The organism is Bradyrhizobium sp. SZCCHNR1053 (assembly GCF_032381235.1).
Lineage (GTDB): Bacteria > Pseudomonadota > Alphaproteobacteria > Rhizobiales > Xanthobacteraceae > Bradyrhizobium.
This window is the reverse complement of sequence record NZ_JAUHJM010000004.1, coordinates 173,014-230,684: the sequence shown is the minus strand read 5'-3', so window position 1 is coordinate 230,684 and position 57,671 is coordinate 173,014. Positions and strand designations below refer to the sequence as shown.

At 65.6% G+C, this 57,671-nt stretch carries 47 protein-coding genes (1 of these 47 running past the window's edge); 16 read left to right on the top strand and 31 right to left on the bottom strand.

The features are described 5' to 3' along the window. Positions 1–425 precede the first annotated feature (425 nt). Both QX051_RS13105 and QX051_RS13100 read left to right on the top strand, forming a co-directional pair. Complete coding sequence (locus tag QX051_RS13105; RefSeq protein ID WP_315776404.1) at positions 426–1,529, top strand: ferredoxin; 1,104 nt, start codon at positions 426–428, stop codon at positions 1,527–1,529. 56 nt (positions 1,530–1,585) lie between these two features. Beyond that, on the top strand, positions 1,586–2,848 hold the full coding sequence (locus tag QX051_RS13100) for a 2Fe-2S iron-sulfur cluster-binding protein (protein ID WP_315776403.1): 1,263 nt from the start codon (positions 1,586–1,588) through the stop codon (positions 2,846–2,848). Between the two features lie 181 nt (positions 2,849–3,029). Here QX051_RS13100 and QX051_RS13095 read toward each other — a convergent pair whose 3' ends face one another. From QX051_RS13095 to QX051_RS13050, 10 genes are all read right to left on the bottom strand, one after another. Then, positions 3,030–4,202: a fumarylacetoacetate hydrolase family protein gene (locus QX051_RS13095; protein WP_315776402.1), complete on the bottom strand. Its 1,173-nt coding sequence runs from the start codon at positions 4,200–4,202 to the stop codon at positions 3,030–3,032. Between the two features lie 85 nt (positions 4,203–4,287). Further along, the gene (locus QX051_RS13090; protein ID WP_315776401.1) at positions 4,288–7,323 is read right to left on the bottom strand and encodes an autotransporter domain-containing protein; all 3,036 of its coding nucleotides are present in this window, start codon (positions 7,321–7,323) and stop codon (positions 4,288–4,290) included. 209 nt (positions 7,324–7,532) lie between these two features. After that, positions 7,533–8,486 carry a DMT family transporter gene (locus QX051_RS13085; protein WP_315776544.1) on the bottom strand — a complete coding sequence of 318 codons (954 nt, stop codon included), beginning with the start codon at positions 8,484–8,486 and terminating at the stop codon, positions 7,533–7,535. A gap of 196 nt (positions 8,487–8,682) precedes the next feature. After that, positions 8,683–9,522 carry an aldo/keto reductase gene (locus tag QX051_RS13080; RefSeq protein ID WP_315776400.1) on the bottom strand — a complete coding sequence of 280 codons (840 nt, stop codon included), beginning with the start codon at positions 9,520–9,522 and terminating at the stop codon, positions 8,683–8,685. Between the two features lie 212 nt (positions 9,523–9,734). Further along, positions 9,735–12,425: a molybdopterin-dependent oxidoreductase gene (locus tag QX051_RS13075; protein ID WP_315776399.1), complete on the bottom strand. Its 2,691-nt coding sequence runs from the start codon at positions 12,423–12,425 to the stop codon at positions 9,735–9,737. A gap of 19 nt (positions 12,426–12,444) precedes the next feature. Continuing rightward, positions 12,445–13,659, bottom strand: coding sequence for an NAD(P)/FAD-dependent oxidoreductase (locus QX051_RS13070; RefSeq protein ID WP_315776398.1), 1,215 nt, complete (start codon positions 13,657–13,659; stop codon positions 12,445–12,447). 5 nt (positions 13,660–13,664) lie between these two features. Beyond that, complete coding sequence (locus QX051_RS13065; protein ID WP_315776397.1) at positions 13,665–14,090, bottom strand: globin family protein; 426 nt, start codon at positions 14,088–14,090, stop codon at positions 13,665–13,667. A gap of 84 nt (positions 14,091–14,174) precedes the next feature. Next, complete coding sequence (locus QX051_RS13060) at positions 14,175–14,966, bottom strand: ABC transporter ATP-binding protein (RefSeq protein ID WP_315737171.1); 792 nt, start codon at positions 14,964–14,966, stop codon at positions 14,175–14,177. A 12-nt stretch (positions 14,967–14,978) separates the two neighbouring features. After that, a complete protein-coding gene (ntrB, locus tag QX051_RS13055; protein ID WP_315737170.1) occupies positions 14,979–15,887 on the bottom strand; it encodes a nitrate ABC transporter permease in 909 nt (302 codons plus the stop codon). Between the two features lie 63 nt (positions 15,888–15,950). After that, entirely contained in the window at positions 15,951–17,267 is a 1,317-nt protein-coding gene (locus tag QX051_RS13050; protein ID WP_315776396.1) for a CmpA/NrtA family ABC transporter substrate-binding protein, read from the bottom strand. A gap of 146 nt (positions 17,268–17,413) precedes the next feature. On the opposite strand from QX051_RS13050, the gene QX051_RS13045 reads away from it, so the two are divergent. From QX051_RS13045 to QX051_RS13035, 3 genes are all read left to right on the top strand, one after another. Beyond that, entirely contained in the window at positions 17,414–17,731 is a 318-nt protein-coding gene (locus tag QX051_RS13045; RefSeq protein ID WP_315776395.1) for a hypothetical protein, read from the top strand. 208 nt (positions 17,732–17,939) lie between these two features. After that, positions 17,940–18,773 carry a formate/nitrite transporter family protein gene (locus QX051_RS13040; RefSeq protein ID WP_315776394.1) on the top strand — a complete coding sequence of 278 codons (834 nt, stop codon included), beginning with the start codon at positions 17,940–17,942 and terminating at the stop codon, positions 18,771–18,773. Between the two features lie 67 nt (positions 18,774–18,840). Next, positions 18,841–20,571, top strand: coding sequence for a bifunctional protein-serine/threonine kinase/phosphatase (locus tag QX051_RS13035; protein ID WP_315776393.1), 1,731 nt, complete (start codon positions 18,841–18,843; stop codon positions 20,569–20,571). A 23-nt stretch (positions 20,572–20,594) separates the two neighbouring features. Here the strand turns inward: QX051_RS13035 and QX051_RS13030 are convergent, their stop codons facing one another. Next, complete coding sequence (locus QX051_RS13030) at positions 20,595–21,509, bottom strand: intradiol ring-cleavage dioxygenase (protein WP_315737165.1); 915 nt, start codon at positions 21,507–21,509, stop codon at positions 20,595–20,597. Positions 21,510–21,658: 149 nt separating this feature from the next. On the opposite strand from QX051_RS13030, the gene QX051_RS13025 reads away from it, so the two are divergent. Both QX051_RS13025 and QX051_RS13020 read left to right on the top strand, forming a co-directional pair. Further along, on the top strand, positions 21,659–22,933 hold the full coding sequence (locus QX051_RS13025) for a serine hydrolase domain-containing protein (RefSeq protein ID WP_315776392.1): 1,275 nt from the start codon (positions 21,659–21,661) through the stop codon (positions 22,931–22,933). Positions 22,934–23,174: 241 nt separating this feature from the next. Beyond that, complete coding sequence (locus QX051_RS13020; RefSeq protein WP_315776391.1) at positions 23,175–24,692, top strand: sensor histidine kinase; 1,518 nt, start codon at positions 23,175–23,177, stop codon at positions 24,690–24,692. A gap of 6 nt (positions 24,693–24,698) precedes the next feature. Here the strand turns inward: QX051_RS13020 and QX051_RS13015 are convergent, their stop codons facing one another. Together QX051_RS13015 and QX051_RS13010 are read right to left on the bottom strand one after the other, a co-directional pair. Beyond that, positions 24,699–25,433 carry a cytochrome c biogenesis CcdA family protein gene (locus QX051_RS13015; protein ID WP_315758506.1) on the bottom strand — a complete coding sequence of 245 codons (735 nt, stop codon included), beginning with the start codon at positions 25,431–25,433 and terminating at the stop codon, positions 24,699–24,701. Positions 25,434–25,737: 304 nt separating this feature from the next. Then, on the bottom strand, positions 25,738–26,049 hold the full coding sequence (locus QX051_RS13010) for a hypothetical protein (protein WP_315758505.1): 312 nt from the start codon (positions 26,047–26,049) through the stop codon (positions 25,738–25,740). Between the two features lie 407 nt (positions 26,050–26,456). Between QX051_RS13010 and QX051_RS13005 the strand changes: the two genes are divergently transcribed. The 3 genes from QX051_RS13005 (at position 26,457) to QX051_RS12995 (ending at position 29,343) form a co-directional block, all read left to right on the top strand. Beyond that, on the top strand, positions 26,457–27,677 hold the full coding sequence (locus tag QX051_RS13005; protein WP_315776390.1) for a LysR family transcriptional regulator: 1,221 nt from the start codon (positions 26,457–26,459) through the stop codon (positions 27,675–27,677). 7 nt (positions 27,678–27,684) lie between these two features. Then, positions 27,685–28,080 (top strand): helix-turn-helix domain-containing protein, encoded by a 396-nt coding sequence (locus tag QX051_RS13000; RefSeq protein ID WP_015668220.1) that lies wholly within the window; start codon positions 27,685–27,687, stop codon positions 28,078–28,080. Positions 28,081–28,521: 441 nt separating this feature from the next. Beyond that, complete coding sequence (locus QX051_RS12995; protein ID WP_315737160.1) at positions 28,522–29,343, top strand: enoyl-CoA hydratase; 822 nt, start codon at positions 28,522–28,524, stop codon at positions 29,341–29,343. A gap of 117 nt (positions 29,344–29,460) precedes the next feature. Here the strand turns inward: QX051_RS12995 and QX051_RS12990 are convergent, their stop codons facing one another. The 3 genes from QX051_RS12990 to QX051_RS12980 form a co-directional block, all read right to left on the bottom strand. Continuing rightward, complete coding sequence (locus QX051_RS12990) at positions 29,461–30,540, bottom strand: isocitrate/isopropylmalate dehydrogenase family protein (protein WP_315776389.1); 1,080 nt, start codon at positions 30,538–30,540, stop codon at positions 29,461–29,463. 126 nt (positions 30,541–30,666) lie between these two features. Then, a complete protein-coding gene (locus tag QX051_RS12985) occupies positions 30,667–31,734 on the bottom strand; it encodes an alcohol dehydrogenase (protein ID WP_315776388.1) in 1,068 nt (355 codons plus the stop codon). Positions 31,735–31,963: 229 nt separating this feature from the next. Beyond that, positions 31,964–33,031, bottom strand: coding sequence for a CaiB/BaiF CoA transferase family protein (locus tag QX051_RS12980; RefSeq protein WP_409998093.1), 1,068 nt, complete (start codon positions 33,029–33,031; stop codon positions 31,964–31,966). A gap of 340 nt (positions 33,032–33,371) precedes the next feature. Between QX051_RS12980 and glgA the strand changes: the two genes are divergently transcribed. Then, the gene (gene glgA, locus QX051_RS12975; RefSeq protein WP_315776387.1) at positions 33,372–34,787 is read left to right on the top strand and encodes a glycogen synthase GlgA; all 1,416 of its coding nucleotides are present in this window, start codon (positions 33,372–33,374) and stop codon (positions 34,785–34,787) included. 157 nt (positions 34,788–34,944) lie between these two features. On the opposite strand, the gene QX051_RS12970 is transcribed toward glgA, so the two are convergent. The 11 genes from QX051_RS12970 to QX051_RS12920 all read right to left on the bottom strand — a co-directional run bounded on the left by QX051_RS12970 (position 34,945) and on the right by QX051_RS12920 (position 47,124). Continuing rightward, entirely contained in the window at positions 34,945–37,068 is a 2,124-nt protein-coding gene (locus tag QX051_RS12970) for a HAMP domain-containing methyl-accepting chemotaxis protein (RefSeq protein WP_315776386.1), read from the bottom strand. A gap of 590 nt (positions 37,069–37,658) precedes the next feature. Continuing rightward, positions 37,659–37,844: a cbb3-type cytochrome oxidase assembly protein CcoS gene (gene ccoS / locus QX051_RS12965; RefSeq protein WP_315737154.1), complete on the bottom strand. Its 186-nt coding sequence runs from the start codon at positions 37,842–37,844 to the stop codon at positions 37,659–37,661. Beyond that, entirely contained in the window at positions 37,835–40,036 is a 2,202-nt protein-coding gene (locus QX051_RS12960; RefSeq protein ID WP_315776385.1) for a cation-translocating P-type ATPase, read from the bottom strand. Before QX051_RS12960 ends, ccoS begins: the two co-directional genes overlap by 10 nt. Positions 40,037–40,049: 13 nt before the next feature. Further along, positions 40,050–40,550, bottom strand: a complete 501-nt coding sequence (locus tag QX051_RS12955) for a FixH family protein (protein WP_315776384.1) — start codon at positions 40,548–40,550, stop codon at positions 40,050–40,052. Positions 40,551–40,565: 15 nt separating this feature from the next. Further along, on the bottom strand, positions 40,566–42,047 hold the full coding sequence (gene ccoG, locus QX051_RS12950; protein ID WP_315776383.1) for a cytochrome c oxidase accessory protein CcoG: 1,482 nt from the start codon (positions 42,045–42,047) through the stop codon (positions 40,566–40,568). A gap of 112 nt (positions 42,048–42,159) precedes the next feature. Continuing rightward, positions 42,160–43,032 carry a cytochrome-c oxidase, cbb3-type subunit III gene (gene ccoP, locus QX051_RS12945; protein ID WP_315776382.1) on the bottom strand — a complete coding sequence of 291 codons (873 nt, stop codon included), beginning with the start codon at positions 43,030–43,032 and terminating at the stop codon, positions 42,160–42,162. 6 nt (positions 43,033–43,038) lie between these two features. Continuing rightward, positions 43,039–43,203, bottom strand: coding sequence for a cbb3-type cytochrome c oxidase subunit 3 (locus QX051_RS12940; protein WP_315715702.1), 165 nt, complete (start codon positions 43,201–43,203; stop codon positions 43,039–43,041). A gap of 17 nt (positions 43,204–43,220) precedes the next feature. Beyond that, complete coding sequence (gene ccoO / locus QX051_RS12935; RefSeq protein WP_315737149.1) at positions 43,221–43,955, bottom strand: cytochrome-c oxidase, cbb3-type subunit II; 735 nt, start codon at positions 43,953–43,955, stop codon at positions 43,221–43,223. A 10-nt stretch (positions 43,956–43,965) separates the two neighbouring features. Then, a complete protein-coding gene (gene ccoN / locus QX051_RS12930) occupies positions 43,966–45,612 on the bottom strand; it encodes a cytochrome-c oxidase, cbb3-type subunit I (RefSeq protein WP_315737148.1) in 1,647 nt (548 codons plus the stop codon). 215 nt (positions 45,613–45,827) lie between these two features. After that, positions 45,828–46,253 carry an HPP family protein gene (locus tag QX051_RS12925; protein WP_315737147.1) on the bottom strand — a complete coding sequence of 142 codons (426 nt, stop codon included), beginning with the start codon at positions 46,251–46,253 and terminating at the stop codon, positions 45,828–45,830. 37 nt (positions 46,254–46,290) lie between these two features. Beyond that, positions 46,291–47,124 carry a universal stress protein gene (locus tag QX051_RS12920; RefSeq protein ID WP_315776381.1) on the bottom strand — a complete coding sequence of 278 codons (834 nt, stop codon included), beginning with the start codon at positions 47,122–47,124 and terminating at the stop codon, positions 46,291–46,293. Positions 47,125–47,395: 271 nt separating this feature from the next. Here QX051_RS12920 and fixL point away from each other — a divergent pair, with 271 nt between their 5' ends. From fixL to QX051_RS12900, 4 genes are all read left to right on the top strand, one after another. After that, positions 47,396–48,907: a sensor protein FixL gene (gene fixL / locus QX051_RS12915; protein ID WP_409998092.1), complete on the top strand. Its 1,512-nt coding sequence runs from the start codon at positions 47,396–47,398 to the stop codon at positions 48,905–48,907. Continuing rightward, the gene (fixJ, locus tag QX051_RS12910) at positions 48,900–49,517 is read left to right on the top strand and encodes a response regulator FixJ (RefSeq protein WP_315772439.1); all 618 of its coding nucleotides are present in this window, start codon (positions 48,900–48,902) and stop codon (positions 49,515–49,517) included. The genes fixL and fixJ overlap by 8 nt, the downstream gene beginning before the upstream one ends. A 77-nt stretch (positions 49,518–49,594) precedes the next feature. After that, positions 49,595–49,999 carry a response regulator gene (locus QX051_RS12905; RefSeq protein WP_315737144.1) on the top strand — a complete coding sequence of 135 codons (405 nt, stop codon included), beginning with the start codon at positions 49,595–49,597 and terminating at the stop codon, positions 49,997–49,999. A 112-nt stretch (positions 50,000–50,111) separates the two neighbouring features. Further along, positions 50,112–50,804 (top strand): helix-turn-helix domain-containing protein, encoded by a 693-nt coding sequence (locus QX051_RS12900; RefSeq protein ID WP_315737706.1) that lies wholly within the window; start codon positions 50,112–50,114, stop codon positions 50,802–50,804. Between the two features lie 14 nt (positions 50,805–50,818). Here QX051_RS12900 and QX051_RS12895 read toward each other — a convergent pair whose 3' ends face one another. From QX051_RS12895 to QX051_RS12880, 4 genes are all read right to left on the bottom strand, one after another. Continuing rightward, a complete protein-coding gene (locus tag QX051_RS12895) occupies positions 50,819–52,141 on the bottom strand; it encodes an MFS transporter (protein ID WP_315776380.1) in 1,323 nt (440 codons plus the stop codon). A 106-nt stretch (positions 52,142–52,247) separates the two neighbouring features. Continuing rightward, complete coding sequence (locus tag QX051_RS12890) at positions 52,248–52,706, bottom strand: PRC-barrel domain-containing protein (RefSeq protein ID WP_315776379.1); 459 nt, start codon at positions 52,704–52,706, stop codon at positions 52,248–52,250. 47 nt (positions 52,707–52,753) lie between these two features. Further along, a complete protein-coding gene (locus QX051_RS12885; protein ID WP_315776378.1) occupies positions 52,754–54,955 on the bottom strand; it encodes an amylo-alpha-1,6-glucosidase in 2,202 nt (733 codons plus the stop codon). A gap of 72 nt (positions 54,956–55,027) precedes the next feature. Next, complete coding sequence (locus QX051_RS12880) at positions 55,028–56,791, bottom strand: ABC transporter ATP-binding protein (protein WP_315776377.1); 1,764 nt, start codon at positions 56,789–56,791, stop codon at positions 55,028–55,030. A gap of 296 nt (positions 56,792–57,087) precedes the next feature. On the opposite strand from QX051_RS12880, the gene QX051_RS12875 reads away from it, so the two are divergent. Further along, on the top strand, positions 57,088–57,671 hold the 5' portion of the coding sequence (locus QX051_RS12875; RefSeq protein ID WP_315776376.1) for a glycosyltransferase family 4 protein. The gene runs 487 nt beyond the window's last position; only the first 584 of its 1,071 coding nucleotides appear in the window; the start codon lies at positions 57,088–57,090; its stop codon lies beyond the right edge, outside the window.

The following is a 57,671-nucleotide window of genomic DNA, read 5'->3' as shown; positions in this document are numbered from 1 at the left end:
GCAGCTTTCGCATGCCGCATCCCGCGCACATGCGCCTTCATTGCGCCTGCGATCTGTCACGGTGAAGGCCGTCATTGATCCAGATCAAACGCACTCGAAAACAGACCTCGATCCAGATCAAATGCTTGATGCTCCTCGATTTGATCCAGATCAAACGGCCGCAGGCCCACCGCAGCATGGCCCAGACACGTCCATATTGGCCGTCAAAAAGCGCCACATCTCGTCGGCAGATTCCGCGGCACAGCATGCGCTGATGACGCGAACTAACAGGCCTGGCGGACGAGCACGTCTGGCCCGACCTCGTCACACCAGCGCGCCGTGCCAAGTAACCAGCGTCCTGGAAAGCAATGCGAAACAACAGCGCTCAACGTTCGTCCCAATACGACTACGCTTCGCACCGTCGAGAGGCCCGGCCGCTCACACACGTGGCCGTGCAGGTGGCTCCCGCCAGGTATCAGCCGGCCGCGCAGCCCGGCAGCCGCAGCACCGGCCGGGCCGAGCGGCGATTCTGGCTGACCATGCAGACGGTCATGCTGGTCGTTGGCGTGCTGCTGGTGAACCTGCTGCTGTTCTTCCCTGCGCTCGGCATCGCCCTGATGTGGAATCTGCTGATTCCGGTCGCGCCGGCGCTGGTGACGATCTCGCCCGGCCTGTGGCGCAACATCTGTCCGATGGCGACCTTTCATCTCTTGCCGAACAAGATGGGCATCTCGCAGAACATCCGGATGCCGGAATGGGGCGCGGCGACCTTAGCGGTGATCAGCGTAACCTCGCTCTTCATCGTCGTGCCGATGCGGCGCATCGGACTCAATGTTGACGGGCCGTTGACGGCGCTCATGCTGCTGTCGGCTGCGGTCATGGCGTTCGCGATGGGCTCGGTGTTCGAGATGCGCTCGGGCTGGTGCACCTCGCTGTGCCCGATCCACCCCGTCGAGCGTCTGTACGGCACCAACCCCGCTCTCACCTTCAAGAACGCCCGCTGCAATATCTGCGAGGCCTGCAGCAATCCGTGCCCGGACTCGACGCCAGAGCTGACGCCGACCGCGGGGGTGCCGACGAAGGTGCAGCAGTTCCTGGGTAACTTCCTGATCGGCAGCTTTCCCGGCTTCGTCTGGGGCTGGTTCCAGGTGCCGGATTATCCGCCGCAGCAGGTCGGGAGTGCCGAGATCATCACCGCCTATGTCTGGCCGTTCGGCGCGGCCGTCATCAGCTACATCGTGTTCAGGATCGGCGAGCACATGCTGCGCTACAAGCCGGCCACCCGCACCCGGATGCACCGCATCTTCGCCGCGACGGCGGTCAGCACCTACTATTGGTATCGCCTGCCCGGTCCGGCGTCGCTGCTGCCGGACTGGTTTCCGCTGGTCTCGCACCTCATCACGACGCCGTTCTTCTTCTGGTTCCTGGTGCTGCGTTCGCCGAAGGTGAGCTGGCTGAAGCGGCCGGTGATGGCGTCGAACTACTGGTCGAGCCGGTTCGAGACCACCGCCAACAAGAATCTCATCCGCGTGTCGCCCGGCAGGGCGTGATCCCGCGGCGTCCTTCAGCCCACATTGTCACAGCGTATTCGATCGAGGAGTGAACCATGTCGAACTTCAGGACCGTCACCGTCAAGGGCCGCCAGTTCCGCGTCCGCGCGGGTGACGTGCTGCTCGATGGCGCGCTCGCCAACGGCGTCGAGATTCCGTTCGACTGCCGCGCCGGCACCTGCGGCACCTGCATGGTTCATGTCTCCAAGGGGCAGACGGTGTGCGGCGAGACGCATACGCAGGGCATGATCTACGCGTGCCAGGCGCGCGTGGTTTCCGACCTCGACGTCGAGATGGAGGACGTGCCCGAGATCGACACCTCCAAGGCCCGCCTGGTCGGCCTGCGTGAGGTCGCGCCCGACATCATGGAGCTGATGATCGCCCCTGAAAAGAGCATCAGCTATCTGCCCGGACAGTACTTCAAGTTCACCTTCAACGGCTATCCGGCGCGCGCCTATAGCCCCACCGCCTCGTTCGACGGCCGCATCGGCGGCCGCGTCATCCATCTCAACATCAAGCGCGTGCGCGGCGGCCGCGTGACGACGGCGCTCGGCAGCGGCATCCGTCCCGGCCATCGGCTGCGCATCCAGGGGCCGTATGGGCATGCGTTCCTGCGCCCGGGCGGCACCGGCCGTCTCGTCCTCGCCGGCAGCGGCACCGGCTTCGCGCCGATCTGGGCGATCGCGGCGATGGCGCTGCGCGAGCAGCGGGACCGGCCGATGGTCATCATCGCCGGCGCCAAGAAGCTGCCGCAGCTCTACATGACGCCGATCCTGGCACAGCTCGCGCGGCTGGCGAACGTCACGATCATCCCGACCGTCGAGGAAGGCCCGATCAATCATCCCTCGATCCGCACCGGACGCATCGAGCCGCACATGCCGACCTTGACCGCCTCCGACGTCGTCTATGCCTGCGGCTCGCCGCGCATGGTCAGCGCGCTCGCCGGCATGGTCGAGAAGGCCGGTGCGACCTTCTATGCCGATCCGTTCGACCCGGCTCCGCCGGAAGCGCCGTCCGGCCTGATCGGACGCATCAAGACGCTGGTGGCGCGGCGGCCGCCGGAGCCGGAGCAGAGCCGCGACAGCGGCAAGGGCCGCGAGGCCTCCCTCGATCCGTTCGAGCGCGCGCTGTCGCTGGTGCCGAAGGATCCGATCGAGGATGATCTCGGCCTGCGCCGCCCCGAGCCGCGCCGCAGCGCGGCGGCCGAGCGCGACCATGCATTGTCGGTGGTGCGAGAGCGTGCCGCGCTGGGCGATCCCACGCAGTTGCAGGAGCGCGCCCGCCGCGCCGCCGGGCAGATGGCGTCGGGGCATGTGTGAGGGGCCACATCAGCGTCTCCGCAATACCGCGACCGATTATGAAGATAGGAGTGTAGTGCGCGCCTCTCACCACGTCGTCACGGCCGGGCTTGTCCCGGCCATCCACGTCATTCGGCATCGTTGGGAGGACGTGGATGCCCGGGACAAGCCCGGGCATGACGGAATAACGACTAAGCAAGCCTCAGATCAGCTTGCGCCGCGCCAAACTCCGCATTAGGGCACCGACGCCGAAAGTCCACGGCTCGCATTCGTCGCTGTTGCGCATGCGGTTGACGAGGCGGCCGAGCTGCGGGGCTGAGATGGTGACGATGTCGTCGCGCTTGTGGGTGAAGCCCTGGCCGGGTGCGTCGCGGTCCTTCACCGGGGCGAACATGGTGCCGAGGAACAGCGCGAAGCCGTCGGGATATTGGTGCACGGCGCCGATGGTCTGGGCGACGAGATCGGTCGGATCGCGGCTGATCTTGCTGATGGAGGAATGACCGTCGAGCACGAAGCCGTCGCTGCCGGTGACGTTGAGCGCCACGTCCATCTGCCTCACGTGATCCAGCGTGAAGGTCTTGTCGAACAGCCGCAGCAACGGGCCGATGGCACAGGAGGCGTTGTTGTCCTTGGCCTTCGACAACAGCAGCGCCGAGCGGCCCTCGAAGTCGCGCAGGTTGACGTCATTGCCGAGCATCGCGCCGACGATCCGGCCGCGGCTCGACACCGCCAGCACGACCTCCGGCTCCGGGTTGTTCCAGGTCGATTTCGGATGCAGCCCGGCATCCATGCCGGTGCCGACAGATGACAAGGTCGGCGCCTTGGTGAAGACCTCGGCATCGGGCCCGATGCCGACCTCGAGATACTGGCTCCAGGCGTTCTGCTCGATCAGCACCTGCTTCAGGTGCATCGCCTGGTCCGAGCCCGGCTTGAGCTTGGAGAAATCGTCGCCGACCAGACGCACCACCTCCTTGCGGATCGCCTCGGCGGAGGCCGGATTACCGCGCGCGCGCTCCTCGATGACACGCTCCAGCATCGAGATCGCGAAGGTGACGCCCGCCGCCTTCAGCACCTGCAGATCGACCGGCGCCAGCAGCCAGGGCTTGGCCGGATTGCGGCGATCCGGCGGGGTGTTGGCGAGGATGGCGGCGAGGTCGCCGATGCGCTCGCCTTTCATCGCGCGCAGGGCCGCCGCCGGATCGTCGTGCTCGCAGAGGGCGCTGACGGTGGGGAAAGCCGAAGTGACGTCGAACACGCCGTCGTCGCGCACGGCGACCACGGCCGGTCCGTCCACGTCGGGGCGCCAGACCCGGCCAACCAGCGTGCCGCTGGTGCCGTCGTCGGGCAGGACGGTCTCGGGCATCAGGTTGATCATGGCGTCGTGCTCCCTGTTGTTCTTGTTGCTCAGCGCACCCCTAGCATCGGTGCACGCCGGCTCCAAGCCACACGACGTCGCGCGATCACCAGCTGTAGCGCACCACGCCCTTGCCGGCATAGGAGCGGCTGATGGTCGAGAACTCGCCCTCGAAGGTCGCAGCCGCCGACCAGCCGTTGCGCCAGGCCATTTCGGCCGAGGCCGTGGTCAGCGCAAGGTCGCGCGACTGCGCAGCGCCGTTGATGACGAAACTCGTGCCCGGGAGCAGCTGGAAGCCGGCGGTCATGGTGCGATCCGGGTTGAAATTGTGCGCCCAGGCGGCGCGGCTGCGCAGCGACAGCACGCCGTCGGCGAGCGCAAACGACCGATCGACGCGCGCGCCGAGCTCGGTGCGCGCATCGGTGACAGTCTTGCCGGCATAGGTCAGCGCGAAGGTGCCGGCGCCGGAGAGCACCTGCTCGGCATAGGACGGTAGCACGTAAGCCGTCGCCTGTCCGCCGAGATAGGGCGTGATCCCGCCCCACGGCGTGGCATAGCGGCGGCCGGCCTCGAGGCGAGCCGAATAGGCCGAGGCGATGAAGCGGCCACGGAGCTGGTCGACGCCGGCGACCGTCACGGTGCGGTCGGTGGTCACGTCGTGCCAGCCATAGGCGAGCGCGGCGGCAAGATAATTCGGGCCGTTGCGATAGCGGGCGAAGGCGCCAGCCTGGAACAGGTCGGAGCGGCCGCTGCCGCCGCCATTGACGCCGAAGCTGGTGCCGCCGCCGGACAGCGCGAAGCCGGCCAGCCAGCTCGGCGACACGATGTAATCGGCGCCAGCGGCCAAGCCGACCTCGCGGATCGTGACGTTGTTCGAGCCGAGCGCGGCGTTGCCATCGGTGAACGAGCCGCCGCCGAACGGCGCGGCCCAGGTGCTCCAGCGCTCATCGAAGCGCTGGGCCGGTGTGGCCTTCACCGGCATGCGCGCGAAGGCATCGCGCGGCGCGGCGCCCCGCCCTGCGTCGGCGAACGCCGCAGCCGGACTAGATGCGTTCGCGCTGTGACCGGCGACGAAAGGATCGGTCATCAGGCCAAGAAAGATCTTCATCGAGTCGAACATCGCCTGCTGCGGAGCGGTGGCGATCTCGCCGGAGACCTGCGTCAGGCCGGCCGGGGTCAGCGCGCCGAAGGCGAGCGGAATGCCGCCGGTGCGGTTGAAATAGCCGGTCGTGGTGTCCGTGACGTTCTGCTGGTTGGTGTTGTTGGTGCCGGTCGAGCCAAGCGTCAGGTTCAGATAGACGTTGTTGGCGTCGTAGCTCAGACGAGAAGTGAAATTGGCCGGCAGGTTGGTGTTGACCAGCGCATTGAAGGTGCCACTGACGCCGCCGGTCGCATTGACGATCGTGTACTGCTTGTTGACGTAGCTACCAGGCGCGAAACTCGCCTGCACGGTGGCGCCGCCGAGCGTCGCCGTTCCCGTCACGTTGACCCGGTCGGCATTGGCCGGGGATACCTCGACCATGTAGCTCGCAGCCGTCGTGAACACGAGGTTGCCCTGCACGGTGAGCAGCCCGATCGAATTGCCCGGCGCGAGTGCGCCGCCGTTGATGAGCGTGCTGCCGACGATGCCGTTGCCGCCGAGCGCGCCGCCGGAATTCACCACGACATTGCTGCTGGCGATCGAGCCGTTCACGGCGAGGATGCCGCCGTCGATCGTGGTCGTGCCGGTGTAGGTATTGACGCCGGACAATGTCAGCTTGCCGCTGCCGACCTTGGTCAGCGAGCCTGGGCCGATGGTGCCGCACCCGCAAGGATCGGTGTCGCCGATCACGCCGGAGACCTCGGTGGAGAGATTGTTGCCGCCGACCACCAGCGTGTTGAAGGCGCCGATGTAGTAGTTGCCGGAGCCCGCCAGCGAGCCGGCGGTGATGCGGCCGTCGCCATTGACACCCGTGCTACCGGAGAAATCGACCACGCCGGTGCCATTGGTGACGAACTGGGCGGTGCCGCCGGTCGTATTGTCGAGGAAGCGCGTGCGGCCACCATCATTGGTGATGATCGTGGCGGAGCCGGCGCTGGCGTGATCGAAGAACAGCGTCGAGCCGCCGTCATTGGTGGTGACGGTCGCGTTCGCCGCGGTGGAATGGGCGTTGAACTGGACCTGGCCGTTCATGTTGTTGGTGATGGTGGCATTGCCGGCCGACGGGGTGTCGCTGCCGAAGCCGATCCCGAACATCACGTAGGAATTGCCGCCATTGGTGATGACCGCATTGGCGGCCGTGGCGGCATTGACAAACGCCAGCATGCTGAACGTGGCGTTCGTGATCGTCGCGTTGCCGGCGCTGGTATTGGCGTTGAACAGCGTGCGGCCCTGATGGTTGGTGATCACGGCGTTGCCGGCCGTGGCCGTGTCCGTGCCGCCGGCGACACCGAACGCGGTCGTGGCGATCGACTGGTTCACGATCGTCATCGTGCCGGCGGAGCTCGCACCGAGGAAGTTGGTGGTGCCGCCATCATTGGTGAGCGAGACGATGCCGGACGTGTCGGCCCTGACGATGTTGAAGATGCCGAAATTCGACACGTCGCCGACGATCCGGGCGGTGTGGGTAGCATCGCCGAGCTGCAGGGTCGCGACGCTGCCGATGAAGGTGCCGCCGGAGTAGGAATTGGTGCCGAGCAGGATGGTGGTGCTGTTGCCGAGCAATTCGGCGCGCACGCCGGCAACGGTCTCGCCGAGGTTGTTGCCGATGGTGATGGTCTGGCCGGAATTGGCGTTGTTGATGAAGCCCCAGCCGGAGCCGGCGACGCCGAAATTCACGTCGGCGCCGCCGATCGAATAGGACTGGGCGTTGCTGAGGAAGATCCAGGAATCCGGATTGATCGGCGCCGTGACCGTGATGGTCGATGCGCCGGTGGCCCCGAACAGCGCCTCCTGGCCGCCCGATGCGGGCGGCGCGCCGGCCGGCGGGGTCTCCCAGTTGGTCGAGAGATTGTAGTCGGAGGTCGTCGTCGTGGCGCCGGGACCGCCCCAGGTGTAGTCGGTTTGCGCCTGCGCGGCCGTCGCCAGCCCGAGCCCGACCACGAGCACCAATCCGCCAACCCGCCAGCGGACAGCCCGGTCAGCCGTGTTGTCGCCCGACATCCCCACTCCGACGCTCCCAAGCCCTGCTCTGCACGGTCTCGTGCAGTCCAAGACCTAGCAGCTCAGACTTGGTGGTCGGGACGGGATGCGAATGCGTTTTTCCAATGATTTCAGATCATTACGCGTTTCGCACCGGTTGTGGCGATCGCGCAACGCATCCGCCCAAAAATTCACACCCCCGTATTCGCCAGGGATGCGCGAGCGAGGGCTCACGGATTCGGCGAGCTCTCGCCGGCGACCTGCAGCAGTTGCGAGCGGCGGACGCGCTCGCGATGGGCGGTGTAGAGGCCGCTGGAGACGATGAAGGCGGCACCGACGATGGTCCAGACGTCCGGCACCTCGCCGAACACCAGGAAGCCGAGGATGCTGACCCACAGCAGCTGGGTGTAGGAGAACGGCGCCAGCACCGAGGCGTCGGCATAGCGGAACGCCAGCACGACGATCCACTGCCCCATGGTCGAGGCGACGCCGACCAGCACGCCGAAGCCGATGTCCTGCCAGGACGGCGTGGTCCAGACGAACGGCACGATTGCCGTGAGCACGCAGAGGCCGGCGATCGACGAATAGGTCATGATCGTGATGGCGTGCTCTCGGCCGCTCATCATCCGCGTCATGATCAGCGTGCAGGCCCAGGCGAAAGCCGAGGCGATCGGGAACAAGGCAGCGAGATGGAACGCGCCGGTGCCGGGGCGGAGAATGATCAGCACCCCAAACAACCCGACCGCGGTCGCGATCCAGCGGCGCAGGCCGACCTTCTCGCTGAGGAACACGATCGACAGCGCGGTGACGAACAGCGGCGCGACGAAGCCGGTGGCGGAAGCCTCGGCGATCGGCAGATAGCGTAAACCGGTGATGAACATCAGCGACGAGCCGAGCAGCGCAACGCCGCGCAGCAGTTGGAACTTGAGCCGCTCGGTGCGCATCGCGAACAGCGGCGAGCCCGGGATCATCGCCGGCACCATGATCGCCGCGAATATGACGAAGCGGATCCAGGTGATCTCGATCGAGGGCAGCGTCTTCGAGAGATATTTCGCTGTGACGTCCGAGGTGCCGAGGAACACCGTCGACAGCAGGATCAGGGCGATGCCGCGGAACGGCCGGTCGGCCCGCGCAGGCGCGCGCTTGCGCGTGGCCTGCGGCTTCTCCTGCAGGGAGGTCGGCACGTCGTCGAGGCGCGCGGCTGCGGCCGCACTCGGTGGCGGGGTCACGGTCGAACTCGGAAGTTTTGGAACGGGGACGATTCGGTGAGAGGCGACAAGACGCCAATCGCGACGCCGCGACAACCCATCGAAGCGGGCAGCACTTATGCGTTGCTACGCGCCGGGGTAGCAAACATCCGTAATTTTCCGTGATGCTGCACTACAGCATGGGCAGCCCGCGCGGCTTCGGCCCGCGCGGAAAGGCGCGATCGATCGCGGCGATCTCGGCCGCGGTCAGCTCGATGTCGCCGGCCGCGGCATTCTGCTCGGCATGCTCGGGCCGCGACGCCTTGGGGATCGCGAACAGCGACGACGCCCGTGTCAGGAAGGCGAGCGCGATCTGGCGCGGCGTTGCGCCATGCTGCTCCGCGATGCGCTGCAGCACCTCGCCGCCGGCGCTGCGGCGGTCCGGAAAGTCGTCATGGCCGAACGGCGAATAGGCGACGACGGCGACGCCATGCTGACCGCACCACGGGATCACCGCGTGCTCGATGGCGCGCTCCTGCAGATGATAGAGCACCTGGTTGCAGGCGATCTTGCCCTCGCCTGCGACCTTCAGCAGTTCATCGAGATCGTCGACGTCGAAATTGCTGACGCCCCACGACGCGATCTTGCCGGCGGCCTTGAGCTCCTCGAACGCCGCCACCGTCTCCGCGAGCGGATAGGAGCCCGGCCAGTGCAGGAGATAGCAGTCGAGCCGATCGGTCTTCAGCCGCTTCAGCGAGCGCTCGCAGGCGGTGATGGTGCCCTTGCGCGAGGCGTTGCTCGGCAGCACCTTCGAGACCAGGAACACCTCGTCGCGCCGGCCGGCGATGGCCTCGGCGATGACCAGCTCGGCATCGCCATACATCTCCGCGGTATCGATGTGGCTCATGCCGAGATCGAGGCCGCGCCGCAACGTGGCGATGGCGCGGCTGCGATCGGCTTGGTCGAGATACCAGGTGCCCTGCCCGATGACGGAGACGCTGGCCCCGCCGGTTCCGAATGTCTTGTGCTTCATGCGCGGGAGCATAGTGGATGAGCCGCACGACGTCGATTGGGTGCCCTCCCTGCTCAAGGCATCTGACGCGCCTCCACACCCACGTCATTCCGGGGCGACGCGTCAGCGTCGAACCCGGAATCCCGAGCTTGTCTTGCGCTGTTTCATTTCCACCATGTCGAGATTCCGGGTTCGACGCCGTTGGCCTCGCCCCGGAATGACAGTGTTCTCGGCTAGCTCGCCGCCGCGATCGGCGGGGCGTCCGTGGCCGTCTGCGCGATCAGCCGCTTCATCTCGGGAATGCACGAGCCGCAATTGGTGCCAGCCTTGAGCTGCGCACCGATGGCGGCGGGCGTGCGCGCGCCGCCGGCGATGGCGTCGCAGATGGTGTCGCGGCCGACGCCGAAGCAGGCGCAGACGATCGGGCCGCCGCCGACGCCGTCGGGCGCGCGGCCGGACAGCAGCACGCGGCGCTGGTCGTCGTCGAGGCGATCGGCGGCGAACATCGTCTTCACGACGTTCCAGTCGCCGGCATCATGGCCGGGGCCGACGAAGAGACAGGTTTCGATGCGATCGCCGGCGAACGACGCGGCGCGATAGACGCCGCCGCCGACATCCATGTAGTCCGTGACATCGTCGGTGGCGCGCGCCTTGAACCAGGCCGGCCAGCGCGACAGATCGCCGTTATCGGCGAACAGATAGCCCAAGCCGCCCTGCACCGTCGCGCGCGCCCACCACAGGTTGGACGGCAGCGTGAGCTCGTTGCGCGACAGGATGAAGCCGCGGAATACGTACTCATAAGAACTGATCGCAGCCGGGGTCGCCTTGGCCTCGGGCTGGCCGGAGAACGGATCGGTGTGGGAGGCGACCAGCGCGCCGACGCGGCCATGCGATGAGTTGGTGGCATTCCAATGGATCGGCGCGAACAGCATGCCGCGCTGCTGGCGCTCGCTGACCACGACCTTGAGGATGCACTGGCCGTGCTCGGTCGTCACCTTGGCGAAGCCGTCATGCATCAGGCCGCATTTCAGCGCGTCGTCCGGATGCACCTCGACGAACGGCTCCGGCAGATGCGCTGATAGCCGCGGGCTCAAGCCCGTGCGCGTCATCGTGTGCCACTGGTCGCGGATGCGCCCGGTGTTCAGGCGCAGCGGGCGGGCGGCGGTGGTCTCACCGCGCAGCGCCGGCACTTCCGGCGCGACGAAGCGCGCTTTGCTGTCGTTGGTGAAGAAGGCGCCGTCGGCGAAAAAGCGCGGCTCGGGCGGCTTGCCCGCGCGCGCCGGCCATTGCACCGGCGCCATCGTCTCGTATTCGTCGTCAGTGAGCGAGGCCAGCGCGCCGATGTCGAAATCGCGCGTGCCGTCGTTCTCGAACGCCGACAATGCCGCATGCTCGCGGAACACGTCGGCCGCAGAGTTGTAGTTGAAGGCGCCCGCGTGGCCGAGCCGTTTGCCGACCTCGCTCAGGATCCACCAGTCCGGCATGGCCTCGCCGGCCGGCGCCAGGAAGGCGCGCTGCCGCGAGATGCGGCGCTCGGAGTTGGTGACGGTGCCCGACTTCTCGCCCCAGGCCTGCGCCGGCAGCAGCACGTGGACGCCGGCATCGACGGTGTCGTTGGAGCGGACGTTCTCGGACACGACGAACAGCTCGAGCTTCTTGAGCGCGGCGCGGACCAGATCGGCGTCCGGCAGCGACACCGCCGGATTGGTGCCGATCACCCACAGCGCCTTGATCTCGCCGCGCGCGATCGCCTCGAACATCTGCACCGCCTTGAGACCCTCATGGGTGGCGATGTCCTTGGCCTTCCAGAAGCGGCGGACGCGGTCGATGTCTGGCGGCGTGAAGCCCATATGGGCGGCGAGCTGATTGGCGAGCCCGCCGACCTCGCGGCCGCCCATCGCATTGGGCTGGCCGGTCAGCGAGAACGGCCCCATGCCCGGCTTGCCGATGCGCGCTGTCGCGAGATGGCAGTTGAGGATCGCGTTGACCTTGTCGGTGCCCTGCGCCGACTGGTTGACGCCCTGCGAATAGAGGGTGACGACCTTGGGAGTATCGCGGAACAGCTTGAAGAAGGCGACGACGTCGACCTCGGACAGGCCGGTGGCGAGCGCGGTCGCGCCCGCGCTGCCGGCGAGGCTGCGGGCGCGCGCCAGGGTCTCGTCGAAGCCGCTGGTGTGAGCGTTGATGTAGTCGTGATCGAGCGCACCGCTGTCGGCGAGATGCACCAGCAGGCCGGAGAACAGCGCCGCATCAGTGCCAGGCTTCAATCCCAGGAACAGATCGGCTTCGCTCGACGTGTCGGTGCGACGTGGATCGATGACCACGAACCTGGCGCCGCGCGTCTGCTTGTTGGCCAGCATGCGCTGATACAGCACCGGATGGCACCAGGCGGCATTGCTGCCCACGAAGACCAGCAGATCGGCCTGATCGAGATCCTCGTAGGTGCCGGGCACGGTGTCGGCGCCGAAGGCGCGGCGGTGGCCGGCGACCGACGAGGCCATGCACAGCCGCGAGTTGGTGTCGACATTGGCCGAGCCGAGAAAGCCTTTCATCAGCTTGTTGGCGACGTAATAGTCCTCGGTCAGCATCTGGCCGGAGAGATAGAACGCCACCGCATCCTCGCCGTCGCGGGCGACGATGTGCTTCAGGCGGGTCGCGACGTGATCGAGTGCATCGCTCCACGCCACCCGCTGCATGCCGCCCTTGCAGCGGATCATCGGGTACAGCAGCCGGCTCTCGAGCCCGAGCGTCTCGCCGAGCGCCGAGCCCTTGGAGCAAAGCCGGCCGAGATTGGCGGGATGCATCGGATCGCCGGAGATGGCAGCGCCGCCGCGGCCGTCGGGCGTGGCGAGCACGCCACAACCGACACCACAGTAAGGACACGCAGTGCGCACCGTCAGCAGCTTCGGATCGACCGTCGTCATCGTCGTGCGTGGCCCCTTCTCACGCTGCCTGCGGCCGCGCGCCCGCGCGGCCGAACATCATCGCCGTCCGGATCGCTGCAACCGGCTCGCGGCTCCGGATCAGCTCGCGATACCACAACGCGTCCTGAGTCTCACCGATCAGCACGGCGCCGGTGAGGCGCCCCTCCGTGATGACGAGCTTCTTGTAGATGCCGCGTTTGGCATCGTTGAGCACGATCGCCTCGCTGCCCTCGGCGCCGATGAAGTCGCCCGCCGAGAACACGGATACGCCGGACACTTTCAAGTTGGTCGACACGACGCTGCCGCCATAGGCCGCCTGGCGGCCGGCCAGATGCCGCGCCAGCACCCGGGCCTGCTCGTAGGCCGGCTCGACCAGCCCATAACAGGTGCCGCGATGCTCGGCGCATTCGCCGAGCGCGAAGATGCCGGGGGCCGAGGTCTGCATGGCGTCATCGACGACGATGCCGCGGTTGACGGCGAGCCCCGCCTCTTTCGCCAGCGCAACGTTCGGCCGGATTCCGGCCGCGAAGATCACGGCGTCGGTGGCGAGGCGCCGTCCATCGGCCAGTTCGACTCCTTCGACCCGCCCGTCCCCATGGATGGCCGCGGTGCTGGCATTGAGCAGAACCTCGATCCCCTTGCGCGCCACCAGCGCCTTCAGCAACGCGGCCGCCGGCGCATCGAGCTGCCGCTCCATCAGCCTGTCCATCAGATGCAACAGCGTCACCCTGGCGCCGGCACGCGCCAGGCCATAGGCCGCTTCCAACCCGAGCAGGCCGCCGCCGACGACCACCACGCGCCCCTTCCTCGCCGCCAGCGCCAACAGCACGTCGGTGTCCCGGCTGTCGCGGAACGTGTGCACGCCCGGCAGATCGGCGCCTGGCACGGGAAGCCGCAGCGGCAGCGAGCCGGTGGCCAGGACCAGGCGCGAGAACGCCACGTTCTCGTCGTTCTCGATCTGGAGCTCGCGGCGGCCGACATCGATGGCGGTCACGCGCGCACCGTATTTCAGCGTCACGCCGCGCTCGCGCCACCAGGTGGCTGGCTTGAGCTCGATCTCGTGGGACGCAGCCTCGCCGGCCAGCACCGACGACAGCAGCACGCGGTTGTACGCCAGACGCGGCTCCTCGCCGATGACGGCGATCGCGTAGCGGCCGAGCGCGGTCTGCGACAGCTCCTCGGCCAGCTTTGCAGCGGCCATGCCATTGCCGACGATGACGAGCGGTTCACTCAAGACGTCTACTCCGCCGCCTGCGCCTTGCCGTAGGCTTCCGCGATCATGAAGCCGGACAGCGTGCCATAGGCCGCGGTCCAGGCCTCGGCGACCTCGGGCGTCCAGGCCTCGCCGAGCCCCTTTTCCAGGGTCCACAGCAGCGCAGAGCCGACCACCGGATAGTGCTCGGGCTTGGCACCATAATCGACGTGGCGCTTGGCCAGCGCGCTTGCTGCCGGCAGGATCGCAGGCAAGTTCGCCAATCCATTCACGACGACCGCCAGCGTCGCCATCAGCTTCTTGCGCTGCTCGGTGAGATCGTCTGGAAACATCGGCCGCACCTGCGGCGCGACCTCGAACAAGCGATCGTAGAAGATGCCCGCGGCCTGATCGGAGATCGGCGCGACCTTGGCAAAGCTGTCCTGAACCAATTCGATCTGAGACGGCGTCATGGGAAATCCTTCGATGATGGAGACGAGAACCCGTTAGTCGCCCGAGGCGGAGGGCGGTTCGATCCGTCCTCCGCGTTCGAATCGTCACGCCGCCTCGACGTAGCGATGGCGCTCATAGAGGAATTCCAGCACGCGCTGGCGGCACTTCACGTAGGTGGCGTTGGTCGCGAGCTCGAGCCGCTTGCGCGGACGCGGCAGCGCGACCTCGAGCACCTCGCCGATCCGTGCGCTCGGACCGTTGGTCATCATCACGATACGGTCGGACAGCAACACGGCCTCGTCGACGTCGTGGGTGATCATCAGGATGGTGTTGCCGAGCTTCTGATGCAGCGCCATCACGGAATCCTGCAGATGCGCCCGGGTCAGCGCGTCGAGCGCGCCGAACGGCTCGTCAAGCAGCAGGACCTTCGGCTCCATGGCCAGCGCGCGGGCAATGCCGACGCGCTGCTTCATGCCGCCGGAGATCTCGTTCGGACGCTTGTCCTTGGCATGGGCCATCTGCACGAGATTCAGATTGTGCATGGTCCAGGCATCGCGCTCGGCCCGGGTCTTGGTCTTGGCGAACACCTTGTCGACGCCGAGCCGCACGTTCTCATAGACCGTGAGCCAGGGCAGCAGGCTGTGGTTCTGGAACACCACGGCGCGGTCGGGCCCCGGCGAATTGACTTCGCGCTCCTCCAGCAGCACGCCTCCGGTCGTGGCCGTGGTGAGCCCCGCCACGATGTTGAGCATCGTCGATTTGCCGCAGCCGGAATGGCCGATGATCGAGACGTACTCGCCCTTCTCGATCGAGAGGTTGATGTCCTTCAGCACTTCGGTGGTCGCGGTGCCGCGGGTGAAGGTCTTGTCGACGTGGTCGAGCTTCAGATAGGCCATGATCTCTACCTCTCAATTCGTCGCAGTGCCGCGGGTGACGATCTTGCCGACCACCGCGATCATGCGGTCGAGCACGAAGCCGATGATGCCGACATAGAACAGCGCGAGAATGATCTCGCTGATATGCGAGGAGTTCCACGCGTCCCAGATGAAGAAGCCGATGCCGACGCCGCCGATCAGCATCTCGGCCGCGACGATCGCGAGCCACGACAGGCCGATGCCGATGCGCAGGCCGGTGAAGATGTAGGGCGCGGCCGCCGGGATCATGATCTTGGCGAAGAACTCCAGCGGATTGAGCTGCACCACCGCGGCGACGTTGCGGTAGTCCTGCGGAATGTTGCGGATGCCGACCGCGGTGTTGATGATGATCGGCCACACCGAAGTGATGAAGATGACGAAGATCGCCGACGGCTGGCCGTCGCGGAAGGCCGCCAGCGACAGCGGCAGCCAGGCGAGCGGCGGGATCGTGCGCAGCACCTGGAAGATCGGATCGAGGCCGCGCATGGCCCACACCGACTGGCCGATCAGCGTGCCGACACCGACGCCGACGACGACGGCAATCGCGTAGCCGAAGGCGACGCGCCGGAGGCTGGCTTCGAGATGCCAGAACAAGCCCTTGTCGATGCCGCCATGATCGAAGAACGGATCGAAGATCAGCTCCCGGGTGTCGCTGAAGACCCGGGAGGGCGGCGGCAGCGCCGAGCCGGCCCGGCGGCAGACCAGCTCCCAAATCAGCAGGAACAGCGCCAGCACGATCAGCGGCGGCACCACGCGCACCGCGGCCTCACGTGCCATCTTTACATAGCGCTCGGCCTTCGGCGGCTGTTTGGGCGTCATCGTTACGATGGACGCCGAGGTGGACGCCGCCGCGGTCGGCACGACCTGGGGAGCACTATCGTTGCTCAACGCTGGCATGGACATCGGAAACCTTTCTCCGTGCAATGAGAGGGGCCGCGCGCTTTCCGCGCGCGGCGAGAGTCCTGATCAGGCGTCGACGCGCTTGATCGACAGCGACTTCAGGTAGGCGGTGGGATCTTCCGGATCGAACACCTTGCCATCGAAGAAGGTCTCCTTGCCGCGCGACTTGGAGGTCGGAATCTCGGCGGCGGCGACGTTCATCTCCTTGGCGGCCTCGCGCCAGATGTCCTCGCGGTTGACCTTGGCGATCAGCGACTTGGCGTCGAAGCCGGCCTCATACTTGCCCCACCGGATGTCCTCGGTGATGAACCAGAGATCGTGGCTCTGGAATGGATAGGATGCGAAGTCGCTCCAGTACTTCATGATGTGCGGCGAGTTCTCGACGACCTTGCCGGTGCCGTAGTCGAACTTGCCGGCCGAGCGCCCGGCGACGTCCTCGACCGGGCAGTTGATCCACTGCCGCTTGGCCATGATGGTCGCGAGCTCCTGCTTGTTCTCCATCTTGTCGGCCCACTGCTGGGCTTCCATCACCGCCATCGTCAACGCCTTCGCGGCCTTCGGATATTTGTCGACAAAGGCGGCGCGCATCGCGAAGGATTTTTCGGGATGCTTGTTCCAGATCTCGCCCGTCGTGACGGCGGTGTAGCCGATGCCCTGGTTGACGAGCTGCGCATTCCACGGCTCGCCGACGCAGAAGCAGTCCATGGTGCCGACCTTCATGTTGGCCACCATCTGCGGCGGCGGCACCACGATGGTCTCGATGTCCTTGTCGGGATCGATGCCGCCGGCGGCGAGCCAATAGCGGATCCAGAGATCGTGGGTGCCGCCCGGGAAGGTCATCGCTGCCTTCACGGACTTGCCGGAGGCCTTCTTCTTCTCCAGCGCGGCCTTGAACGGCGCGGTATCGAGACCGAGCTTCAGGTCGGCGTACTCCTTGCCGACCGAGATGCACTGCGCATCGAGATTGAGGCGCGCCAGGATGTACATCGGCGTCGGCTGGTTGTTCTGCGTCACCTTGCCCGAGGAGATGAGGTAGGGCATCGGCGTGAGGATGTGCGCGCCGTCGATGCCGTTGCCCTCGGAGCCGAGCACGAGATTGTCGCGGGTTGTGCCCCATGAGGCCTGCTTCTGCACATCGACATCAGGCATGCCGTATTTGGCAAAGAGGCCCTTGTCCTTGGCGACGAACAGCGGGCCGGCATCGCTGAGCGCGATGAAGCCGAGCTTGGCGCTGGTGACTTCCGGCCCTGCCCCCTGGGCAAAGGCTCCGCCGGGAAAGCCCAGCTTCGCGGCAGCGAGCAGCGCGGCCGTGCCGGCACCGGCCTTGAGAAGCTGACGACGGCTGAGGCCGTTGCGGCGAGCAGGATTGGCAGTCTTCGTCATGAGTGCTGTCGTCCTTTGTCTGAAGAGCGCTCGATGGTGAATGGCCGTCCGTTGCGGGTCGCTGCACCACGCACAAAGGCGTGTTCCGAGGAGACCTCGGAAGGGGCAGCGTCACGATTCGGATGAGGGTTGCGCGGACGGCATCGATGGCGTCGGACACGCTCTTTCAAGCTTCGTGCCAACGTGCCGATTCGGATTTGTCAGGCAAATTCAACCCTTTAGCGTTGCACAACAATCCATCAGAGGCAGCGGGACGCATCCAAAATTTGCGATTCGCACACTTTGTGTGCGGCGCACACAAAATAAGCATGGAGAGATTGTTCCGTGAGCATCAGGGCACCAAAAGAGCCCTTTCAGGCAGCCGCAGCAGAGAAACTCCAGCGCAGTCGCTTGAAATCACTGACTTTCTCGGTGGCGTCAAATTTGGCACACGCATTGCTTCTGGTTCTGCAAGTCAACGATGACTGCGGTTCGCCGGACTGTCGACGCCGATGGCGCTGATCTCCGGGACGGATGCGCACACGCGACCGAGGTCTCCTCGGCGCGGTCGTCGTGACGCCCTTCCCGCATTCGACATCCGATCCGCCTGCCCGTGGCGATGTCCCTCGAGAGCCAGACCCTCTCGCAAGGCAGCGCGCAATCGACTCCCGAGAGCAAGCAAAGGACGTTTGAATGTCGTATCTCGCGCCTTCAGAATTCGTCACCAAGATGGTGGACGCAGGCGAGTCCAAGATCTTCATGTCGACCCGCGACACCGTCATCCGCGCCTACATGGCGGGCGCGATCCTGGCGCTCGCGGCCTGGTTTGCCGTCACCATCAACGTGAACACCGGCCAGCCGCTCATCGGCGCCCTGTTGTTTCCGGTCGGTTTCTGCATGCTCTATTTGCTGGGCTTCGATCTGCTGACGGGTGTGTTCGTGCTGTCGCCGCTGGCCGTGATCGACAAACGTCCGGGTGCGACCATCGCAGGCGTGCTGCGCAACTGGGGACTTGTCTTCATCGGCAATTTCGCCGGAGCGCTGACCGTAGCCTTCATGATGGCATTCGTGACCACGTTCGGCTTCACGCAGGAGCCGGACAAGGTCGGCGCTGTGATCGGCAATATCGGTGAAGGCCGGACGCTCGGCTACGCGGCGCATGGCGCGGCCGGCATGGCGACGCTGTTCATCCGCGGCATGCTGTGCAACTGGATGGTCTCCACCGGCGTGGTCGGTGCGATGATCTCGACGACGGTCCCGGGCAAGGTGCTGGCGATGTGGATGCCGATCCTGGTCTTCTTCTACATGGTGTTCGAGCATTCGGTGGTGAACATGTTCCTGTTCCCGTCGGGGCTGATGCTCCATGCGAAGTTCTCGATCACGGACTACCTGGTCTGGAACGAGATCCCGACCGTGCTCGGCAATCTCGTCGGCGGCCTCTCGTTCACCGGCCTGACGCTCTATGCCACCCACATCAGGACGCAGCCGAAGCGTGATGCCAAGATCGCAGCTCGCGCCGCGGCCTGATTCCGTTTCCCTCGGAGAGCCCGGCCCCGGTAAGGTCGGGCTCCCTTCATTTCGCCCGACAGCCCAAATGCCATTGCGGATCACAATCGGAGCGCATTCCGACAAAGGGCAGAAGCCGGGCAACCAGGACTTCCACGGCGCTCTGATTCCCGATGAGCCGGCGCTCAGCCTGAAGGGCATCGCGATCGCGATCGCGGACGGGATCAGCAGCAGCGAGGTCAGCCACATTGCGAGCGAGTCGGCGGTCAAGAGCTTCCTGACCGACTATTACTGCACGCCGGATGCCTGGTCGGTGAAGACCTCGGTGCGACGCGTGATCGCCGCGGCCAATTCCTGGCTCTACGCCCAGACCAGGGCCAGCCAATACGCCTATGACCGCGACAAAGGTTATGTCTGCACGCTCAGCGCGATCGTGATCAAGGCGGCCACGGCGCATCTCTTCCATATCGGCGATTGTCGCATCTATCGCCCCGCAGGCCATTCGCTCGAGCAGCTCACCGACGATCATCGCGTCATCATCTCGTCGCAGCAGAGCTATCTGGGGCGTGCGCTCGGGGTCAATCCCGAGGTCGAAATCGACTATCAGGCCATTCGGATCGAGCGCGGCGACATCTTCGTGCTCGCGACGGACGGCGTTCACGAGCACGTGGGCAAGCGTTTTGTCGCCAACGTGTTGAAGGAGAATTCCCACGACCTCGATCAGGCGGCCCGCATCATCGTCGCTGAGGCACTGGCGCAGGGCAGTGCGGACAATCTCACGATCCAGATCGTGCGGATCGACGAACTCGGAGCCGGCGATGCCGCCGAGATCCCGGTCCAGACCGAGCAGCTGCCGCCCGCGCCGCTGCTGGACGCGCGGACGATCTTCGAGGGCTACCGGATCGTGCGCGAGATCCATGCCAGCAGCCGCAGCCACATCTATCTGGCCATCGACGTCGAGACGGAGCTCGCCGTCGCCCTCAAGGTGCCTTCGATCGACCTGCGCGGCGACGGCGCCTATCTCAAACGGTTCCTGATGGAAGACTGGATCGCGCGGCGGATCGATAACCCGCATGTGCTGAAGGCCTTCCCATCGACGCGGCGCCGCGATCATCTCTACGTCGTCACCGAATTCGTCGAAGGCCAGACCTTGGCGCAATGGATGATCGACCATCCCAAAGCCGATCTCGATGCCATCAGAGACATCATCGATCAGATCGCCAAGGGGCTGCAGGCGCTGCATCGAAAGGAAATGCTGCACCAGGATCTGCGGCCGCAGAACATCATGATCGACCGGACCCGAACGGTGAAGATCATCGATTTCGGATCGGTGCGCGTCAGCGGCGTGATCGAGGCCGACCCGGCTGCCGACCACGACAGCATCCTCGGCACCCAGCAGTATACGGCGCCGGAATATTTTCTCGGCGAGGGCGGCTCCGAATGGTCCGATCAGTTCTCACTCGGAGTCATCGCTTACCAGATGCTGACGGGGCGATTGCCCTACGGCGCGCAGATGGCGCGCGCAAGAACCCGGGCGCAGTTTCGCAAGGTCCGCTATCTGCCGGCCTCCGGCGATGACCAAGCCGTCCCGCTCTGGATCGATGGCGCACTTCGACGCGCCGTCCATCCCATCGCCGCCAAACGTTACGAGAGCCTCTCCGAATTCGTCTTCGACCTTCGGCACCCCAATCCGGCCTATGTCGGCGACAGCCGGACGCCCCTGATCGAGCGCAATCCGCTGCTGTTCTGGAAGGCAGCGACTGCGCTGCTCGCGATGGCAGTGATCATCCTGCTCGCGGCTCGCCACGGCGGCTGGTAGTCGGACCTGCCGGCCGCCACAGCTCAGGCGGGTTCAGGCGCGATCGCGCCGAGCGGTCTCGGCGCCGCGCCCGCTCCCGGCTTCATGCGGAAATCATAGGTCATGAAGTGCCATGGCCCGACGGCCAGCTTACCGTCCGGCATCACCGCGTCGCTGCGCCGCTCCACTTGGGCGACGAGGTCGTTCTTGACGCCAAACACGACATCGCTGTCGAGATATTCGTCACCGCCGACGAAGACGTGGGTGATCAGCGGCTCGTAGCCCTTGGCGTCCACCAGGAAATGCACATGAGCCGGCCGCATCGGATGGCGTTTGGTGCTCAGGATCATCTGTCCCACCGGACCGTCGGTCGGGATCGGATAGCTGCAGGGCAGGATGGTGCGGAAGAAAAAGCGACCGTCCGCGTCGGTGATGAAGCGCGCCCGCGACGACGGACCATCGCTCGCGTAGGACGGCCGCTGCGAATCGTAGAAGCCCTCGTCGTCGGCATGCCAGACATCGACCGTGGCGCCTGCCAGCGGGGCACCCGACAGATCGGTGACCCGTCCCTGGACGAACATCTTCTCGCCCTTGAGATCCGCCGAGATGTCGGTGCCGTGGGGCGTCACCTTGTGCTCGCCGACGTAGAACGGGCCGAGCACGGTCGTCTCCGTCGCCCCTGCCCGGTCGCGATGATTGATGGCGTCGACCAGCATCGACACGCCGAGCACGTCGGACAGCAGGATGAACTCCTGCCGGCTCGCGGTGCAGGTCTGTCCGGTGCGGGTGAGAAAGTCGATGGCGGCGGCCCACTCGTCGAAAGTGAGCTCCGTCCGGCGCACGTAATCGTGCAGCGATTTCACCAATTCCTGCAGCAGGAATTTCGCGCGCGGATCGGGTGTCCCTTCGAAGCTCGCGACGACGGCCTCCGTGAGCTCGGCCTCGTTGAATTGTGTCATTGCCAATTCCTCCCGGCGCAAAGGGTACACGACGCATCCCTGGCCTGCCATTGGACGCGGCGCGTTTTTCGGCTATCACCCGGAACAAACGGCATGTGCGGCCGATCCTCGCGCAGGCCGCCAGAAACCGATCATAGCGGAGACGCCCGATGCTCGCCCCGACACCCGCCTCGCCCGAAACCGTCGGCATGTCGAAAGCCGCGCTCGATCGCATCGATGTCCATCTGCGGCAGCGCTATATCGAGGCCGGCCGCTTTCCCGGGACGCAGTTGATGGTCTATCGCCGCGGCAAGATCGTGCATGCGAGCTCGCTCGGCTATGCCGACGTCGAGCGCAAGGTCCCGGTCAGGGACGACACGATCTACCGCATCTATTCGATGACCAAGCCGATCACCTCGGTCGCCTTCATGATGCTGGTCGAGGAAGGCAAGGTCGCGCTCGACGAGCCGGTCGCAAAATACATTCCGGAGTGGAAGAATCTGGGCGTGTTCGTCGCCGGCACCGCGCCGGCCTTTGTCAGCCGGCCGCCGGCGCGGCCGATGCTGATCGTCGACCTCTTGCGCCACACCTCCGGCCTCACCTACGGCTTCCAGCAGCGCTCGAACGTCGATGCCGCGTATCGCGACGCGAAGATCGGCGCGGTCGAAAAGGCAGGAACGTTGCAGTCGATGATCGACGACCTGTCGCGCATTCCGCTGGAGTTCTCGCCGGGGGAAGCCTGGAACTACTCGGTCTCCACCGACGTGGTCGGCTATCTCGTCGGCAAGATCGCCGACAAGCCGTTCGAGCAAGTGCTGAAAGAGCGCATCTTCGATCCGCTCGGCATGAACGACACCGACTTCCACGTCCCCGCCGCGAAGGCGCACCGGCTGGCGGCGTGCTACTCGGCCGATGCCGGCGGCGCCTTGTCGTTCCACGCCGCCGATCGCAAGGGCGACCTGACCTTGCAGGACGATCCCGCCACCAGCTCTTTCTTGAGCCCGCCCGACTTCATCTCAGGCGGCGGCGGTCTGTGCTCGACCACGGCGGACTATCTGACGTTCTGCCGCGCGCTGGTCAATGGCGGCGAGCTCGGCGGGGTCAGGCTGCTCGGCCCGAAGACGCTGAAGCTGATGACCTCGAACCATCTGCCGGGCGGCGTCGACCTGCCGGCGCTGTCGCGCTCGATGTTCGCGGAAGCAGCCTATAACGGCATCGGCTTCGGTCTCGGCTTCTCGGTGACGATGGATCCGGCCAAGACGCTCATTCCAGGCAGCGCCGGAGAATATGCCTGGGGCGGTGCGGCCTCCACCGCGTTCTGGATCGATCCGGCCGAGGAGCTGATCACGATCTTCATGACCCAGGTGCTGCCGTCGAGCGCCTATCCGATCCGCCGCGAACTGCGCACGATGGTGTATGCGGCCATCAGCGAGAGCAACGTCTAGGAGAGGCGCTGTGGCGGTAAAGCCGCTCAGGGAACCGGCGATCGCCGCGCGTTGCGCTTGGCGTGCACGCGGTGCTCTCCTATGCTGACAGTCATGTGAACGGTTGCAACCGCCGAGCCCTTGCGGAGGCAGCCGCTCCAGCCTGAAATGCGCTCGCTGCACAAGTTCGCCTCCGCCCGACGCACCTCCGCCTGCGTCAGTCCCAACGGCGATCAGCAGCGCCAGCTCAAACGGGGCATCCGTGCCAAAACTCTCCCTGCCGATCCGGCTTGCTCTTCTGGTCGCAGGGACCACGCTGCCGCTCATCCTGTTCGCAGGCGGAATCGTCTTGCACAACTACATGCAGGACCGCAGCGACGCCCGTCAGCGCGTGCTGGAGACGGTGCGCAGCATCCGGCTGACGCTCGATGCGGAAATGCAGCGCATGACTGGCGGCGTCCAGGTGCTGGCGCTGACCGATGCCCTGACCACCGGCGATTTCGAACGCTTCCGCCCGATCGCGATGGGCTTCCTCGAGCAGTACGGCAAGAACGGCACGATCGTGGTCGCCGACCGCAACGGACGCCAGCTGTTCTCGTCGGCGACGACGGATACGGCTCACCTGCCGACGCGCAACAACCGCGAGATCACCCGCCGCGTGTTCGAGACCCGGCAGCCGCAATATTCCGACCTTTTCTACGGCGTCGTGAAGAAGAGCCTGATCGTCACCGTCGAGGTGCCCGTCTTTCGCGACGGCGAGGTCGTCTATGACATCTCGTTCAGCCCGCCGATCGAGATGTTCCAGACCATCCTGGAAAAGCAGCGGCCGAACCCGGACTGGACCTTGTCGCTGCTCGACCGCAAGGCGACCGTATTCGCACGCGTGCCAAATCCGGCGGACACGATAGGCAAGCAGGCCTCGCCATCGGTGTTTGATCGCATGCGCAGCGAGCAGGAGGCGACGCTGTCGAGCGTATCGCTCGAGGGCGTGCCGCTGCTGTCGAGCTTCACCCACTCCACCCTCACCGGATGGACCATCGGCGCCGGCATCGCCGAGGATTCGCTTGTGGCGCCGCTGTGGCGCAACCTCGCCGTCACCAGCCTGCTCGGCGGCATCATGCTGGCGATCGGTCTGGCCTTTGCGGTGCGGATGGCGACGACGATCGCGCGCGCCGAGATGCTGCACGACCTGCTGATCGAGGAGCTCAATCACCGGGTCAAGAACACGCTGGCGATCCTGCAGGCGATCGCGGTGCAGACCTTCCGCAGCGCCAGCCGCCATGAGCGTGAGAAGTTCGAGGGCCGGCTCGGCGCGCTCGCCGAGGCGCATAATCTGCTCAGCAAGGAGAAATGGCAGGGTTCTGAGCTGCAGGACGTGATCGAGCGCGTGCTCAAGCCCTACCGCCTCAACACGCCCGACCGCATCAGGATCTCCGGCCCGAAGGTGGCGCTGTCGCCGCGGCTCGCCGTGGTGCTGTCGATGATCGTGCACGAGATCGCAACCAACGCCGCCAAGTATGGTGCGCTCTCCAACGACACCGGCACGGTCGACCTGTCCTGGGAGCTGGCGAGCGCGGCCGACGCGGCGAAGAAGCTGCCGGCACGGCTGCGGCTGGTGTGGCAGGAAACCGGCGGCCCGGTGGTCTCGGCGCCGATCCAGCGCGGCTTCGGCTCCCGCCTGATCGTGCGCAGCGCGCGCGATCAGCTCGGCGGCGAGGCGACGGTCGACTTCCTGCCACCGGGCGTGGTCTACACCATCACCTGCAAGCTCGACGATTGAGCCGCGTCAGCCGAACCTCTGCAGCGCCGGGAACGTCTCGAGCAGCCAGATGCTGAAGGTCGAGACCGCGCCGGTGAGAAAGCCGATGCCGGTGGCGATCATCAGCACGCCCATCGCGCGCTCGATGTTCACGAGATGGCCACGCATGCGGATGAACAGCGCCGAGAACTGTTCGATCATGAACGCCGCGACCAGGAACGGAATGCCGAGGCCGGCGGAATAGACGGCAAGAAGCCCGGCCCCCTTGGCGACTGTCGTCTCCGCGGCTGCGATCGAGAGGATCGCCGCCAGGATCGGCCCGATGCACGGCGTCCAGCCGAAGGCGAAGGCGAGCCCCATGACGTAGGCGCCCCACAGGCCGACCGGCTTGGGGATCGGCAGCCGACCTTCGCGCATCAGGAACGCGATCCGGGTCAGGCCGAGGAAGTGCAGGCCCATCACGATGATGACGATGCCGGCGAGAATGGACAACTGCTCCGACCAGGCCCGGATCAGGCCGCCGATCAGCGAAGCGCTCGCCCCCAACATCACGAACACGGTCGAGAAGCCCAGCACGAACAGTGCAGCCGAGATCATCACGGCGCGGCGCGACGCGGCCGGAGGCTCCTCGCTCTCGATGTGCTCGATCGTGGCACCGGTGAGATAGACCAGATAAGGCGGAACCAGCGGTAGCACGCAGGGCGAAAGAAAACTGACCAGGCCAGCAATGAACGCGGCCGGAATCGATACGTTCTGGATCATGCGAGTCCCGCGATACGCCCCTCCAGGCGCAAGCCGGGGCACGACGCTTCTTGCCGCCGATGCCGGGAATACGCAACAGACGTGCCGAAGTTACGGCGGTCACCGATGATCACCGCCTGCGGGCTTTCGCGAGGACAGAGCCCGACATCCCCGGATCGGGGGCCTCATTGGCGAAGTCCCCCGCCGCGATGGGAGTGTCCGCCTCGTTCCAACCGGCTCGTCTGCGAGCCGGTGCGCGCTCACTGTGGGATCACGACATATCACAAATGCGCTAAATGCACCCTTGTGCACACATCGAACTGTGCTATTTCACCACTCGAAGCAACGGTGGCCGGCGCTGACCCGGCTGCAGCTTCGCATCGCGCAGCTTGTCGGGATTGTCAGCTTGAACCATCTCATCGCAAAGCGATTTCAGATCGTCTTCGCTCAGACGGTTCAGCTTCATACGCAGGTCGAGGATGGCAACCGAGACCAAATGTGCCGATTCGCGATTGCCCGTTGCCGCGAGCATGGCGCGGCACTGCTCCAGGGATGCAAGCACTGCAAGCATTTGTTCGTCTGAATTGGCCACAGGCGTCGTTTCCGTTCTAGCGTGCGACGAGATCGAGCCGAGCAACTCCCGACTCGCGGATGGCTTCCAAATACGTCATGTCGTTGCTCCCCTGCGCTTTGCCCATGCGGTTCAGTCCTGGCATGACGCAGGGTGAAGACACGCCACCGCTTCCCGGCATTCGATGAGTCAGCGCCACGATCCGTTCATCAAGATAGCATGACAACGGACCATCTTCGAATACCATTTCATTGCGGTCGAGGCAAAAACCGTCGATCTTAGATTCGACTCGCGCTAAGCGTGTCCTTGTCCTACATGATGTGTCAGACCGCGCGTCTGCTGGCGGTAAGACCATGCTGCAGAGAACTGAAGGTAGCAGACTCATCGACCCTCGATCGCTCAACCAAATCACGGCACGAACGTGTCTTGCCCGTAATTTATCGGAATCACTCTAGCAGGCGGAGAGAGCTTGTATGCGCGTTGCGGCGGAACGGGGCGTTCCTCAGAAGGAACGCCAGGACCTAGCCGAGACCCCTGCGACGCTGGCGCCAGGGGAGCACGGCGACTCGTCTGCTGCGGCAGGATCGAGCATCGAACTGAGCCGAGAGAGTGGCGGCGCCAGGGGCGCAGCGGCGAGCAAGCCGGCAAGAACTGTGACGGGCCGGGCCGCCCCGGCAAAGTCAACCATGAGCAAATCGGCGCTGGCAAGTCTCACCGACTGGGATGCAGCGCGGATCTTCCTCGAGGTTGTCAGGGCCGGCAGCTTCCGCTCCGCGGCCGAGCGGCTGACGCTCTCGATCAATGCCGTACGGCGGCGCATCGATGATTTCGAGCGGCAGATCGGCGCGACGCTGTTCACGCGCGATGTCCACGGCGCTCGGCTGACCGACGAAGGCGCGCTGGTGGTCTCCGCCGTCGAGCACATGGAGGCCGCGTCATTCGAGCTGCTGCGCGCGGGCGATGGTCTCGCCGGCGCTGCGTCGGGCGAGGTCCGGGTCGCGGTGACCGAGGGGCTCGGCACGTTCTGGCTGGCGCCCCGGCTGGTCGAATTTCAGCAGAGCTTCCCCAACGTCATGGTCGACCTCTATTGCGCGATGCGCTCGGCCGATGTGTCGCGTCACGAGGCCGATGTCGCCATCCACCTCACCCGGCCGGCGGCGCTCGACGTCAAGCTGGTCCGGCTCGGCCGCATGCACCTGATGTGCTTTGCGAGCGAGAAATATCTGGAGATATTTGGCATCCCAAAGACGATTGACGATCTCGTCAAACATCGCTTGGTTCTGCAGGTGGCGGACGAAGCCGCCGCCAACGCCGCCTTCGCCACCATCTTTCCCGGTTTTGAGCAGCGGGACCTGATCGCGATGACCACCAATGTCTCGAGCGCCAATTACTGGGCGGTGGCGCACGGCGCCGGTATCGGAGTCTTCCCAACCTACGCGAGTGCCCTGGGCGGGAAGATCATACCGCTTGAGGTTGATCTCAAGTGGTCCTACGACATCTGGCTGTCTTACCATGCCACCACTGGACGCATCCCTAGGGTGCGTCACATGATCGACTGGCTGGTGGAGGCCTTTAACCCTGGCAAATACCCGTGGTTTAAAGACGAATTCATCCATCCACAGCAACTTAAAACAGTATATATGGGTGAACCCCTGACCCATCTTTTCGGGGGCTTTCCGATGGAAGGACGGTAAAATCAGTATGAACAAATCAGCGGCAAAGAAAATGAAGCAGCGCAGTGCGGGCAAGCCCGACATCGAGCTCGGCAAGCGGATTCGCCTGCGGCGTGTAGAGCAGAAGATCTCGCAGGCTGAGCTCGGCGAGAAGCTCGGCGTGAGCTTCCAGCAGGTCCAGAAGTACGAGAAGGGCGTCAACCGGGTCGGCGCTGCGCGTCTGCAGCAGATCGCCACCGCGCTCGACGTGCCCGTGACGTTCTTCTACGACGGCGACAGCAAGGCCCGTGAGGTCGAGAGCCTCCTGTTCCTGGACAGCGCCTTCAGCCTGCGGTTGCTGCGCGCCTACAGCAAGATCAAGGACCAGACGGTACAACGTCAGCTGGTATCCTTGATGGAATCGATCGCAGCGAACGAAGAATAGGCAAGGCTGTCTGATCCGTCAGACACGTCTGCCCGTGATGGATATGGGCCATCTTCGCTCGAGGGCGCAACTTGGGGGCGCCAGGCGATCTGCCAGCTCGGGCGAGTTCACTGCCTCGGCTCAAGGCCGAGCGATCGGCGTGGCCGACACACCGGCCCTTCTCGTCCGCCCAGCGATCGCTGCGCGGTCTGAGGCTTCGTCGCCTTTATTTTTTCGTGCTCCCCTGCCGTCATAGGAAGTGGCGGCATGCCGGCGTTTCGGTCCCGTCCGGCCGACGCTGATCGTGAAGGGCTCGCGTTCTCTCCTGGACGATCCGTGCACAGGTCGAGAGCATCGGCCCGGACGTCCCTTGCCTGCCCATCATGTCCTGAACCCACATTGACGCCGTCACCGGCGCGGTGAACGATACCGGCCGCCTGCCCTCCTGCCGACGGACCCTCCATGCCGATCATCTCCGAGCTCCCCACCACCTTCGCCGGGGACAAGATCCTCATGACCAGAGCGGGCGATGGCGTCGGCATCATCACCTTCAACAACCCGGACAAACGCAATGCGATGTCGCTGGAGATGTGGGAGGGGCTCGGCCAGGCGCTGGTGGCGCTGCGCGACGACGAGGCGATCCGGGTCGTGGTGCTGACCGGCGCCGGCGACAAGGCCTTCGTGTCCGGCGCCGACATCAGCCAGTTCGAGCAGAGCCGCCACAATGCCGCAGCCTCCGAGGCCTATGCCGAGCGAAGCGCCGCCCAGCGGGCGCTGCTCGCCGGCTACCCGAAGCCGACGATCGCCTGCATCCGCGGCTTCTGCCTCGGCGGCGGCCTGCAGATCGCGATGCTGACCGACATGCGCTTCGCCGCCGCGGACAGCCAGTTCGGCATCCCCGCCGCCAGGCTCGGCATCGCCTACGGTTACGACGGCCTCCGCAATCTGGTGTCCCTGGTCGGCCCGTCGCAGGCGCGGCTGCTGCTCTATACGGGCCTGCGGATCGATGCCGCGGAGGCGCTGCGGATCGGCCTCGTCGATCGGATGATGAGCATCGACGAGCTGCTGCCGGCCACGCTGGAGATCGCCCGCACCATTGCCGGCAATGCGCCGCTGGCGGTTAAGGCCGCCAAGATCACCATCGCCGAAGTGCTGAAGGACGAAAGCCGCCGCGACACAGCCGCGATCAAGCGGATTGGCGATGCCTGCATGGATTCGGAGGATTTCCGCGAGGGCCGCCGCGCCTTCATGGAGAAGCGCAAGCCGGCCTTCAAGGGACGCTAATTAAATCATGATGCGTTTCCAAGAAAACGCATCATGATCCTGTCTCTATGATCCTGTCTCTCATTGTTTGAGCATGATCGTTTCGGAAAATCGGTTCCCACTTTTCCGGATCATGCTCTAAAGCGCCTCCAGCACCGCCTTCGTGACGTCGATCGTGCCGGCATCGCCACCGAATTCGAACGGCTTGAGGCCGGATGCATAGACCTGGTCGACGGCCTGCTCGATCCGCTGGGACGCCTCGGCTGCGCCCTCGATGCCATGGGTGTCCGCTAGCCAGTCCAGCATCATCGCGGCCGACAGGATCATCGCGGTCGGGTTGGCCTTGCCCTGCCCCATGATGTCGGGCGCCGTGCCGTGGCAGGGCTGGAACACCGCATGGCGGTCGCCGATGTCGGCCGAGGGCGCCATGCCCATGCCGCCGACGAGGCCGGCGGCGAGATCGGAGAGGATGTCGCCGAACATGTTCTCGGTGACCAGGACGTCGAAATCCCAGGGGCGCTTCACCAGCATCAACGCGCACGCATCGACGTAGAGATGATCTGCCTTCACATCCGGATGAAGCTGAGCGACCTCGTCGAAAATCTTGCGGAAGTAGGCGAAGGCCTTGAAGACGTTGGCCTTGTCGACGCAGGCTAATGTCCCCGAGCGGCCGCGATCCTTGCGGCGGGCGGCGAGCTTGAAGGAGAAGTTGAAGAGCCGCTCGGACGTCCTGCGGGTGATGACGAGCGTCTCGCGCGCCTCCTCATGTGTCACCACACCTTTGCCCATCGAGGCGAACAGGCCCTCGGTCGACTCGCGGATGACGACGAAGTCGATGCCGTGCTCGGCGGCGCCGACGATCGGGCTCGGTACGCCCGGAATCAGCCGCGCCGGCCGCACGCCGGCATAGAGATCGAAATGGAAGCGCAGCTCGATCTGCGGCGCGATCTCGGTGTTGTCGGGATAGCGCACCGACGGCAGGCCGCAGGCGCCGAGCAGGATCGCGTCCGCCTGCTCGCACAGCCGGATCGTGGCGTCGGCGATCGAGACCCCGGTCGCAAGATAGTTGGTGGCGCCGGCCTGGGCCTCGGTGAAACGGAACGACAGGCCGGCCCTGGCCTCGACCTTGCGCAGCACCTCGAGCGCTGGCGCCATGACCTCCGGCCCGATGCCGTCGCCGGGAAGGACTGCGATGTGGAGTGCGTTGGTGGAGGGCATGTTTTCTTCGCAATACGAGTGAGTTAGCTCGGTCATTGCGAGCGAAGCGACGCAATCCAGGGCTCAGGTTGAGACTCTGAATTGCTTCGTCGCTTCGCTCCTCGCAATGACGGGAGTGGCTGGGAGTTACGGCGTCAGCACGGCGCGGCCGACGAGTTGGCCCTTCTGCAGCTCGCGCAGGGCATCGTTGGCCTTGGCGAGCGGCATCGGCGTCACCGGGATCGGCGCGATGTTCTTGGCGCGGACCAGGTCGAGCAGCTCCTTCGTCTCGCGGAGATTGCCGACATAGCTGCCCTGGATGGTGACCGCCTTGATCGGAATGAGCGGCAGCGCCCACGGCGCACCGCCGCCGAACAGGCCGACGATGACCAGCTTGCCGCCCTTTGTCAGGCAGTCGAAGCCGAGCTGCGCGGTGGCGGCATTGCCGACCAGGTCGATGACGGCCCGGATCGGCTCGCCTGCGGCCTTGTTCAATTGCTCGAGCGCGTCCGGCGCCTTGCCGTCGACCGCCGCCAGCGCGCCGGCCGCCAACGCGGCCTCGCGCTTGCGCGCGTCGATATCGACCACGATCGCGCCCTTGCCGCCCATGGCCTTCAACAGCGACAGCGCCATCAGCCCGAGCCCGCCGGCGCCGAAGATCACGATCGGCGTGTCGAAATCCTTCTCGACCTTCTTGAGCGCGCTGTAGGTCGTCACGCCCGAGCAGGCGTAGGGCGCGGTCGTCACCGGATCGAGCCCCTTGAGGTCGATCAGGTGGCGCGGATGCGGCACGGTCATGTGGTCGGCATAGCCGCCATCGCAATAGACGCCGAGCGAGGCCGGCTTCAGGCACATGTTCTCGTCGCCGGCAAGGCACGTGGCGCATTTGCCGCAGCCGATCCAGGGATAGACCAGCACGACGTCGCCGACCTTCAGCCCGCCCTTCTCGGCTTCGGTGACCTCGGGCCCGAACGCCACGATCTCACCGGCGCTCTCATGGCCCATGGTCCGCGGCAGCGACACGCCGCGATCCTTGAGGGACAGCGGCTTGCGGCCGTGGCCGAGATCATAGCCGCCTTCCCAGATGTGCAGATCGCTATGGCAGACGCCGGCCGCCTTCACCTTGATCAGCACCTGTTTGCCGAAGGGCTGCGGTGTCGGCTCGTCGACCTCGGTCAGCGGTGCATTGAAATCGGTGACCTTGAAGCTCTTCATGCTTTCACTCCCGTAGTCCGATGCGGGCGGGCCCGGACGGCGCATCGACGGGACGAGCGGCGAGGCTGCGCGCGGCAACGTCGCCTTGGACCTCCTCCCGGCATGAGCGCGTCCGGCTGGTCCGGACTGTTCTTGCGATATCGCGACATTGGCTGGAAACACGTGGAGCGGCAAGGCTGCGCGCAGCATGTGCGGTCATGGCAGCCCTGCAGCGGTTTGGCTCACGAGCTCAAGGTTTTGCAGCGTCGCTTACGCCAGCCCCCCGCAGGATTTCCACGGTGTGCTCTCCGAGGCTTGCAGCCCGCGGGCCCGCCGCAACCTTTGCCTCCGACATCCGGAACGGCAGGTTGACGACCTTGAAGGTCCCGGCGGCATCCTCCACGTCGGCCAGCGCGCCACGATGCGCGATCTGCGGATCAGCCAGCGCATCGGCCACGCTGCGGTAGGCCGAGCTGGGCACGCCGCCCGCGTTCAATGCCTCCAGGCATTGGGCGACGTTGAGCCGGCGCGACCAGGCCTCGACGCCATCCATCAGCGCGCCCCAGTTTGCCCGCCGGTCGGAATATTTTGCGAATCTGGGATCATCGACCCAGTCCGGATGTCCGATCACCGTCATCAGGTTCTGGAACGTCTTCTCGCTGGCGATGGCGATCATCACGAAGCCGTCGCGACACTCCGCCGGGCCAAAGGTCGGCCGCGACGGCTGCGCGACGGGAAATTGCGACCATTGGATCTCGTTCAAGGTCAGGCTCAGCATCGATTCCAGCATCGAGCAGTCGATGTGCTGGCCGCGGCCGGTGCGCTCGCGCTGATACAGGGCGGAGGCGATGGCGCCGAAGGCATAGGTCCCCGTCACCACGTCGGCGTGATAGATGCCGCAATAGTCAGGCCGGCTGCGCCCGGGCTGGTAGGCGAGATGCGCCATGTCATAGCCCGAGGCCGCGTGGATCACCGGCGCATAGGCCGGGAGTTCCGCCGAGGGGCCGGTCTGGCCGTAGCCGGAGATCGAACAGTAGATCAGCCGCGGGTTCAATTTGCGCAAGGTCGCATCGTCGAGCCCGAGCCGCTGCATCACGCCGGGGCGGAAATTCTCGACCAGGATGTCGGCACCTGTGACGAGCCGACGCACCGCGTCGCCGCCATCGCGCGATTTCAGATCGAGCACGACACTCTTCTTGCCGACGTTGAGCTGACCGAAGGCGGTGGAGCAGCCGCCGCGCATCGGAGGCCGGATGCGCATCGTTTCACCTTCAGCTGACTCGATCTTGATCACCTCCGCACCCATGTCTGCAAGCATGCGTGCACAATGCGGGCCGGCGATCGTGGTCGAAAAATCCAGGACGCGCAGCCCCGCGAAGCATCCTGTCAAACGGCTCTCATCGTTTCCAACTAGACTCACGAGCGCAGCTCCCTGGTGGAGTTCTCTTTTCCGCACGCCGATGCCGGCATGATCCACTTCCTCTTCGCCGATTCACGAAGCGTAAGCCATCGGATGCGGTGCGCGGGGAGTCTAGTTCGAACCATTCGATGTCGAAAGCGTTTGGCCTTCCGCCGCGGTGGGGCGACGCTTTTCTTCACGACTGAATTTGGACCTTTTCTTGCATAGGACGAACATGGGGCTTGATCGAGGACATCTCTTGCGGGTTCTGTTCGTTACGACCGAAATGGACGATTTCGTCCGGGTGGGCGGACTGGCTGCCGTTTCGGCGGCACTTCCCCGGGCACTACGCTCACACACCGACGTCAGGATCATGCTGCCCGGCTACCGGGACGTGATCGAGCAACTCACGCACATCGAGATCGTCGGCCAATGCGCTCCTCTGGCAGAGATGCCAGCCTGCGCGCTGGGACGGTCTTCGACCCGCGACGGCCTGCCGGTCTACGTCCTGCTCTGCGACGAGCTCTATGACCGTCCGGGCAATCCTTACGGCGACGAGAACGGGCAGGACTGGGCGGACAACGACATCCGCTTCGGCCGTCTCGCCGCCGCCGCTGCCGAGCTGGCGGCGGGCACGCTGGATGAGAACTGGGCAGCCGATCTGGTGCACGCCAACGATTGGCAGGCCGCATTGGTGCCGGCCTATCTGGCATGGCGCGGGGTCGAGGTTCCCTCGATCCTGACCATCCACAACCTCGCCTATCAGGGCCTGTTCCCGCGCGAGTCGCTGCGCCGGATCGGCGCCCCCGAATCCTCGTTCCACATCGACGGTCTGGAGTTCTACGACAAGCTGTCCTTTCTCAAGGGCGGCCTGGTCTATGCGTCGCATCTCACCACGGTCAGCTCGACCTATGCGCAGGAGATCACGACGCCGGAGCTCGGCTGCGGGCTGGAGGGCCTGCTCCGGCAGCGCTCCAACGCCCATGAGCTGACCGGCATTCTCAACGGCATCGACGAGAGCTGGGATCCCCGTTACTGCCAGCAGCTGGCGCAGCCCTTCGCCGCCGGCGACTGGAAGGGCAAGAAGGCCAACGCCGACTACGTCCGCAAGCAGTTCGGCCTCGCCGTGTCGCGCGGTCCGATGTTCGGCATCGTCGCGCGCCTCGTCCATCAGAAGGGCATCGACCTGGTGCTGGAAGCCGCCGACGAGATCGTCGGCGCCGGCGGCCAGATCGTGGTCACCGGCACCGGCGAGCCCGCCATCGAGCACGCGCTGTTGGAGGCTCACCGCCGCCGGCCGGACGCGATCGGGGTCGCCATTGGCTTCAACGATGCGCAGGCGCGGCGCATCTTCGCCGGCAGCGACTTCACCCTGATGCCGTCGCGCTTCGAGCCCTGCGGCCTGAGTCAGATGTATGCCCAGCGCTTCGGCTCGCTGCCGATCGGCCACCAGACCGGCGGCCTCGCCGAGACCATCACCGATGGCGAGACCGGATTCCTGTTCGAGAAGCCGTCGGCGGAATCCTTCCTCGGCGGGGTGAAGCGCGCGTTTTCGGCGTTCACCAGCACCGAGCGGCTGAACGAGATGCGGCTGTCGGCGATGGCACGCTCGTTCAGCTGGAACCTGTCGGCCGCCTGCTACAACGCGCTGTACCGGAAGATGCTGGCGTCGTAGCCCGCTCCCGTTGCCCGGATGAGCGAAGCGACATCCAGGTTCATCTCATCCTGTCGAACAGGCCCCGGTTATCGCTTCGCTCATCCGGGCTACGGTCAAACAACAAAAGCCCGGACGTCGTCCGGGCTTTTTCTTGTGCGCTTGAAAGGCGGGCTTCTTACGCTGCGCGGACCGCTTCCAGGAAGCTGCCGACCTCGCGCTTGAGCCGGTTGGAATCTCCGGCGAGCGACTTGGCCGATGACAGCACCTCGGCGGAGGCCGAGCCGGTCTGCGAGGCGCCGCGCTGCACGTCCGTGATGTTGGACGAGACCTGCTGGGTGCCGTGGGCGGCCTGCTGCACGTTGCGGGAGATTTCCTGCGTCGCAGCCCCCTGCTCTTCGACCGCCGCCGCAATGGCCGCGCCGATCTCGGCAAGCCGCTCGATCGTCGAGCTGATCGCCTGGATCGAATTCACCGATTCCTGCGTCGCGGCCTGCACGCCTGAGATCTGCTGCGAGATCTCCTCGGTCGCCTTCGCCGTCTGCTCGGCCAGCGCCTTGACCTCGGTCGCGACCACCGCGAAACCGCGCCCGGCGTCGCCCGCGCGCGCCGCCTCGATGGTGGCGTTGAGTGCGAGGAGATTGGTCTGTCCGGCAATGCTGTTGATGAGCTCGACGACGTCGCCGATGCGGGCTGCGGCCTGCGACAATTCGGCGACGCGCCCATTGGTCTGGCGCACCTGCTGCACGGCGTCGCCGGCCATGCGCGCCGACGCCTGGACCTGACGGCTGATCTCGGTCACCGACGAGGAGAGCTCCTCGGTGGCGGAGGCGACCGACTGAACGTTGGCGGAAGCTTCCTCCGACGCAGCCGCCACCACCGTGCTGAGCTCTTGCGAGCGGTTGGCGGTGTTTGTCAGCATATCCGCCGACGTTTCGAGGCCCGAGGCCGCCGACGACACGGTGTTGACGATGTCGGCGATCGTCGACTCGAAGTTGCGCGTCAGCGCATCCAGCCGCCGGGCCCGGTCGATCTGCGCCTGCGCGTCGCGCTGCGCGGCCTCGTCCGAGGCCTTCTTGGCGATCAGCGCGTCCTTGAAGATCTTCAGGGCGCGCGCCATCGCGCCGATCTCGTCCTTGCGGGACTCGTTCGGAATGTCGGCGCTCAGCTCGCCATTGGCGAGCCGCAGGGTCACGCCGGTCAGTCCGACCAGCGGGCCGACGACGCCACGGACGATGCCGATGACCACGGCGACCGACACGATTGCCACCAGCAGCAGAACGCCGAGCGCGATGAACAGCCGCAGCCGCGCCGCGCCGATGGCCTGATCGATGGCCTGATGCGCGGACTTGAGCGCAGCATCGCGCAGCACGATGACGTTGTTCAGCATCGGCGTCGTCCAGCGGCCCCACTCCTCCGCCGTGACCGGCGACGGCTGTCCGTCGCGCCCCGCCGTGACGAGTTGACGGTAGCGCTGTTCGCCCGCGCCCATCAGGGTCGTGCGAACGTGCTCGAGCGCTGCGGACACTTCCGGCGTATTGCGAACGCTGCGCGCCGCGAGCTCGATCTGCTGCCACAGCAGGGTCACCTGTCCGCTCTGCTCGGTCACCTCGGCAAGACGCGCCGGGGTCCAGCTGGTGTTCTGGATGAAGAAGCGCAACACGGCGGAGCGCGCGCCGTTGATCGTGCGCATCGATTGCGCCAATTGCGCAAGCTGGGCCGACGGCAACAGGTTCTCGATCTCGCCGCCGGCCCGCGACAGCTCGATCGCGGACTCGTCGATGGCGGCATTCAGAGACTCGGCCGCGCGACCGAGGCCATCCGTGGTCGTCGCCTGGATGTTCGCCGGACGCTGCGCGGCCGGAAGCGGTGCCGCGCTGCGCGCCGCGGAACGGACGCCGCGCAATGTCGTCGCTGCGGCATCGAGATTGGTGGTCGGCAGTCCCGCTACTTGCGCGGCGGTCTTGGCCTGGACCAGCGACTCGTCCGTCGTGGCGATGGCCTTGTCGAGCTTGGCGACATCATCCGCCGACGCGGACCCGGCCGCCGCGAGCAGATTCCACTGGCCGCGCTCGAGCGGGATCTGCGCATTGACCTTCAGTGCCAGCTCGAAGGCGTCCAGAACCCGGGCCGCCTGCTCGCGCTTGCGCAAGTCGCCCCACCCGCTCCACGCGAGCGCAAAGGCGAAGGCCATCGCGAAGAAGCCGGTCAGCAGATTGCCGGCGAGAATTTTCCATTTGAGGCTGACCGCACCGGTCTCCGGCTCAACCGTCTCATTCTGCAGCACCGCGCGTTCGGACATTGGCCAATCCCAATCAAATACCGCTGCCCGGCCGGTCACGCTCGCATCGGCCGATACGCGCTTGCGCAGCGGCCCTCCGGCGACGTCTTCGCACGGTCGGCAAACAAGGATCGCGGCGACGCCGCCGCGCCATAATGATTAAGAACGAATGGCGACTAATCCCTTAAACTGAGTTGATCCGAGCGGTATCGGAATGCCGAGATGCCGCACTAATCGGATCGACTCAGCTCATCGGCCCCTCTACTCCGCAGCCGCTGCGAGCGTCACCGACGAATCGCGTAACACCTCGCCGGAGAGCGGATCGTGCTCGCCCGACCAGGGCCTGCGCTCCAGGATGTTGGCACGGGCGGCTCGTGGCTCTCGTCCTCATGAATGCCGTCGCCCGTCATCGGGCGTTCGCATTGCACGCGCGGCCTGCGCTGCTTGAGAAATGCCGTTGTCCAATCGCGATGATAGCGCCTGCCTATCGATAGCGACGCTGATCTTCGTTCAGCAGGGCGAGACCATCGCCAGCAACTGCGCCGAGCAGGCATCGCCGCCGCGCTCGCGGTCGCGGGATGTCTGGCGCGTTGGCTGACGCTGCCGGGCGTTCAGGACCGGCTCGGCGCGGGCTCGGATTGAGCCGGCGGGGCCTGCTCATCGTCGTCGGCGATCGCGCGCCAAGCCGCCCCTTCGAGATCGTCGTACTGGCCGCTCTTCAGCGACCAGAGAAAGCCGACCAGACCGGCAAGGCCGAGCGCCAAAGCGAGCGGAACGAGAATGATCATCACTTCCATGACACGGCCTCCCCAGCCACCTTGCGGGCACGCAGCGCATTCAGCATGACGATGATCGATGAGCCGGACATCGCGGCTGCCGCGATCAGCGGGGTGACGACGCCGCTGATCGCAAGCGGCACCGCCAGGACGTTATAGCCGACCGCGAGCCACAGATTCTGCCGCATCAGATGCAGCGCCTTGCGCGCGTAGTCGATCGCGGCCAGCACCGGCGCCAGGGGACGACCGAGAAAGACGAGATCGGCGGTGGCCTGGCTGAGATGCGCGGCCGAAATCGGCGACATCGAAACGTGCGCGGCGGCGAGCGACGGCGCATCGTTCATGCCGTCGCCGACCATCATGACCTTGACCCCGGCCCGCTTCAGCTCCTCGATGCGCGCGATCTTGTCGGCCGGCGTCACGCCGGCGCGCCACTCGCTGATGCCGAGCGCCATGGCGGCCGCGGCCACCGCCGCCTCGCGATCGCCCGAGAGGATCTCGACCTTGATGCCGCGCCGCTGCAGGCCGGCGACGATCTTGGCAGCGTCAGGGCGCAGGCCCTGGCGCACCGAGAACAGGTACTTGCTATCGCCGCGGCTGAAGGCAACCACCGAAGCCTCGGGATCGACGCTGCTGGTCTGCGCAACCAGCGCCTCCGCGCCGCAGAAGGCCGGACGCCCCAGCCTGATTTCGACGCCGTCGACGACGGCGCGGACACCCTGCCCCGGCTCCTCGACCGCGCCCATCAGCGGCGAACGCGCATTGGCAGCCTGGGCCACCGCCGCCGCCACCGGATGATGGCTCGACAGCGCGAGCTGGCCGGCCAGTGCGAACACGTCTGCAGGAATGTCGGCGGCGTTGACGACCTCGAGCTCCGGCAGCGTCAAGGTGCCGGTCTTGTCGAAGATGACGTGATCGGCCTCGGCGAGGCGCTCGATCGCATCGCCCGCATTGAGCAGCACGCCGGACTTGAACATCGCGCCAGACGCCACGGTCTGCACGGTCGGAATCGCGAGCCCGAGGGCGCAGGGACAGGTGATGATCAGCACGGCGATGCCGGTGACGATGGCGTCGTGCCAGCTCGCCCCCATCAGCACCCAGCCGAGCACGGTGAGCGCTGCGGTCGCATGCACCACCGGCGCATACAGCCGCGAGGCGCGGTCGGCCAGCCGCATGTAGCGCGAGCGGGCCTGCAGCGCGTTGTCGAGCAGGCGCGTGATCTCGGCGAGCAAGGTGCCCTCGGCGGCGGCCGAGACCCGGACGCGCAGCGTGCCGGAAATGTTGAGCGAACCCGCATAGACCGCGGTGCCCTGCTCGGCCGGCACGTAGAGCGTCTCGCCGGTGATCAGGCTCTGGTCGATCTCGGAGCGGCCCTCGACGACCACGCCGTCGACCGCGCAGCGCTCGCCGGGACGCAGCAGCACCAGATCGCCGGCGCGAACGGCGGCGACCGGCACCTCCGAAATCTCGTCGGGGCCGATGAACTTGGTCGCGGTCTCCGCCTTCAGCGCGGCCAGATTGCCGGCGACGGCGCGGGTCTTCCGCCGCATGTTCTGGTCGAGATAGCGGCCGACCAGCAGGAAGGTCAGCAGCATGATCGCGGCGTCGAAATAGGCGTGCTCGGCGTGATGAAACGTCTCGACGATCGACATGCCCAAGGCCAGGATCACGCCGATGCAGATCGGCACGTCCATGTTGACGTTACCGGTCTTCAAGGCACGCCAGGCGGAGCGGAAGAACGGCTGGCCGGCATAGGCCGCAGCCGGCAGCGCGATCACGGCCGACAACCAGTGGAAGAAGTCGCGCTGCTCGGGCAGCATGTCGCTGACATTGCCGGACCAGACCGGGATCGACAGCATCATCACGTTCATGGTCGCGAACGCCGCGACGCCAAGACAGCGCAGCAGGAAGCGCGACTCCTCGGCCTCGGTGGCTTCCGCACTCGCCTTCTCGAACGGATAGGCCTTGTAGCCGAGCTCGGCGAGCCGATCGATGAACTTGGCCGGATCGAGCGTGCCCTGCTTCCATTCCAGCGCGACGCGGCGGTCGGTGAGATTGACGCGCGCCAGCGTCACGTCGGGCAGCGCGGAGAGGCCGCGCTCGATCTTGGCCATGCAGCCGGCGCAGCTGACGCCTTCGACCGCGAGGTCGATATGCTTCAGCCCTGCCCCGAGATCCTTGACGTAGTGAGAGAAGTCACGCGTCGCATGCATGATCGAAATCCCTTCAGTTCAGCAGCACGCGGTTCTTCGACATGAACAGGCGTCGGCCGCTGGAATCGCCTTCGAGCACGAGGTCCCACTGGCCCGGCGCGATCGCCTCCGCCGTGCCGCGATAGATGCCGATGCCGACCTCGGCGAGCGCGACCTCCTGATCCGCGCGCTTGTCGGCGGGACGCTCGAGCCGGCCCTGGAAGCTCAGGCCCGAGACGGGATTGCCGCTCGCGTCGCGCGCGTTGACCTGCAGAATGGCCGCGCCTCCGGCGCCACGCTCGATATGCGCCTCGACCTGCCAGCGCCGCGCCTCCTGGGCGCGCGCCGCCGCGATCTCCTTCTCGTAGCCGAGGCTGGCGCTGTAGGCGCTGTCGACCTCAGTGCCCGGCAAGGTCGAGATCGCCATCTTCATCATGTAGACGTTGACGCCGATCACGGTCCCGAAGAAGGCGAGGAGCATCGCGAGCACCATGCCTCCGGTCAGCTGGAAAGAAGGATTGGAACGGCTGGCCATTGACAGGCTCCTTGCTTACGGGCTGACGAAATTGTCGGTGGCGGAGGCGACGACGCCGAGACCGATATCCGTCACGTGGAACTTCACCGGGATGGACTTCGCAGGATTGCTCTCCTCGGGCGCGGTCACCAGGAGGCGCAGCTCCTCGGTCTGGTCGCGGCCGACCACGATCATCGGTCGGTCCGGCGTGACGGAGTCGGCGCCGACGACGTGAACGGTCGAATTGACGGGCCCCTCGATGTCGATGGCGATGACGCGATCGAAGCCGTGCTTATTGAGGACGCGCACCGTATAGGCGTTGCGGATCGAGCCGTCGGACAGCTTGATCGCAATCGGGTTGCGATCGTGCAGCACGTTGACCTCGAGCAGCGACCGGGTCGCGAGCTTGTAGGCCATGGCACCGCCGACCGCGGCGATGATCGCGGCATAGACGATGGTCCGCGGGCGCACGAGCTTGTAGATCGGCGGCTTGCCTTCCTGCCGGCGATGGATGTTGATGTCGTTGTCATAGCCGATCAGCCGCGTCGGGCGGCCGATCTTGGTCATGACGGTATCGCAGGCGTCGATACAGAGGCCGCACTGGATGCAGTCCATCTGGGCGCCGTCGCGGATGTCGATGCCGGTCGGGCACACCGCCACGCATTGCCTGCAATCGATGCAGTCGCCGGCCGGCTGGCCGAGCGCGCGCAATTCGGCGGCCTTCTTGACCGACATGCGGCTCTCGCCGCGGTCGTAGCGGTAGGTGACGTTGAGCGCCCATTCATCGGTCAGTGCCGCCTGGATGCGCGGCCACGGGCACATATACACGCAGACCTGCTCGCGCATGAAACCGGCGAGCGTGTAGGTCGTCGCGGTCAGGATCGCGATCCAGACATAGGCGAGCATCGGCCCCTGGAAGGTGATGAGATCCTTCACGAGCGTCGGCGCATCGCTGAAATACAGCACCCAGGCGCCGCCGGTCCACCACGCGATCATCAGCCAGATCGAATGCTTGAGCACGAGCTCCGAGATCCGCTCCAGCTTCATCGGGTCGCCGGAGGCATCCTTCTTCATGCGCTCGCGGCGGTCGCCCTCGATCAGGCGCTCCACCGCGTAGAACAGGTCGGTCCACACTGTCTGTGGGCACAGATAGCCGCACCAGATGCGGCCGCCGATCGCGTTCATCAGGAACAGGCCGATGGCGGCGATGATCAGGAGGCCGGTGAAGTAATACACCTCCTGCGGCCATAGCTCGATGAAGAAGAAATAGAAGCGGTGGTTCGGGAAGTCGATCAGCACCGCCTGGTCGGGCGCGCCGAAGCCGCGATTCCAGCGCACGAACGGCAGGAAATAATAGACACCGAGACAGAAGCCCATCAGGCCCCATTTGATCCGGCGGAAGGTTCCTGAGACGCTCTGTGGATAGACCTTCTTGTGCGCGGCATAGAGCGGACCGTAATCGTCCACCGGCTGCAGGTCCTGAGGCTTCAGGTCGTCCGGTCTTACCGTCTGGTTCATGGCTGGCGGGTCATGGCTGGGAGTCTTCTCGTAGTTGCGGCCGAAGGTATTCCCACCTCCGGCCGCGCAGTTGATCCAGCTCAATTGAAGGAAAGGTTCCGTTGGATTTCCGCTACTTTCCTCCGCCCAGCGAGTGGACGAAGACGGCCATCGCCTTGATCGTGGTCGGGTCGAGACGGCCCTCCCAGGCCGGCATGACACCGGCGCGACCGTTGGTGATGGTCTCGATCAGGGTCGCCTCGTCGGAACCGTAGAGCCAGATCTTGTCGGTCAGGTTCGGCGCCCCGAGGTCCGGATTGCCCTTGGCGTTGTCGCCATGGCAGGCCGCGCAGTTTTCGGCGAAGACCTTGGCGCCGGCCTTGGCGTCATAACCCGGCCGGGTCGGCAGGCCCGCCAGCTCCCGAACGTAGTTGGCGACCGTGACGATCTCCGCCGGCTTCAGGACACCGTCCTTGCCGAAGGCGAGCATCTGGCCCTCACGCGTCTTCGGGTGACCCGAGCGCACGCCGTACAGCAGGGTCTGCTGGATCTGCTCCAGCGAGCCGCCCCACAGCCAGTCGTCGTCGTTCAGGTTCGGGAAGCCCTTGGCGCCGGCCGCGCCGGTCCCGTGGCAGGCGGCGCAATTGTCGCCGAACACAGTCTTGCCCTTGGCACGCGCCAGGGCCAGCATCGCCGGATCCTTCTCGATGTCGGCGAGCGAGGCGGTCGCGAGCGCCGCCATCTTGGCGCCGCGGATCTTCTCGAGATTGGCAAGCTCGACCGCCACGTCCGCACGGGACGAGTAGCCGAACAGGCCCTGAGTGTTGCTGGAGATGGTCGGCCAGGCCGGATACACGATCCAGTAGCCGATCGCCCAGACGATGGTGATGTAGAAGGTGATCACCCACCACCGCGGCAGCGGGGTGTTGAGCTCCTTGATGCCGTCCCAGGCGTGGCCGGTGGTGGGGGTGCCGGAGACACTGTCGACTTCGGTATGGTCAGCCATGATGAATTAATCCTCCCGCAACGGCATGCTCGCCGCCTCGTCGAAAGCGGCCTTGTTGCGAGGCCAGAGGGCATAGGTCACGATCGCGATGAAGATCGCGACGAAGATCGGGGTCCACAGCGTCGTCACGAGTGACGACGCGATGTTTTCGACTGCAATGATGGGCTTCATGATGTTCGCCTCTGATCTCAGCGCAGATTGGCTTTTTCGTTGTAGATCTTGAAGTCGACCAAGGTGCCGAGCATTTGCAGGTACGCTACCAGCGCATCCATCTCGGTCGGCGCACCCGCCTTGCCGTCGAAGTTGCGCACCACCGCCTTCGGATAGCGTTTGGTGAGCGCCTCGGCACCGGCACCGTCCGGATCGACCTGCGCCTTGAGGTCGGTGGCGGCGTTGGCGATCTGGTCGTCGGTGTAGGGCACACCCACCGCCCGCAGCGTCTTCAGGTGATCGGCGACGTTGTCGGCATTCAGCTCGGTCTCCTTCAGGAAGGGATAGCCGGGCATGATCGATTGCGGGACGATGGCGCGCGGGTTGGTCAGGTGGGTGACATGCCAGTCGTCGGAGTACTTGTTGCCGACGCGGGCGAGGTCAGGACCCGTACGCTTGGAGCCCCACTGGAACGGATGGTCGTACATGCTCTCCGCGGCGAGCGAGAAGTGGCCGTAGCGTTCCACTTCGTCGCGCAGCGGACGAACCATCTGCGAATGGCAGAGATAGCAGCCCTCGCGGACGTAGATGTTGCGGCCGGCCAGCTCGAGCGGCGTATAGGGACGCACGCCGTCGACCGCCTCGATCGTGCTCTTCAGGTAGAAGAGCGGAGTGATCTCGACGAGGCCGCCGATCGCGATCACCAGCAGGATGCCGATGACCAGGATGATCGAGTTCTTCTCGAAGACTTGGTGTCGTTGCCAGAAAGACATGGTTGATACCTCACTCCGCCGGCTGAAGGGCGACGGGCGACTGAACTTCTTCCTCACCGACACGGACCGTCATCCAGAGATTGTAGGCCATGATGAGTGAGCCGATCAGGAACAGTGCGCCACCAGCGGCACGGATGATGTAGAAGGGGTGCATCGCCTCGACGGTCTCGATGAACGAGTATTCGAGGAAGCCGAGCGCCGTGTAGGACCGCCACATCAGACCCTGCAGGATGCCCGAGACCCACATCGCGGAGATGTAGAGCACGATGCCCAGCGTGGCCGTCCAGAAGTGCCAGTTCACGAGCTTGAGGCTATAGAGACCCTTGCGGTTCCAGATCCACGGCACCAGGCAGTACAGCGCGCCGAAGGAGACGAAGCCGACCCAGCCGAGCGCACCGGAGTGCACGTGACCGATGGTCCAGTCGGTGTAATGGCTGAGCGAGTTGACCACCTTGATCGACATCATCGGACCTTCGAAGGTCGACATGCCGTAGAAGGCGACCGAGACGACCAGCATGCGCAGCACGGGGTCCGTCCGCAGCTTGTCCCACGCTCCCGACAGGGTCATCAGGCCGTTGATCATGCCGCCCCAGGAGGGCATCCACAGCATGATCGAGAAGGTCATGCCCAGGGTCTGCGTCCAGTCCGGCAGCGCCGTATAGTGCAGATGGTGCGGGCCGGCCCAGATGTAGAGGAAGATCAACGCCCAGAAGTGGATGATCGACAGCCGGTAGGAATAGACCGGCCGTTCCGCCCGCTTCGGGATGAAGTAGTACATGATGGCGAGGAAGCCGGCGGTCAGGAAGAAGCCGACCGCGTTGTGGCCATACCACCACTGGAACATCGCATCCTGCACGCCACCCCAGGCGATGTAGGACTTGGAGCCGAACAGCGACACCGGAAGCGCCGGGTTGTTGCCGAGGTGCAGAACCGCGATCGTGACGATGAAGGCAAGATAGAACCAGTTCGCCACGAAGATGTGCGGCTCCTTGCGCTTGATGATCGTCGTCAGGAAGACCAGCAGGTAGACCACCCAGACGATCGTCAGCCAAAGATCCGAGTACCATTCGGGCTCGGCGTACTCCTTGCCCTCGGTGACACCGAGCAGATAGCCTGTGCCCGCGATCAGGATGAAGAAGTTGTAGCCGATCACCACGAACCAGGGCGCAAGATCGCCGGCGAGGCGCACGCGGCAGGTCCGCTGCACGACGTAGAATGACGTCGCCAGCAGCACGTTGCCGCCGAAGGCGAAGATCACCGCCGAGGTATGCAGCGGCCGCAGGCGGCCGAAGCTGGTCCACGGCAGGTCGAAGTTCAGCGCGGGCCAGGCCAGTTGCGAGGCGATGATGAGGCCGACCGTGAAGCCGGCGATGCCCCAGAACATCGACATGAACGAGGCGAACTTGATCGGACCGAGATTGTAGTTCGGCCGACCATTGATCTCCTGCGGAGGCAACTCGCCGCGCTCGAAGTAGCGGTTGAGGATGAAGAAGACGGACGCCGCGCTGGCGGCAGCCGCGAGCGAGGCGTGGAACGCGAAGGCCGTATCCAGTGCCTTCGCCGCAGCGAAGACGCACAGGAAGGCGGTGACGGCAAAAGTGAGCGACAAGCCACTTTCGCCGATGGTCATGGATTTTGTGGATGAGGACGCGCTCATGCGGAATCTCGCTGAAAGAACACGAGCCCAGCAACCACAATCGTTCACACGTGGAATTGATCGAAATCAACTTTGCGACCGGTTCGCCGGTAAACAGGCGGAGTGTTGCACGACGACGCGGTTTCGGTCGCAGACACGGCGACGGCCGGCATGCAGCGATGCATGCCGGCCGTCATTAGACGTTCGTAGCAGGCTTCGGACTCAGCGCGCCGCGCTCAATCCTTGGCGGCAGCCGCCAGCGCTCGCACGATGTCCTCGCGGGCGACGATCCCGACCACGCGGTTGTCGGCATCGGTCACGGGAAGGCTGCGGATGCGATGCTCGACCATCAGCTGCAGCACGCGCGTCAGCTTCGTATCCGGCCTGACGTAGATGAACTCGGACGTCATCACGTCGGCGACCGTCCGGTTCATCAGGTCGCTGTAGCGCGGCAGCATCTGATTCGGCGTGAAGGCAAAGCATTTCAGCACGTCGAACTTGGTGACGATGCCGATCACCTCGTCGTTCTCGACGACGGGGTAGGTGTTGAAATCGTCGCGGTCGAACATCTCGCCGAGCTCGCGGATCGTCGTCTCCCGGCTCACGGTCGTGACGTTGCGCGTCATGTAGTTGCCGGCGGTTTCCTCGAGAAATCTGTACAAGGCGGCAATCCTGTTCTCGGATGGAGCGGGTCGAATTTCAGTGCGACAGCAGAACGCAACGCTCACTGCGCGTCATCAGATGCTCGGTAACCCCGCCGAGCACGAGCTCGCGGAACCGGGAATGGCCATAGGCGCCGGCCACCACGAGGCCTGCCGAAAGATCGGCGGCGACGGCGTCGAGCGTGGCCACAACGTTCCGTCCCTGCCCCGGCTCCGCGACGCGCGCCGATGCGACGATCTTGTGACGGCCGAGCCATGCGACCACGTCCGAAAGACGCGCTGCGCAGGCGTCATATTCCGTGGCGGTCTCCAGGATCTCGACGACCACGACGCCACTCGCCTTGGCGAGCAGCGGCAGGGCATCGGTCAGGGCCCGGCGCGCCTCCGATGTCTCCTTCCAGGCCACCAGCACGGTCCCAAGATCGAGCGAACTGGCGTTGTCCGGCACCACGAGCAGCGGGCGCCCGGCCTGCATGACGAGATCCTTGGGATTGGCGACCGCGAACGCATCGGACATCCCGGGCGGCACGCTGCCGGTGACGAGAATGTCGGCGGCACGGGCCTGCGCCAGCACATGGCGCGCGGGAAAATCTACAGCGCCGCGCCAGCTCAACGACGCAGCCCGGTCACCAACGGCGGTGCGGAACTGCTGTTCGAGCTCGGCCAGTCGATTCCGCAGCGCGGCCTCGCCCTGCTCGATCAGATCCTGCGCCTGCTCGCCGGTCGTGAAGTAGAGCGGCGGCGCGAATTCCGCAGCCGCCACGCCGATGACACCTGCGTCAAAGCGCGCCGCAAGGTCGGCCGCGACCTGAAGGCGGGCCTCATTCGGCTGACTGAGCGCAAGGCTCACCATCACAGTCGCGAACGTCATCCCGTCTCTCCAAACATTGCTTCCATGCAGCTCTTAGAGGTGAAATCACCTGCCGTGATGAGATAGATCAAGGTGCGGCGGTAAAGCACGGGCGGCAGGACACCGTTGGAACCCGGCCCACGATCGGAGAAAGCCTTGAATTGTCGAACCAAAGTTTAAGTCGGGCCGGGTTGCAGGGGCGCAATCTGGTATAGGATACCGCGGTGGTCGGCCTCCCGGCTGCGGCGATAACGGCGAATCGAACAACGGCGAATCGATCAAAGGCTTCGAATTGCGCGGCTTCACCCAACCCTTCCCGGATGCATTCGCCAGACCCGACGACGCTCGGACGCTGGGCTTCGGCGCGTGGGATCTCGATCTGGCGTCGGGCGAGTTCTACTGGTCGGTGACGACGCGGAAGCTGTTCGGCGTGGCGGCCGACGAGCCGGTGACCTACGGCTCCTTCCTGGCGCTGCTGGCGCCCGAGGATCGCGCGCCGGTTGAGGCGGCGATCGAGGATTCGCGCCGTCAGAGCACCGGGTTCGACATGTCGTTCAAGATGTCCGGCAGCGGCCACTGGATTCGCGTGCTTGCCGGCGTGGTCCCCGACGAGGCCGGCACACCGCACCGTCTGCGCGGCATCGCCCTCGACATCGACCAGGAGAAGCGGCTGGAGGAGACGCTGCGGCTGCGCGAGCAGCATTTCCGCTCGATCCTGGACACCGTGCCGGACGCGATGATCGTGATCGACGGCAGCGGTACGATCCAGTTCTTCAGCTCCGCGGCGGAGCGCATGTTCGGCCTCACCGAGGCGGAGGCGGTCGGCCTCGACGTCAGCGAATTGATGCCCGAGCCGGACCGCTCCCGCCATGCCGGCTACCTCACCCGCTACCACGCCAGCCGCGAGCGCCGTATCATCGGCATCGGCCGTATCGTGACCGGCCGCCGCCGCGACGGCACGACATTCCCGATGCATCTGTCGATCGGCGAGATGCAGTCCGGCGGCAAGCCCTATTTCACCGGCTTCGCCCATGATCTCACCGAGCATCAGCAGACCCAGGCGCGGCTGCGCGAATTGCAGTCGGAGCTGGTCCACGTGTCGCGCCTCAGCGCCATGGGCGAGATGGCCTCGGCGCTGGCGCATGAGCTGAACCAGCCGCTCGCCGCGATCAGCAATTACATGAAAGGCTCGCGCCGGCTGCTGGCCGGCAGCGGCGATCCGAACACGCCCAAGATCGAGAGCGCGATGGACCGCGCCGCCGAGCAGGCGATTCGCGCCGGCCAGATCATCCGCCGTCTGCGCGACTTCGTCTCACGCGGCGAATCGGAGAAGCGGGTCGAGAGCCTGTCGAAGCTGATCGAGGAAGCCGGCGCGCTCGGCCTTTCCGGCGCCCGCGAGCAGAACGTCCAGTTGCGCTTCCAGCTCAATCCGGAGGCCGACCTCGTGCTGGCCGACCGGGTCCAGATCCAGCAGGTCCTGGTCAATCTGTTCCGCAATGCGCTCGAGGCGATGTCTCATTCCGCCCGCCGCGAGCTCAGTGCGACAAATCGCAGACTCGGCGACGACTTGATCGAGGTCTCGGTCTCCGATACCGGAACGGGATTCCACGACGACGTCATGCCCAACCTCTTCAAGACCTTCTTCACCACCAAGGACACTGGAATGGGAGTCGGCCTCTCGATCAGCCGGTCCATCATCGAGGCCCACGGGGGGCGCATGTGGGCCGAGAACAACGAGGCGGGCGGAGCGACGTTCCGCTTCACCCTGCCGGCGGCCTCGACCAGGGTTGAGCACGATGGCTGAACGGGCCAAGGTCTATGTGATCGACGACGACGAGGCGATGCGGGATTCGCTCAACTTCCTGCTCGATTCATCAGGCTTCGACGTCACGCTGTTCGAGAACGCGGAGGTCTTCCTCGGCCGACTGCCGACGCTCCCTTTCGGCTGCGTCGTCTCGGACGTGCGGATGCCCGGCATCGACGGCATCGAGCTGCTCAAGCGCATGAAGGCCGCCGGCAGCAGCTTCCCGATCCTGGTGATGACCGGCCATGGCGACGTGCCGCTCGCGGTCGAGGCGATGAAGCTCGGCGCGGTCGATTTTCTGGAGAAGCCGTTCGAGGACGAGCGATTGGTTGCCATGATCGAAACGGCCATCCAGCAGGCAGAGCCGGCCGCGAAGAACGAATCGGTCACGCAGGATGTCCTGGCACGCGTCGCCAGCCTGAGCCCCCGGGAGCGACAGGTGATGGATGGACTGATGGCCGGGCTCTCCAACAAGCTGATCGCGCGCGAATACGACATCAGTCCGCGCACCATCGAGGTCTACAGGGCCAACGTGATGACCAAGATGGGAGCGAACAGCCTCTCCGAGCTGGTGCGCCTGGCGATGCGCGCAGGCGCGCTGAAGGATTGAGCTAGATCAAGATACCTTGACAGAATCGAGTGTTATGTTGTGCCTCGGTTCAACATCACATTCTCGCGGCACGTGCGATGTCGGCTCACACAAAACTTACGGTCTACGTAGCCGACGACGATGCTGACGTCCTCGGCTCGTTGCGCTTCCTGCTGGAGGCTGACGGCTTCGACGTGCGCACGTTTCGCAGCGGCACCGCGCTGCTCAAGGCCTCCGACCACGCGCCCGTCGACTGCTTCGTGGTCGACTACAAGATGCCGGAGATCAACGGGGTCGAGCTCGCCGAACGGTTGCGTAAGCAGGGCGCCACCGCTCCGGTGGTGCTGATCACCGGCCATTACGATGACAGGCTTGCGGCGCGCGCGGCGGCCGTCGGGATCCAGGATTTCCTGCTCAAGCCGCTGCTCGACGACAATCTGGTGAAGCGGATCCGCAAAGCGATCGCCAACGACCATTCGGGTACCGCACAGCGCGTCTCCTGACCCGGCCGGCCTACGTATATCTACGTAAGGGGCCCCCCTTAAGATATCGCGCGAAATGTCCTTAACGGGAGCCGCCGTGTACCACATCGCCATCCGCCGCAAGGAGATGGTCATGCTCAATCAGTCGATTATCAATTCGGTCGTCAGCACCAACGTTCCCCACACCGTCCCCTCTCCTGCGGCCAATCCCTTTGCCGAGATCACCGGCCACACCGGGCTGATCGCCAGCGAGTTCTCGTACAAGAAGGACGAGGAGATCTATGGCGAGGATGAGCCGGCCGAGTACGTCTACCAGGTGATCTCCGGCGCGGTTCGCAGCTACAAGCTGCTCTCCGACGGCCGCCGCCAGATCGGCGCCTTCCATCTTCCAGGGGACGTTTTCGGCCTCGAATTCGGCTCCATGCACCGTCTCGCCGCCGAAGCCATCATCGACACCACCGTGCGCTTGGTGAAACGCCGCAGCCTCGAACAGGCCGCAGGCGTCGACGTCACGGTCGCCCGCAAGCTCTGGACCATGACGGCCGGCGATCTCCGCCATGCCGAGGACCACATGCTGCTGCTGGGCCGCAAGACCGCGATGGAGCGCGTCGCCACCTTCCTGCTCGAGATGGACCGCCGCCTCGCCGTCGCCGGCATGATGGCGCTGCCGATGTGCCGCCGCGATATCGGCGACTATCTCGGCCTGACCCTGGAGACCGTGTCGCGCGCGCTGTCGCAGTTGCACAGCCAGGGCGTTCTCGGCTTCTCCGGTGCCCGCCAGATCGTGCTGCGCAACCGCCAGCGCCTGCGCAGCATGGACGCCTGAGGCGACCTGCCCGTTCACGCCCTGCGCCGGCGGTGCCCGGTCTCGGGCATCAGCAACGCGATCAGAAGAAGACCTGTCAGCGCCACGCCCGACAGACCCATGAAGGCGGTGGCGCTGCCGTAGCGGTCGCTGGCGAAGCCGGCGACGACGGTGGACAGCGATCCGCCGATCCCCGACGCCGTCCCGACAATTCCCTGCGCCAGATTGAAGTGCCCGCTGCCGAAGGCGACGTCGGCCACCGTGAGTGGAATCATCACGGCGAAGACGGCCGCGGTGACGCCGTCGAAGATCTGCACCGCCACCAGCACGTAGGGATCGTGCACGACCGCGAACAGCGCGCCGCGCATCGCGAGCGCGGCAAACCCCAGCATCAGCAGCGGCCTGCGGCCCCATTGCTGCGCCACCGCGCCGACCGAGGGCGAGGTCAGCGCCACGATCGCCTGCGGCACCACGATGCAGAACGCGATCAGCATCGGCGCCCATTCGCTCGATTTCGTCGTCACCACGCCGGCCATCAGCGGCAGCATCGCCGCATTGGCGAGTTGCAGCAGGAACACGCCGAGCGCGAAGACGAGCAGCGCGCGCAGACGCAACAGGCCGAGCAGATTCGACAGCCGCGCGACCTCCTTGTCCTCGTGATCGGCCCGGCCGTGCGCCCGCGCGACGTCGATCTCGCGCTCGCGGATTCGCGACAACGCGATCAGCGTCGGAAAGGCGAGAATGAAGGTGACCAAGAACACGGCGCGGCTGGACAGCAGATAGCCGCAGGTGCCCATCACGGCCGCGGCCACGCCATTGCCGAGCGACGCGAACCGCGCATTGCGGCCGAGCCGCTCCGCCATGCCGCGCGGCCCGACCAGGCCGAGGCTGATCGCCGCGATCGCGGGTCCCAGCACGCAGCTCGCCGCCGCATGCAACGTTGCGGCAGCCGCGACCACGGGAAAGATCGGCCAAGCCGCATAGGCCAGCGCGCAGCCGCCGATGGCCGCGATGGCAAGGCCGGCGACGCGGCGCTCGGATCTGGCCGCATCGATGATCGCGCCGCCCGGCATCTGCCCGATCAGCCCGACGATGCCGCCGATCGACAGCACCAGGCCGATCTGCGCCTGCGTCCATTTCTGCGTCGTCAGATAGACCGCGATGAAGGGACCGAAGCCGGTCTGCACGTCGGCCAGGAAGAAGATGAACCAGTCCAGCCCGCGCAGGCTCTGCCGCGACGGCGCTGGTCTTGAAGTCTGGCCATGATCCTCCCCGGCATCCGGACGCACGCCCGCCTCTGCCGCGCCGTCAGGCTCGGGCTCCCGGTCAGGCGATCTCGACGGCCGTGCAATCGGCATGGCTCTCACATCTCAACTCATCTCAACTCATGAGGCTGACGGGACAGAACATCCCCACCGTGTTCCGCTGCACGCGCAGGCCGGACCGGCAATCTCACGCTTCAACTCAATGATCGAAATCCCAGGGTGACAGCTTGCCGGACGCGCCGAGCACGACGACGGGCTTGTCCTCCTTGTATTCGGGCGCGGCCTTCACCTGCTCCTTGGTAAGGTCGAGCGTGACCTGGTCGCTCTTCTCGGCGATGTGCTTGAAATCGAGCGCGGTCCAGTCGACCACGATCTTGCGGCTGCCGACGCCGAGGAAGCCGCCGAAATCGATCACCGCGGCGCGCACCGTGCCGGTGAGATCGACGATGACGTCGACGATGTGGCCCATGTCCTCGCCGGTCGAGCTGCGCACGTCGCGACCGAGCACGCCATGCGCATCGCGCGCGCCGAGGATCGTGACCGAAGGGGGTGGTGCCGGCTCTTTCGCGGGCGCCGCCACATCCTTGGCGGGCGGTGTCGGCGACGGCTGCTGCGCATGCCCATGAGTCGCATGCAGACCGATCAGCAGCGGCAGCATGAGGAGGCAGCTGCGAGCAGCTCGGCGGAGGGCGTGTTTCAGCGTCATCATTGCGCCAGCACCAGCGAGACCTGGATCTGACCGCGCCGCCGCAGCACCTCCATGGAGATGTCCTCGCCATGGCGGCGAATCCGCAGGTCGATCGTCGAGTTGCCGAGCCTGAGATCGCGCAGCACCACCCAGTCCAGGAACGCCGGCAGCCGCGGATTGCGCAGGCGGATCTCGCCGCGCGCGGCGTCGAACTCAAGCCCGAGCGCCGCCTCGAGCAAGGTGAACGGCGTCGCACTCGCCCAGGCCTGCGGCGCGCAGGCCACCGGATAGAGCGTCGGGCCCCGATGCTTCTCGCGCCGGAAGCCGCAGAACAGCTCCGGCAGCCGGCGCAGATCCATGTAGGACGCTGCTTCGAACAGGCCGCCGAACACCTGCTCGACCGCATGCTTCAGGCCATAACGCGACAGGCCGAGCGCAATCAGCGCATTGTCGTGCGGCCAGATCGATCCGTCGTGATAGGACATCGGATTGTAGCGCGGCTCGCCGCAGGCGACGGTGCGGATGCCCCAGCCCGAGAAGAAATGCGGCCGCAGCAGTTCGGCGGCAAGCTTGCGGGCGCGATCCTCGCGCACCATGCCGCTGAACAGCAGCTGCCCAGCGTTGGACGTCCGGACGCGGCAGGGCTGCTTGTGGCCGTCGAGCGCGAGCGCATAGGTGTTCAGATCCTCGCACCAGAAGGCGTCCTCGAACCGTTCCGCGAGATCAGCGGCCTCGGCCTGGAGCCGGTCCGCCATCTCGGCCTTGCCGAGCCGACGGGCGCAACGCGCCGCCAGCTGCTTGCCGGCAAACACATAGCCCTGCACCTCCGCAAGCGCGATGTAACCCTCCGCGAGACGTCCATCGGCATGGAACACCGCGTCGTAGGAGTCCTTCCAGCCCTGATTGGCGAGACCCTGCTCGGAGGCGCGCTGATATTCCACGAAGCCATCGCGATCGGGATCGCCGGGGCCGTCGATCCAGCGCAACGCCAGCTCGATCGCCGGCCATAGCTCCCTCAGGGTGTCGATGTCGCCGGTGCGCTCGATATAGAGCCCGGCGAGCAGCACGAACAGCGGCGTGGAATCGACGCTGCCATAATAGCAGCCGAACGGCACCTCACGCAGCGCCGCCATCTCGCCGCCGCGCATCTCGTGCAGGATCTTGCCGGGCTCGGCATCGGACAGCGGATCGGTCGTGCGCGCCTGATGCACGGCGAGCCGGCGCAGGACGCCGCGGGCAATGCGCGGATCGACCCACAGCATCTGCAGCGCGGTGATCAGCCCGTCGCGACCGAATGTCGTCGAATACCAGGGAATGCCGGCATAGGGATAACGCCCCTCCGGCGTATCCGTCATCAGGATGTTCAGATCGGCCGCTGCCTGGCACAGCACCTCGTTGAGGATGTCGTTGGAGGTCTCGATGCTGGCGGCGCCTACGGTGCATCGGCGCATCTCTCGGCGATGGGCGAGCAGGCTGCGGAAGAAGCGCCGGGGCCGCTCGCCGGCCTTGGCGTTGCACATCACGGCCACGAACAGCGAGGCCGATTCCTGCGGGGCAAGATCGAAATGATAGGTTGCGGCATTGACGGTGAGATGCGTCGGACGCGGATCGAAGCTCACGTCGGTGGTGCGCAGGACGTTGTCCAGGCCGCGATAGCGCAGGACGACCTCGGACGGGTCCACCAGCCGGCTCGAGCCGATGCCGCGCCGCGGCCGCACGGTGCCTCGCACCTCGAAAAGGTCGGCAAAGTCATTGTCGAATGTCAGCTTGAGATCGAAGCTGGCATGGCGATCGCCATGGTTCTGCAGCCCGATGCGCTGATAGGCCGTGCCATGCCACAGAAAGATCGTGCGCACGATGTGCAGCATATCCTTCGGCAGCACCAGGCGGCCCTGGCTGTAGATGTCGGGATTGGTGAGATCGACGGTCAGCGCGGAGTTGTCGTCGCGCAGGCTCGAGCCGAGCAGCAGGGGCTGAACGTCGTCCAGCGTCAATTCGAGCCGCGCGAGATAGCGCGTATCAGCGTTGAAGAGACCGTCCGGTCCGCCGGCCGAGGCGCCGATGTCGCCGTGGCCGTCGAGGACGATGAACGTATCGTCGTGCTTGAGCGAGCGCCGCGGCCGGGACGCCGGCCCCGTCATGGGAATATAGAACGGCTGCTCCGCGGGCTCGTCCGTCTGGGTGATCGACGACAGTGTGCTTGCGACTTCGGCGGACATGTTGGCCTCATGCGATGTTGAAGTGCCCAGACAACCGAGAGTGCACGTTCTCGACGCGACCCGACGCTACGATCAGGCGGCGAACTTGGCGAGCCGGTTCATCTCCTGGGTCACGAGATCCCGATACGGGCCCTCGTCCTGCATCAGCCGGTCGGGTGCGCCGTCCTCGATGATCCTGCCCGATTTCAGCACCACCACGCGGTCAAAATTCCGCAAGGTCGCGAGCCGATGCGCGATCGCGATGACGGTGCGGCCGCGCATCAGCCGACTCAACGCCTCGCGGATGGCCTCCTCGGACTCGCTGTCGAGCGCAGCCGTGGCTTCGTCGAGCAGCAGGATCGGCGCGTCCTTGAGGAACGCCCGCGCGATCGCGATGCGCTGGCGCTGCCCGCCCGACAGCTTGACGCCGCGATCCCCGACCATCGTCTGCAGTCCTTCCGGCAGTGTCTCGACGAAGTCGCAGCGCGCCGCGATCGCCGCCCGCAACACCTCGTCGTCGGTCGCACTCGGACGTCCGTAGCGAATGTTCTCCAGAATGGAGCGATGGAACAGCGAGATGTCCTGCGGAACCACCGAGATCGCCTCACGCAGGCTCTGCTGGGTGACCTTGGCGATGTCCTGACCATCGATCCTGATGTGCCCGGCTTGCGGATCATAGAACCGTTGCAGCAGCGTGAACAGGCTCGACTTGCCGCCGCCGGACTGTCCGACCAGGCCCACGCGCTGGCCCGGCTGCAGCCGCAGCGTGAAATTGTCGAACAGCTTGTGGCCGCCTGGATAGTGGAAGGTGATGTTGTCGAAGGCGATGGCCGCACCGCTCTTGACCAGCGGCTCGGCCTCGGGGTGATCGCGCAGCTCGTGCGGCTGCAGCAGGGTCGCGATCGCCTCGCTCATGCGCGCCACGTGCTGGGTGACGTCGACCAGCGCCACCGCCAGATCGCGCGTCGCGTTGAGAATGCAGAGGCCGAGCGTGCAGACCAGCACGACGTCGCCCGTCGTCGCCCCGCCCCGCTGCCACAGCGAGATCGCCCAAGCCATCAGCGCGACCGTCAGCACGATCGTGACCGTCGCGTGCAGAATGCGCAGCTTCTCGAGGTAGCGAAGACTGCGCCCGCGCGCCTCCAGCTCCCTGTCGACCGTCGCATCGAATCGGTCATGCTCGTGGCGCAGGCCGCAGAACGCGCGCACCAGCGGCATGTTCGAGATCACGTCGACCATCTCGCCGTCGACCATGGCCGCCTTGTCGGCGAAATCGTCATGCAGCGGCTTGCCGGCTGCCGCCAGACGGAACATCGCCGCCACCATCATCGCCGCGATCAGCAGCAGGCCGATGGCCATCGGGCCGCTCACGGTTCCGATCAGACAGATCGCCGCGACGGTGGCGAGGCATGGCGGCAAGACGTTCCAGACGAACATGTTCTCGACGGTGAACACGGCGTTCGACGTCGCCGTGATGCGGCTCGACAACATGCCGGGCAAACGGTCGCCGAAATAGCTCGGCGAATGCCCGGTGAGATGACGGAAGATGTCGCGCCGGAGATCTCCGGTGACACGGACGAAGGTGAAGCTCGCGATCCAGCTGGCGACGCGCCACAGAATGTTGTCGGTCGCGATCAGCGCCATCAGCAGCACGAACGCGGCCCAGACGTTGCCGCCCCCCGCAGGCCCGGCGGAGAGGTTGTCGACGAGGGATTTCACGCCATATTGCGTGCCTACCGAACAGGCAACCGCACCGATGACGGCCATCAGGATCACGAGATGGGCGGTGGGACGCTTGCGCAGATAGCGCATCACGAAGGGAAAGGGTCGGTGCGCGTAGCCTGAAAGCTGATCCATGGTCTTCCCCTTGATGAGCGAGGTCGTGGCGACACCTGATGGGGCCAGATGAACGATGAACCATTTCTCCGGTTCCGTGCGCCTTCGCAGCGCAACCCTGCCCTCCGGTGATGCCGCGGCGGGCAGCGTTGGAGAGCGGGGATGGATGGCATCAATGAGACGGCGCGGAACACGTTGTGTCGAAGAAAGAGTGATCGCGTGAATGGAACTTCGCACATGCGACAACGTTCCCGCTGTGGCAGTGCCGGCGCCATTGGGGATTCATCCATGATCGGTCACGAACAGGAGACGACGAGATGCGCATTGCGCAAATAGCTCCATTGACGGAGGCCGTGCCTCCGAAGCTCTACGGCGGCACTGAGCGGGTCGTTCATTGGTTGACCGAAGAGCTCGTTGCCCTCGGACACGACGTCACCCTGTTCGCCAGCGGCGATTCTCAGACCTCGGCGAAGCTCTCTCCGACATGGCCGAGAGCTCTGCGCCTCGACGGATCGGTGAGGGATCCGAACGCGCTGCATATGGTGATGCTCGAAAACGTCCGGCAGCAATGCGACGACGAACAGTTCGACATTCTGCACTTCCACCTCGACTACTACCCGTTCTCCCTGTTCCACCGGCAACCCACACCGTTCCTGACCACCTTGCACGGCAGGCTCGATCTTCCGGAGCACCAGCCGGTGTTCTCGGTCTTCAAGGATGTTCCCGTCGTCTCGATCTCGGACTCACAGCGCCGGCCAGTGCCGAATGCGAACTGGGTGCGCACCGTGCTGCATGGACTGCCCGCAACGCTCCTGATGCCCAAGCCGGTGACGCCGAGCTATCTCGCCGTGCTCGGACGCATCGCCCCGGAAAAGGGTGTCGACCGTGCCATCAAGATCGC

Excerpts from the sequence above, each read along its gene's own strand:
- ccoN (WP_315737148.1), bottom strand. The coding sequence starts at position 45,612 with ATGAGCGCGTCCTCATCCACAAAATCCATGACCATCGGCGAAAGTGGC.
- QX051_RS12990 (WP_315776389.1), bottom strand. The coding sequence starts at position 30,540 with ATGCCCTCCACCAACGCACTCCACATCGCAGTCCTTCCCGGCGACGGC.
- QX051_RS12940 (WP_315715702.1), bottom strand. The coding sequence starts at position 43,203 with ATGAAGCCCATCATTGCAGTCGAAAACATCGCGTCGTCACTCGTGACG.
- QX051_RS13000 (WP_015668220.1), top strand. The coding sequence starts at position 27,685 with ATGAACAAATCAGCGGCAAAGAAAATGAAGCAGCGCAGTGCGGGCAAG.
- QX051_RS13065 (WP_315776397.1), bottom strand. The coding sequence starts at position 14,090 with ATGACGCCGTCTCAGATCGAATTGGTTCAGGACAGCTTTGCCAAGGTC.
- QX051_RS13080 (WP_315776400.1), bottom strand. The coding sequence starts at position 9,522 with ATGAAGCACAAGACATTCGGAACCGGCGGGGCCAGCGTCTCCGTCATC.
- QX051_RS12890 (WP_315776379.1), bottom strand. The coding sequence starts at position 52,706 with ATGCTGCCGCTGCTGATCGGTCTGCATGCGACTCATGGGCATGCGCAG.
- QX051_RS13035 (WP_315776393.1), top strand. The coding sequence starts at position 18,841 with ATGCCATTGCGGATCACAATCGGAGCGCATTCCGACAAAGGGCAGAAG.
- QX051_RS13050 (WP_315776396.1), bottom strand. The coding sequence starts at position 17,267 with ATGACGAAGACTGCCAATCCTGCTCGCCGCAACGGCCTCAGCCGTCGT.
- ccoO (WP_315737149.1), bottom strand. The coding sequence starts at position 43,955 with ATGTCTTTCTGGCAACGACACCAAGTCTTCGAGAAGAACTCGATCATC.
- QX051_RS13075 (WP_315776399.1), bottom strand. The coding sequence starts at position 12,425 with ATGACGACGGTCGATCCGAAGCTGCTGACGGTGCGCACTGCGTGTCCT.
- QX051_RS12995 (WP_315737160.1), top strand. The coding sequence starts at position 28,522 with ATGCCGATCATCTCCGAGCTCCCCACCACCTTCGCCGGGGACAAGATC.
- ccoG (WP_315776383.1), bottom strand. The coding sequence starts at position 42,047 with ATGAACCAGACGGTAAGACCGGACGACCTGAAGCCTCAGGACCTGCAG.
- QX051_RS13100 (WP_315776403.1), top strand. The coding sequence starts at position 1,586 with ATGTCGAACTTCAGGACCGTCACCGTCAAGGGCCGCCAGTTCCGCGTC.
- ccoS (WP_315737154.1), bottom strand. The coding sequence starts at position 37,844 with ATGGAAGTGATGATCATTCTCGTTCCGCTCGCTTTGGCGCTCGGCCTT.
- ntrB (WP_315737170.1), bottom strand. The coding sequence starts at position 15,887 with ATGTCCATGCCAGCGTTGAGCAACGATAGTGCTCCCCAGGTCGTGCCG.
- QX051_RS12900 (WP_315737706.1), top strand. The coding sequence starts at position 50,112 with ATGCTCAATCAGTCGATTATCAATTCGGTCGTCAGCACCAACGTTCCC.
- QX051_RS12885 (WP_315776378.1), bottom strand. The coding sequence starts at position 54,955 with ATGTCCGCCGAAGTCGCAAGCACACTGTCGTCGATCACCCAGACGGAC.
- QX051_RS13090 (WP_315776401.1), bottom strand. The coding sequence starts at position 7,323 with ATGTCGGGCGACAACACGGCTGACCGGGCTGTCCGCTGGCGGGTTGGC.
- QX051_RS12895 (WP_315776380.1), bottom strand. The coding sequence starts at position 52,141 with ATGCCGATTGCACGGCCGTCGAGATCGCCTGACCGGGAGCCCGAGCCT.
- QX051_RS13040 (WP_315776394.1), top strand. The coding sequence starts at position 17,940 with ATGTCGTATCTCGCGCCTTCAGAATTCGTCACCAAGATGGTGGACGCA.
- QX051_RS13005 (WP_315776390.1), top strand. The coding sequence starts at position 26,457 with ATGCGCGTTGCGGCGGAACGGGGCGTTCCTCAGAAGGAACGCCAGGAC.
- QX051_RS13030 (WP_315737165.1), bottom strand. The coding sequence starts at position 21,509 with ATGACACAATTCAACGAGGCCGAGCTCACGGAGGCCGTCGTCGCGAGC.
- QX051_RS13095 (WP_315776402.1), bottom strand. The coding sequence starts at position 4,202 with ATGATCAACCTGATGCCCGAGACCGTCCTGCCCGACGACGGCACCAGC.
- QX051_RS12905 (WP_315737144.1), top strand. The coding sequence starts at position 49,595 with ATGTCGGCTCACACAAAACTTACGGTCTACGTAGCCGACGACGATGCT.
- QX051_RS12980 (WP_409998093.1), bottom strand. The coding sequence starts at position 33,031 with ATGCTTGCAGACATGGGTGCGGAGGTGATCAAGATCGAGTCAGCTGAA.
- QX051_RS13015 (WP_315758506.1), bottom strand. The coding sequence starts at position 25,433 with ATGATCCAGAACGTATCGATTCCGGCCGCGTTCATTGCTGGCCTGGTC.
- QX051_RS12960 (WP_315776385.1), bottom strand. The coding sequence starts at position 40,036 with ATGCATGCGACGCGTGACTTCTCTCACTACGTCAAGGATCTCGGGGCA.
- QX051_RS12970 (WP_315776386.1), bottom strand. The coding sequence starts at position 37,068 with ATGTCCGAACGCGCGGTGCTGCAGAATGAGACGGTTGAGCCGGAGACC.
- QX051_RS13060 (WP_315737171.1), bottom strand. The coding sequence starts at position 14,966 with ATGGCCTATCTGAAGCTCGACCACGTCGACAAGACCTTCACCCGCGGC.
- QX051_RS13025 (WP_315776392.1), top strand. The coding sequence starts at position 21,659 with ATGCTCGCCCCGACACCCGCCTCGCCCGAAACCGTCGGCATGTCGAAA.
- ccoP (WP_315776382.1), bottom strand. The coding sequence starts at position 43,032 with ATGGCTGACCATACCGAAGTCGACAGTGTCTCCGGCACCCCCACCACC.
- fixJ (WP_315772439.1), top strand. The coding sequence starts at position 48,900 with ATGGCTGAACGGGCCAAGGTCTATGTGATCGACGACGACGAGGCGATG.
- QX051_RS13045 (WP_315776395.1), top strand. The coding sequence starts at position 17,414 with ATGGCGTCGGACACGCTCTTTCAAGCTTCGTGCCAACGTGCCGATTCG.
- QX051_RS12920 (WP_315776381.1), bottom strand. The coding sequence starts at position 47,124 with ATGACGTTCGCGACTGTGATGGTGAGCCTTGCGCTCAGTCAGCCGAAT.
- QX051_RS12880 (WP_315776377.1), bottom strand. The coding sequence starts at position 56,791 with ATGGATCAGCTTTCAGGCTACGCGCACCGACCCTTTCCCTTCGTGATG.
- QX051_RS12985 (WP_315776388.1), bottom strand. The coding sequence starts at position 31,734 with ATGAAGAGCTTCAAGGTCACCGATTTCAATGCACCGCTGACCGAGGTC.
- QX051_RS12955 (WP_315776384.1), bottom strand. The coding sequence starts at position 40,550 with ATGGCCAGCCGTTCCAATCCTTCTTTCCAGCTGACCGGAGGCATGGTG.